This is a genomic window from Amycolatopsis tucumanensis (assembly GCF_021654135.1).
In the GTDB taxonomy this organism is placed as follows: Bacteria; Actinomycetota; Actinomycetes; order Mycobacteriales; family Pseudonocardiaceae; genus Amycolatopsis_E; species Amycolatopsis_E tucumanensis.
On record NZ_JAKGSD010000044.1, the window covers coordinates 1 to 56,874 of the forward strand.

General features: G+C 70.4%; 49 protein-coding genes and 2 pseudogenes (1 of these 51 only partly in view). 12 read left to right on the forward strand and 39 right to left on the reverse strand.

Annotated elements, in window-relative coordinates:
- Positions 1–120: 120 nt before the first annotated feature.
- The 18 genes from L2C96_RS32330 to L2C96_RS32415 all read right to left on the reverse strand — a co-directional run bounded on the left by L2C96_RS32330 (position 121) and on the right by L2C96_RS32415 (position 25,804).
- Positions 121–1,005 (reverse strand): TIGR03621 family F420-dependent LLM class oxidoreductase, encoded by an 885-nt coding sequence (locus L2C96_RS32330; RefSeq protein WP_237338894.1) that lies wholly within the window; start codon positions 1,003–1,005, stop codon positions 121–123.
- On the reverse strand, positions 1,002–2,627 hold the full coding sequence (locus L2C96_RS32335) for an outer membrane protein assembly factor BamB family protein (protein ID WP_237338895.1): 1,626 nt from the start codon (positions 2,625–2,627) through the stop codon (positions 1,002–1,004). The genes L2C96_RS32330 and L2C96_RS32335 overlap by 4 nt, the downstream gene beginning before the upstream one ends.
- Positions 2,628–2,671: 44 nt before the next feature.
- Complete coding sequence (locus tag L2C96_RS32340) at positions 2,672–4,150, reverse strand: aldehyde dehydrogenase (protein WP_237338896.1); 1,479 nt, start codon at positions 4,148–4,150, stop codon at positions 2,672–2,674.
- Positions 4,147–5,388, reverse strand: coding sequence for a CoA transferase (locus L2C96_RS32345; protein WP_237338897.1), 1,242 nt, complete (start codon positions 5,386–5,388; stop codon positions 4,147–4,149). Before L2C96_RS32345 ends, L2C96_RS32340 begins: the two co-directional genes overlap by 4 nt.
- Positions 5,385–6,404: an alcohol dehydrogenase catalytic domain-containing protein gene (locus L2C96_RS32350; RefSeq protein ID WP_237338898.1), complete on the reverse strand. Its 1,020-nt coding sequence runs from the start codon at positions 6,402–6,404 to the stop codon at positions 5,385–5,387. Before L2C96_RS32350 ends, L2C96_RS32345 begins: the two co-directional genes overlap by 4 nt.
- Positions 6,386–7,765 carry an FAD-binding oxidoreductase gene (locus L2C96_RS32355; protein ID WP_237338899.1) on the reverse strand — a complete coding sequence of 460 codons (1,380 nt, stop codon included), beginning with the start codon at positions 7,763–7,765 and terminating at the stop codon, positions 6,386–6,388. Before L2C96_RS32355 ends, L2C96_RS32350 begins: the two co-directional genes overlap by 19 nt.
- Positions 7,762–11,253 carry an indolepyruvate ferredoxin oxidoreductase family protein gene (locus L2C96_RS32360; RefSeq protein WP_237338900.1) on the reverse strand — a complete coding sequence of 1,164 codons (3,492 nt, stop codon included), beginning with the start codon at positions 11,251–11,253 and terminating at the stop codon, positions 7,762–7,764. Before L2C96_RS32360 ends, L2C96_RS32355 begins: the two co-directional genes overlap by 4 nt.
- Positions 11,250–12,176: a TIGR03620 family F420-dependent LLM class oxidoreductase gene (locus L2C96_RS32365; RefSeq protein WP_027929377.1), complete on the reverse strand. Its 927-nt coding sequence runs from the start codon at positions 12,174–12,176 to the stop codon at positions 11,250–11,252. Before L2C96_RS32365 ends, L2C96_RS32360 begins: the two co-directional genes overlap by 4 nt.
- Entirely contained in the window at positions 12,173–12,574 is a 402-nt protein-coding gene (locus L2C96_RS32370) for a Zn-ribbon domain-containing OB-fold protein (RefSeq protein ID WP_051362554.1), read from the reverse strand. The genes L2C96_RS32365 and L2C96_RS32370 overlap by 4 nt, the downstream gene beginning before the upstream one ends.
- 6 nt (positions 12,575–12,580) lie before the next feature.
- The gene (locus L2C96_RS32375; RefSeq protein WP_237338901.1) at positions 12,581–13,753 is read right to left on the reverse strand and encodes a thiolase family protein; all 1,173 of its coding nucleotides are present in this window, start codon (positions 13,751–13,753) and stop codon (positions 12,581–12,583) included.
- Between the two features lie 26 nt (positions 13,754–13,779).
- Entirely contained in the window at positions 13,780–14,739 is a 960-nt protein-coding gene (locus L2C96_RS32380) for a cyclase family protein (RefSeq protein ID WP_237338902.1), read from the reverse strand.
- Positions 14,736–16,358 (reverse strand): class I adenylate-forming enzyme family protein, encoded by a 1,623-nt coding sequence (locus tag L2C96_RS32385; protein WP_237338903.1) that lies wholly within the window; start codon positions 16,356–16,358, stop codon positions 14,736–14,738. Before L2C96_RS32385 ends, L2C96_RS32380 begins: the two co-directional genes overlap by 4 nt.
- Complete coding sequence (locus tag L2C96_RS32390; protein ID WP_237338904.1) at positions 16,355–18,376, reverse strand: hydantoinase B/oxoprolinase family protein; 2,022 nt, start codon at positions 18,374–18,376, stop codon at positions 16,355–16,357. The genes L2C96_RS32385 and L2C96_RS32390 overlap by 4 nt, the downstream gene beginning before the upstream one ends.
- Positions 18,373–20,463: a hydantoinase/oxoprolinase family protein gene (locus tag L2C96_RS32395; protein WP_237338905.1), complete on the reverse strand. Its 2,091-nt coding sequence runs from the start codon at positions 20,461–20,463 to the stop codon at positions 18,373–18,375. Before L2C96_RS32395 ends, L2C96_RS32390 begins: the two co-directional genes overlap by 4 nt.
- A gap of 165 nt (positions 20,464–20,628) precedes the next feature.
- Positions 20,629–21,954: an MmgE/PrpD family protein gene (locus L2C96_RS45235; RefSeq protein WP_237338906.1), complete on the reverse strand. Its 1,326-nt coding sequence runs from the start codon at positions 21,952–21,954 to the stop codon at positions 20,629–20,631.
- Between the two features lie 2 nt (positions 21,955–21,956).
- Positions 21,957–23,300, reverse strand: coding sequence for an MFS transporter (locus L2C96_RS32405; RefSeq protein WP_237338907.1), 1,344 nt, complete (start codon positions 23,298–23,300; stop codon positions 21,957–21,959).
- A gap of 207 nt (positions 23,301–23,507) precedes the next feature.
- A complete protein-coding gene (locus L2C96_RS32410; protein WP_237338908.1) occupies positions 23,508–24,296 on the reverse strand; it encodes a TetR/AcrR family transcriptional regulator in 789 nt (262 codons plus the stop codon).
- Between the two features lie 773 nt (positions 24,297–25,069).
- Complete coding sequence (locus tag L2C96_RS32415) at positions 25,070–25,804, reverse strand: IclR family transcriptional regulator domain-containing protein (protein ID WP_272883563.1); 735 nt, start codon at positions 25,802–25,804, stop codon at positions 25,070–25,072.
- 84 nt (positions 25,805–25,888) lie between these two features.
- Here L2C96_RS32415 and L2C96_RS32420 point away from each other — a divergent pair, with 84 nt between their 5' ends.
- Positions 25,889–26,530, forward strand: coding sequence for a LysR family substrate-binding domain-containing protein (locus L2C96_RS32420; RefSeq protein WP_237338910.1), 642 nt, complete (start codon positions 25,889–25,891; stop codon positions 26,528–26,530).
- A 122-nt stretch (positions 26,531–26,652) separates the two neighbouring features.
- Here the strand turns inward: L2C96_RS32420 and L2C96_RS32425 are convergent, their stop codons facing one another.
- Positions 26,653–27,126 carry a hypothetical protein gene (locus tag L2C96_RS32425; protein WP_308191198.1) on the reverse strand — a complete coding sequence of 158 codons (474 nt, stop codon included), beginning with the start codon at positions 27,124–27,126 and terminating at the stop codon, positions 26,653–26,655.
- 420 nt (positions 27,127–27,546) lie between these two features.
- Positions 27,547–27,999, reverse strand: coding sequence for a MarR family winged helix-turn-helix transcriptional regulator (locus L2C96_RS32430; RefSeq protein WP_237338911.1), 453 nt, complete (start codon positions 27,997–27,999; stop codon positions 27,547–27,549).
- Between the two features lie 103 nt (positions 28,000–28,102).
- On the opposite strand from L2C96_RS32430, the gene L2C96_RS32435 reads away from it, so the two are divergent.
- Both L2C96_RS32435 and L2C96_RS32440 read left to right on the forward strand, forming a co-directional pair.
- On the forward strand, positions 28,103–29,164 hold the full coding sequence (locus L2C96_RS32435) for an LLM class flavin-dependent oxidoreductase (protein ID WP_237338912.1): 1,062 nt from the start codon (positions 28,103–28,105) through the stop codon (positions 29,162–29,164).
- Complete coding sequence (locus tag L2C96_RS32440; RefSeq protein ID WP_237338913.1) at positions 29,161–29,775, forward strand: NAD(P)H-dependent oxidoreductase; 615 nt, start codon at positions 29,161–29,163, stop codon at positions 29,773–29,775. Before L2C96_RS32435 ends, L2C96_RS32440 begins: the two co-directional genes overlap by 4 nt.
- 50 nt (positions 29,776–29,825) lie before the next feature.
- On the opposite strand, the gene L2C96_RS32445 is transcribed toward L2C96_RS32440, so the two are convergent.
- From L2C96_RS32445 to L2C96_RS32455, 3 genes are read right to left on the reverse strand one after another with little or no spacing between them, the layout of a single operon-like run.
- Positions 29,826–30,977: a M20 family metallopeptidase gene (locus L2C96_RS32445; RefSeq protein ID WP_237338914.1), complete on the reverse strand. Its 1,152-nt coding sequence runs from the start codon at positions 30,975–30,977 to the stop codon at positions 29,826–29,828.
- Positions 30,974–31,876, reverse strand: a complete 903-nt coding sequence (locus L2C96_RS32450; protein WP_237338915.1) for a polysaccharide deacetylase family protein — start codon at positions 31,874–31,876, stop codon at positions 30,974–30,976. The genes L2C96_RS32445 and L2C96_RS32450 overlap by 4 nt, the downstream gene beginning before the upstream one ends.
- Positions 31,873–33,018, reverse strand: coding sequence for a CapA family protein (locus L2C96_RS32455; RefSeq protein ID WP_237338916.1), 1,146 nt, complete (start codon positions 33,016–33,018; stop codon positions 31,873–31,875). Before L2C96_RS32455 ends, L2C96_RS32450 begins: the two co-directional genes overlap by 4 nt.
- 115 nt (positions 33,019–33,133) lie before the next feature.
- On the opposite strand from L2C96_RS32455, the gene L2C96_RS32460 reads away from it, so the two are divergent.
- Entirely contained in the window at positions 33,134–33,949 is an 816-nt protein-coding gene (locus tag L2C96_RS32460) for an IclR family transcriptional regulator (protein ID WP_237338917.1), read from the forward strand.
- A gap of 171 nt (positions 33,950–34,120) precedes the next feature.
- Here the strand turns inward: L2C96_RS32460 and L2C96_RS32465 are convergent, their stop codons facing one another.
- Positions 34,121–35,446 (reverse strand): MFS transporter, encoded by a 1,326-nt coding sequence (locus tag L2C96_RS32465; protein ID WP_237338918.1) that lies wholly within the window; start codon positions 35,444–35,446, stop codon positions 34,121–34,123.
- A 176-nt stretch (positions 35,447–35,622) separates the two neighbouring features.
- Here L2C96_RS32465 and L2C96_RS32470 point away from each other — a divergent pair, with 176 nt between their 5' ends.
- Positions 35,623–36,711, forward strand: coding sequence for an NADH:flavin oxidoreductase/NADH oxidase (locus L2C96_RS32470; RefSeq protein WP_237338919.1), 1,089 nt, complete (start codon positions 35,623–35,625; stop codon positions 36,709–36,711).
- 37 nt (positions 36,712–36,748) lie between these two features.
- Complete coding sequence (locus L2C96_RS32475; protein ID WP_237338920.1) at positions 36,749–37,543, forward strand: alpha/beta fold hydrolase; 795 nt, start codon at positions 36,749–36,751, stop codon at positions 37,541–37,543.
- A 74-nt stretch (positions 37,544–37,617) separates the two neighbouring features.
- Here L2C96_RS32475 and L2C96_RS32480 read toward each other — a convergent pair whose 3' ends face one another.
- The 4 genes from L2C96_RS32480 to L2C96_RS32495 all read right to left on the reverse strand — a co-directional run bounded on the left by L2C96_RS32480 (position 37,618) and on the right by L2C96_RS32495 (position 40,546).
- Positions 37,618–38,316 (reverse strand): GntR family transcriptional regulator, encoded by a 699-nt coding sequence (locus L2C96_RS32480; RefSeq protein WP_237338921.1) that lies wholly within the window; start codon positions 38,314–38,316, stop codon positions 37,618–37,620.
- Positions 38,317–38,394: 78 nt separating this feature from the next.
- A complete protein-coding gene (locus L2C96_RS32485) occupies positions 38,395–39,297 on the reverse strand; it encodes an NAD(P)-dependent oxidoreductase (RefSeq protein ID WP_237338922.1) in 903 nt (300 codons plus the stop codon).
- Positions 39,294–39,722, reverse strand: coding sequence for a carboxymuconolactone decarboxylase family protein (locus L2C96_RS32490; RefSeq protein WP_027929349.1), 429 nt, complete (start codon positions 39,720–39,722; stop codon positions 39,294–39,296). The genes L2C96_RS32485 and L2C96_RS32490 overlap by 4 nt, the downstream gene beginning before the upstream one ends.
- Positions 39,723–39,883: 161 nt before the next feature.
- Complete coding sequence (locus L2C96_RS32495; protein WP_237338923.1) at positions 39,884–40,546, reverse strand: IclR family transcriptional regulator; 663 nt, start codon at positions 40,544–40,546, stop codon at positions 39,884–39,886.
- 135 nt (positions 40,547–40,681) lie between these two features.
- Between L2C96_RS32495 and L2C96_RS32500 the strand changes: the two genes are divergently transcribed.
- Together L2C96_RS32500 and L2C96_RS32505 are read left to right on the forward strand one after the other, a co-directional pair.
- Positions 40,682–42,991: a cytochrome P450/oxidoreductase gene (locus tag L2C96_RS32500; RefSeq protein ID WP_237338924.1), complete on the forward strand. Its 2,310-nt coding sequence runs from the start codon at positions 40,682–40,684 to the stop codon at positions 42,989–42,991.
- A gap of 34 nt (positions 42,992–43,025) precedes the next feature.
- Positions 43,026–44,333 (forward strand): MFS transporter, encoded by a 1,308-nt coding sequence (locus L2C96_RS32505; RefSeq protein ID WP_123686460.1) that lies wholly within the window; start codon positions 43,026–43,028, stop codon positions 44,331–44,333.
- 40 nt (positions 44,334–44,373) lie between these two features.
- On the opposite strand, the gene L2C96_RS32510 is transcribed toward L2C96_RS32505, so the two are convergent.
- Positions 44,374–45,327, reverse strand: coding sequence for an aldo/keto reductase (locus L2C96_RS32510; protein WP_237338925.1), 954 nt, complete (start codon positions 45,325–45,327; stop codon positions 44,374–44,376).
- Between the two features lie 103 nt (positions 45,328–45,430).
- Here L2C96_RS32510 and L2C96_RS32515 point away from each other — a divergent pair, with 103 nt between their 5' ends.
- Together L2C96_RS32515 and L2C96_RS32520 are read left to right on the forward strand one after the other, a co-directional pair.
- Positions 45,431–45,796 (forward strand): helix-turn-helix domain-containing protein, encoded by a 366-nt coding sequence (locus tag L2C96_RS32515; RefSeq protein ID WP_237338926.1) that lies wholly within the window; start codon positions 45,431–45,433, stop codon positions 45,794–45,796.
- A complete protein-coding gene (locus L2C96_RS32520) occupies positions 45,793–46,332 on the forward strand; it encodes an MmyB family transcriptional regulator (protein WP_237338927.1) in 540 nt (179 codons plus the stop codon). The genes L2C96_RS32515 and L2C96_RS32520 overlap by 4 nt, the downstream gene beginning before the upstream one ends.
- On the opposite strand, the gene L2C96_RS32525 is transcribed toward L2C96_RS32520, so the two are convergent.
- The 3 genes and pseudogenes from L2C96_RS32525 to L2C96_RS32535 all read right to left on the reverse strand — a co-directional run.
- On the reverse strand, positions 46,329–47,162 hold the full coding sequence (locus tag L2C96_RS32525; protein ID WP_372491290.1) for a DUF2182 domain-containing protein: 834 nt from the start codon (positions 47,160–47,162) through the stop codon (positions 46,329–46,331). The genes L2C96_RS32520 and L2C96_RS32525 overlap by 4 nt on opposite strands.
- Positions 47,138–47,794, reverse strand: a complete 657-nt coding sequence (locus tag L2C96_RS32530) for a DUF1326 domain-containing protein (RefSeq protein ID WP_237338929.1) — start codon at positions 47,792–47,794, stop codon at positions 47,138–47,140. The genes L2C96_RS32525 and L2C96_RS32530 overlap by 25 nt, the downstream gene beginning before the upstream one ends.
- A 356-nt stretch (positions 47,795–48,150) precedes the next feature.
- Positions 48,151–48,612: pseudogene (locus L2C96_RS32535) on the reverse strand ((2Fe-2S)-binding protein); the annotation flags it as partial.
- Positions 48,613–49,166: 554 nt separating this feature from the next.
- Between L2C96_RS32535 and L2C96_RS32540 the strand changes: the two are divergent.
- The gene (locus L2C96_RS32540) at positions 49,167–49,628 is read left to right on the forward strand and encodes a DUF8821 family protein (RefSeq protein ID WP_237338930.1); all 462 of its coding nucleotides are present in this window, start codon (positions 49,167–49,169) and stop codon (positions 49,626–49,628) included.
- Positions 49,629–49,699: 71 nt separating this feature from the next.
- Here L2C96_RS32540 and L2C96_RS45395 read toward each other — a convergent pair.
- Positions 49,700–49,861: pseudogene (locus L2C96_RS45395) on the reverse strand (acyl-CoA dehydrogenase family protein); the annotation flags it as partial.
- Between the two features lie 178 nt (positions 49,862–50,039).
- On the opposite strand from L2C96_RS45395, the gene L2C96_RS32550 reads away from it, so the two are divergent.
- Positions 50,040–50,282: a hypothetical protein gene (locus L2C96_RS32550; RefSeq protein WP_237338931.1), complete on the forward strand. Its 243-nt coding sequence runs from the start codon at positions 50,040–50,042 to the stop codon at positions 50,280–50,282.
- 34 nt (positions 50,283–50,316) lie between these two features.
- Here the strand turns inward: L2C96_RS32550 and L2C96_RS45240 are convergent, their stop codons facing one another.
- The 6 genes in view from L2C96_RS45240 to L2C96_RS32580 are tightly spaced (at most 7 nt apart) and all read right to left on the reverse strand, a layout consistent with a single transcriptional unit that may run on beyond the window.
- Positions 50,317–51,789: a HEPN domain-containing protein gene (locus L2C96_RS45240; RefSeq protein WP_237338932.1), complete on the reverse strand. Its 1,473-nt coding sequence runs from the start codon at positions 51,787–51,789 to the stop codon at positions 50,317–50,319.
- A gap of 7 nt (positions 51,790–51,796) precedes the next feature.
- Complete coding sequence (gene pabB, locus L2C96_RS32560) at positions 51,797–52,978, reverse strand: aminodeoxychorismate synthase component I (RefSeq protein ID WP_237338933.1); 1,182 nt, start codon at positions 52,976–52,978, stop codon at positions 51,797–51,799.
- Positions 52,975–53,982, reverse strand: coding sequence for a sugar phosphate isomerase/epimerase family protein (locus L2C96_RS32565; protein WP_237338934.1), 1,008 nt, complete (start codon positions 53,980–53,982; stop codon positions 52,975–52,977). Before L2C96_RS32565 ends, pabB begins: the two co-directional genes overlap by 4 nt.
- Positions 53,979–55,061, reverse strand: a complete 1,083-nt coding sequence (locus tag L2C96_RS32570; RefSeq protein ID WP_237338935.1) for a Gfo/Idh/MocA family protein — start codon at positions 55,059–55,061, stop codon at positions 53,979–53,981. The genes L2C96_RS32565 and L2C96_RS32570 overlap by 4 nt, the downstream gene beginning before the upstream one ends.
- A complete protein-coding gene (locus tag L2C96_RS32575) occupies positions 55,058–56,227 on the reverse strand; it encodes a lactonase family protein (protein ID WP_237338936.1) in 1,170 nt (389 codons plus the stop codon). Before L2C96_RS32575 ends, L2C96_RS32570 begins: the two co-directional genes overlap by 4 nt.
- Positions 56,224–56,874 carry the 3' portion of an IolE/MocC family protein gene (locus tag L2C96_RS32580; protein WP_237338937.1) on the reverse strand. Its footprint extends 474 nt past the window's final position, so only the last 651 of its 1,125 coding nucleotides appear in the window; its start codon lies beyond the right edge, outside the window; the stop codon is at positions 56,224–56,226. Before L2C96_RS32580 ends, L2C96_RS32575 begins: the two co-directional genes overlap by 4 nt.

Consider the following 56,874-nt stretch of genomic DNA (forward strand, 5'->3'; position numbering starts at 1 on the left):
CCGCGTGCTCCAGCTCCTGGGCGTGCGGGATGATCTCCTTGTCCACGAACGAGCGAACCGTGGACAGGATCTCCGACTGCACGTCGGTAAGACCGGCGGTCTGCGCCAGACGAGCCATGGTCAACTCCTCACTTTCGCGATGGCACGGGCGAACTCACGCATGGCTGGTTCCGGCACTGTGAAGTAGGTGAAGCCGTACCTCTCGCGGTGGCGCTCAAGGGTGTCGGCCATTTCCCCGGGCGGTCCGGAAAGGATGGTCGGCACCTCCGACAAGTCCCGGTCCGGCAGGTGGTCTTCGAATCGGCGCGCCCCGGCGGCCGCGCGGCGACGGTCACCGTCGGGCGCGAGGGCGTGGATGAGGAGGTTGAGCTCGATGGCGGCGAAGCGGTCCGGCGCGGCGTCGCGAACGTGTGCGACCCGCTGAGCCAGTGCGTCCGGCCCGAGAAAACGGAGGCTACCGGGGTTCGTCCCCGAGGTGGCGCCGCTGAAGGCGACGATGTCGGCGTGCTGGGCGGCCAGGCGCAGCACCCGGTTGCCGTTGCCCGCGATGGTCAGCGGCGGCATCGGATCCTGGACCGGCCGCGGTTGATGCCGCGGATCAGTGAGCAGGCTGCGCACCTCCCGCACTGTGCGTTCCAGGTAGTCGACACGGTGGCGCGCGCCGGCCCAGGGCAGGCCGGCGGCGTCGAACTCGGCCTTGACGTAGCCCGCTCCCAGCGCGACTTCGAGGCGGCCGTCGACGAGTTGGTCGGTTCCGGCGAGGTCACGCGCGAGGAGTGCGGGGTTGTAGAAGCCGGCGTTCAGGACGAAGACGGCCAGCCGTGGTCGGGTTGTGATCTCGGCTGCCGATACGAGTGCCGGGAACGGGGCGGGGAGGCCGAGGTGATCGGGTACGGCGATGACGTCGTACCCGAGGTCCTCCGCTTCCCTGCACCGGGCTTGCCATGCGGTCCGCGACGACGGCGTGAGCAGGTTGACGCCGAACCGGAAGCCGCGCCCGGTCACCGGCCCGCCCGCCGGATCGTGTAGATGGAGTTCTCCCGGTCGGCGGCGACGAAAACGGTCCCGTCCGCACCGACCGCCACTCCCCCGGACCGGGCGTAGGGCTGGGTCAGGTGACCGACCGCGAGACCGTCGGCCAGCACCTGCTGCTCCCCGCGGCTGTTCACCGAAACCACGCGACGGCCACCGGCGTCGAGAACCACTGAGGATCCGTCGGGCGCGACGGCGACCGCCCGGGGCGCGCCGAGTCCCCGTGCGATCTCGGTGACCTCGCCAGACGTGGGATCGATCTGAAGCAGGCGTCCGCCGGTGGCTTCGGCCGCCAGGACGACGCCACGCGGAGTGAGGGCAAGACCAGCCGGGGCACCCAGATTTTCCGCCAGGACACGCGGTCGTCCATCGACGACGCGCAGAACCCGGCCGTTCGCGGGTTCGGACACCACGAGACTGCCGTCGGCGAGTTCGACGGCGTCGGAAGGGTTGTCGAGCCCGTGCACCTCGCCGGCCGGTTCTCCGGTCGCGCGGTCGAGGACCTGCACGGTGCCGATCAGTTCCGAGGTGAGCACGATGTGCTGGGCGGTGACACTGATGCCGGAGGGAAATTCCAGTTCCGAGGACAACCGGCGGGCGAGTTCGGTGACCACCCCGGTGCCCGGATCCACGGTGCGCAGCGCCGTGCTGTCGGCCACGTAGAGGGTGTTCCCGTCGAAGGCGATGTCCTGGGGAAAGGCGAGCGGGCTCGACGTCAGGGTCGTGCGCGCCCCGGTGCCGAGGTCGACTTCGGTCACGGCGCTGTCGGCCATGTTGCTGACGTAGGCGTGGTCCCCCGGGCCGATGACCATGTTGTCGGCACCGGCGGGCAGGGTGGCGACGATGTCCTTCGCCCCGGCGGCGGGGTCGATGCGGATGAGCTGCCCGGTCGCTCCGTCGAGCGCGTAGAGGCGGTCGCGGGAATCGAAGCGGACCGACACCGGCTGGCGGAATCCGGCAGCGACGGTACTGGCCACCCCGGTCCGCGGGTCGATGCGGGCCACCTGTCCGCGCTTGCCGAGCGGGCCGTAGATCATTCCGTCCGGGCCGAACGCGAACGCGTTGAGGGATCCGAGATCGCGGGCGACGAGCCGCGGCGCGACGCCGGCCCGCGGGTCGATCTCCCAGAGCCCGTCGGCGAAGAAGGTCTGCCCGGCGTACAGGTGCTGCCGGGACCGGTCGAAGGCGATCGAGTTGACGCCGGGAAGGTTGTCCGCGACGGTCCGGATCCGCCCGTCGCGGCCACGGCCCTTCACCGCGCCGGCCAGCGGGTCGGTCCAGAAGATCTCCCCCGACGGAGCGACGACGAGATCATCGGAGCGGCCGTTCCGCTGGGGCACGAGACTGTTGATCTGCCCGGTGGCCGGGTCGAGCGCGGAGATGGTCTCCCCGGCGAGGTTGGCGGTGAGGACACTGCCGTCCGGCGCGAGGGCCAGCCCGTTGATGGTGTGCAGGGCGGTACCGGTGACAATGCGTTCCAGGCGGTAGCCCGAGGTGCTGTCGGCGGTCGCGCAGGAAACCGTCGGGACGAGCGCGGCGACGAGCGCCGCGGTGATCACACGTCGATGGGTGAACAAGATCTTCTCCTCCGGCATCGGCGGGTCTCCGGGGCCGCGGGGACCCCGGAGACCCGGCGGTTTCAGCGGTCGAGCTGGTCGGCGCTGGCGTAGACGGACTGGAACTCCAGGTAGTTGCCGAGCGCCTCGGGTCCGAGTTCACGGCCGATGCCGCTGCTCTTCATGCCGCCGAAGGGCGCGCCGAGGTCCTGCAGGTAGTAGTTCACGCCGATCGTTCCGGTCCGGACGCGCCGCGCGACGGCGAGTCCGCGTTCCTCGTCCGAGGTCCACACCGAACCGCCGAGCCCGTACTCGCTGTCGTTGGCGAGGCGGACTGCCTCGTCGTCGCCGTCGTAGGGCGTGACGGTGACGACCGGACCGAAGATCTCCTCCTGCGCTATCCGCTCGCGGTTGTCCACATCGGCGAAGACCGTGGGCTGGACGAACCAGCCGCGGGACAGTCCGGGGGGACGTCCGCCGCCGGCCACGAGCCGGGCATCCGACCGGAGGCCGAGGTCGATGTAGCCGAGGACGCGGTCGAGCTGTGCCTTGCTGACCAGGGGGCCACAGGCGACGTCCGGGTCGAGCGGATCGCCGACGGTCACGTTCCCCGCGTACCGCGCGACGGCCTCCACCACCTCGTCGTAGCGCGAGCGGGGAGCGAGGATCCGGGACTGGACCGTGCAGGTCTGGCCGTTGTTCTGGAAGCAGGCGTTGTCCAGTCCGGCGACGAAGGTGTCCAGGTCCGCGTCGTCGAGCACGATCGCCGCGGACTTGCCGCCCAGTTCCAGGGTGCAGCGGCGGATCAGCCGCCCGCACTCGGCGCCGATGACCCGCCCGGCCGCGGTGGATCCGGTGAACGCGATCTTGTCCACCAGCGGGTGCGACACGAGGGCGGCGCCGGCCTCTCGGCCCGCCACGACGATGTTGAGCACGCCCGGCGGTAGCCCGGCCTCAGCGGCGGCATCCCCGAGCACGTACCCGTCGAGCGCGGTCTCCGGCGAGGGCTTGAGCACGACGGTGCAGCCCGCGGCGAGTGCGGGGGCGATCTTCATCATCGCGAGGACCTGCGGGTAGTTCCACGGCGTGATCGCTCCGACCACACCCACCGGCTGGCGACGGACCACAGTGGACCCGGACGGGCTCGGCCGCACCTCCTCCAGTGGCAGGGTCTCGGCCAGATCGGCGTACATGCGCAGGAGACCGGCCGGAGCATCGCCGTTGAACGCGTTCGACAAGGCGATCGGCATCCCGTTCTCGCGGCTGACCAGCACCGCGGTGTCCCCGGCACGGGCGGCCAATGCGTCGGCGAACCGGCGCATGACCGTGGCGCGTTCGGCGGCCGTGGCGCGGCCCCACGGGCCTTCGTCGAAGGCACGGCGAGCGGCCCGGACAGCGGCGTCGATGTCGGTCTCCGTGCCGAGGGCGGCGACGCCGAGTGGACGTTCGGTGGCCGCCTCCAGCGCGACCTGGGTCTCGGTTCCCCTCGGGGCCACCCACTGGCCGTCGATGTAGAACCGGGTCCGGTTCAAGTCGGTGGTCGATTCCGCCGTGACGCTCATCGTGCCTTCCTTTCGGTGTTCGGATCCGCCGGGGGCCCGATGACCCCCCGGTCGTGCAGGCCGCCGATCTCGGCGGCGGTCAGGCCGAGGACCTCGGCCAGGACGGCCTCGGTGTCCCGGCCGAGCTCCGCGCACTCGCCCGCGGGCCCGTGGTCGCCGTCGAACCGCAAGGGTGAACGGGCGGTGACGGCGGAGCCTCCACGCGGCAGGGTCAGATCGGCGAGCACCCGGTGTGCCCCTGCGCGGTGATCGGCGACGAGATCGGCCATGCCGCGGTACCGGCCCCACAGCACCCGCGCGGCGTCCAGCTCCTTGCCGACCTCGTCGAGATCGCGCGCGGCGAACCAGGGCCGGAGGACCGCCGCGATCGTCTCGCGCAGCCGGTAGCGTTCGGTCTCGTCACACAGGTCCGCGCGCAGCGCCTTCTCGAGTGCCTGGAAGACCTCGACGGTTCCGGTCGCACTCTGCAGGGCACGCCATTGGCCCTCGGTGAGCGCCACGACCATCACGCGCGAGCCGCCCCGGCAGGCGAAGTCGACGCCGAAGCTGCCGTACACATGGTTGCCGTGCCGCGGGCGCTCCCCTCCCCGGTCGGCGGCCTCGGACAGCCAGCCGAGGTTCGCCACCCCCGCGAGCGCGACATCGGACAGGGCCAGCTCGACGAACGCGCCCTCGCCGGTGCGGGCGCGCTGCTGCAGGGCGGCGAGAACCCCGGTGGCGACGCTGAGGCCGGCGATCAGGTCCCAGGCGGGGAGCACGTGGTTGACCGGGCCGGCGTGGTCCTCGCCGCCGGTGATCGACGGAACACCGGCTTCGGCGTTGACGGTGTAGTCGACCGCGGGCCTGCCGTCGGGGTGGCCCTGCACGCGCACGTGGATCAGATCGGGCCGTCGCGCGGCCAGCCGCTCGTGGGCCAGCCAAGGCCTGCCCACGACGTTGTCGATCAGGATGCCACGTCCGGTTCCGGATGCGGTGGCCAACGCCAGGACCAGCTCTTGACCTTCCCGGCTGCGCATGTCGACCGTGACCGAGCGCTTGCCCTTGTTGAGCGAAGCCCAGTAGTAGCTCTCCCCGCCGGGCGCCACCGGCCAGCGGAGGTGGTCACTTCCGCCACCGATCGGGTCGACGCGGATGACGTCGGCGCCGAGCTGGGCGAGGGTCAGGCCGCCCGTCGGACCCGCGACGAAGCTGGCGCACTCGACGACGTGCAGCCCAGCCAGTGGTCTGGTCGTGGTCATCGTTCTCCTCTGTTACGGCCGGGCACGAGGACGGGGCGGCCGGTCACCCGGCGCTCGTCGAGGTCGGTGAAGGCACGGGCGGCGTCGTCGAGCGCGTACGCCGTGACGACGGCCCGCACCCGGCCGTCGGCCAGCATGTCCATGGCATCGGCGAAGGTGGACATCGATGTGGAGCCCGATCCGGTGATCACGGCCTCCTTCGCGAAAACGAAGGCCGGGTGGACCCGCAGCGGCTCACCGGCGACCTGACCGGTCAGCACGTACCGTCCCGCGTGGGCCAGTGCGCGAAACGCCTGCCGGAAGACCGCCGGGTGCCCGGCGTTGTCCAGCACGACGTCGGCGCCGTGTCCGCCCGTGGCGTCGCACACCTCCTGCCAGGCCGAATCTCCCATGGCCACGACGTGTTCCGCGCCCAGGTCGAGCAGCCGCCCTGCCGCGCGGGCGTTGCCGGTGAGGGCGACCACCCGGGCGCCGAGAGCGTGCGCGACCTGCACCGCGTGCAGACCCAGGCCACCGCCCGCTCCGGTGACCAGCACGGTCTCCCCGGCCCGGACCCGCGCGATGCGGCGCAGTGCTTGCAGACCGGTTCCGACGGCACACGCGACGATCGCGGCCTCGGCGGGGTGCACGCCGGGTGGGATCGGCAGCAGCGAGGATTCGCGGAGCACGGCGTACTCCGCGAACCCGCCGTAGGTGAACGACCGCTGCGCGCACCGCAGCTCGTCACCGCCCGTGCACGGGCCGCAGCGTCCACAGGTGCGGAACTGCTTCGCAGCAACGAGATCGCCGAGGGCGAAGCGGGTGACCGCCGACCCGGCCGCCACGACCGTGCCGGCGATCTCGTGCCCGAGCACGGCCGGCAACGGGATCTTCAGCAACCCGGCGCGGTCGGCCTGGTCGTGCCCGCACACCCCGCAGGCGGCGACCTCGACGAGGACTTCGTCGTCGGCCGGTCGCGGTTGGCCGATGTCGGTGACTTCCACGGCCCCCGGGCGGGTCAGCACTGCGGCGCGCACGTTTCGATCACCTTGCCCGGGTTGAGGATTCCGTGCGGGTCGAGCGCCTGTTTCACCGCGTGGTGCAGGGCCAGCACCGGTGCCGCCAATTCCCGCCGGAGCCCGTCGCGTTTGAGCAACCCCACGCCGTGCTCGCCGGTCACGGTGCCCCCCAGGGCGATCGCCTCGTCGAGGATCGCCTCGAACGCATCCTCCGCGCGGGCCTCCGCGTCCGCATCGCCCACGCGGACGATCAGCAGCGGATGCAGGTTGCCGTCACCGGCGTGTGCGACGTTGGCGATGTGCACGTCGTGACGGCGTCCGATGTGCTCGATCTTCTCGAGCATGATCGGGACCGCGGCGCGCGGCACGCACACGTCCTCGGTCAGCACCCGCCCGAGGCGTTCGAGCGCAGGGTAGGCCAGCCGTCGCGCGGTGAACAGGGCTTCGGCTTCGTCCACATCGGACGAGACCGCGGCCCAGGTGGCTCCGGCGCCGGTGAAGCAGGCCAGCATCGTCTCGGCCTCCGCCTCACCCGCCGCGCCCGGCGCGTCGGTGCGGCCGAGCAGCACGGCGTCGGCCTCGGCCGACAGGCCCATGTTCTTCCAGGCGTCCACGGCCGCGAGGGTGTGCCGGTCGATCAGTTCCAGTGCCGACGGGACGAGCCCGGCCGCGCTCACCGCGGCGACAGCGCGGCCCGCGTCGGCGAGCGAAGCGAAAAAGCCGGCGACCGTGCGCTCGGGCCGGCGCGCGGGACGCAGCCGTACGGTGACCTCGGTGACCACACCGAGGGTGCCCTCGGAGCCCACCACCAGCCCGGTCAGGTCGTAGCCGGCGACCCCCTTGGCGGTGCGACGGCCGAGGCGAACCAGTTCCCCGGTGCCCGTCACCACCTGCAAACCCAGCACGTAGTCGCGGGTCACCCCGTACTTGACGCAGCACAGCCCACCCGCGTTGGTGGCCACGTTGCCGCCGATGGTCGACCACGGCGCGCTCGCCGGGTCCGGCGGGTACCACAGACCGCGCTCCGCACAGGCCGCCCGCAGGTGGTCGTTGACCACCCCGGGTTCGACGACCGCGAGCCGCTCGGCGACGTCGATCTCCCGGATCGCGGTCATTTTCTCCGTGGACAGCACGATTCCGCCGTCGACGGCGTTCGCGCCGCCCGACAGACCGGTGCCCGCGCCGCGCGGCACGACGGGGACCTGATGCCGCACACACGCGCGCACCACCTGCTGGACCTCTTCTGCCGTATGCGGACGCACGACGGCGATCGGCTTGCCGTGCGGGGCCCACACTGCCTCGTCGTGGAGGTACCCGGCCGGGTCCTCCAGCAGCCGCCCGGCGGGCAGCGTCCGCCGCAACTCCTCCACCACGCTCACGACGCAGCACCGCCCTGGCCGCTCGCCTCGCGGAACTTGGCCATCCGCTCCGCGAGCTCGGCCCGGTACTGCTCGACGGTGGCGAGCTTGACGTGCTCGTAGCCGCGGACGAGGTCGGGCAACTCGGCCGTGTCGACCGCGAGGGCGTGGGTGTCCGGCTGGACGAACTGGGCGAGGTGCGCGGTGACCCGCTCGTACTCGGCGATCAGTTCGCGCTCCAGCCTGCGCATCGCGGTGTGGCCGAAGGGATCGAGCTTCGTCCCGCGCAGCCTCCGGGCAGCCATCAAACCGCGGAAGACCGGGCGGAACCACGGCCCCAGCTCCAGCTTGCGGCGCATCCCCAGCGCCCGCAGGACTGGTGGGTGCAGGCGGTAGGAGATGCGCGCGTCCTCGCCGAAGCGGGCGCGGATGGCGCGTTCGTTCGCGGGGTCGAGCGACAGCCGCGCGACCTCGTACTCGTCCTTGTAGGCCATGAGCTTGTACAAGTTGCGCGCGACGGCCTCGGTCAACGCGGTGGCGCCCGGTACGGCCGCGGCTTCCGCCCGGCGCACGCGCTCGACGTGCTCGACGTAACGGCGGGCGTAGCGGGTGTTCTGGTAGGCGATCAGGTCCGGCACCCGGATGCGCAGCAGCCGGGCGAGTTCACCGTTTTCGTCGGTGCAGACCGAGTCCAGCAGCACCTTCGCACTCGTCTCGAGGACGGGCGCTGGTTCGGGTTCGCCGCGCAGAGCGCGCACCGTCGCCTCGAATTCCGCGTGGCGCACCACGAACTGCCGTCCACGGCGGAAAGCCTGGATGTTGGCCTGCACCTTGGTGCCGCCCAGGGTGATCGCTTCCTCGATCGCGGCGGCAGGGATCGGCAGGCCACCCAGCTGATAAGCCACCCCGGTGAGCAGGAGGTTGGCGAACTGGTCCTGGCCGAACAGCACCTCGGAGGCTTCCCGCGCGTCGAGCGCGGTCATCGTCGTGGCGTCGGTCGCCTCCCGGATGCGGTCGAGCAGCGCGTCCTCGCCGGGGAAGGCGACACTCGTGTCGGTGACCATGGCGCCTGTCGGCACGCGCGCCGTCGAGACCACGGCGATGGTGCGATCCGGATCGGCGACCGCCAGGTACCGCGGGTCTGCGGCCACGAGCACGTCCGCGCCGAGGTACAGGTCGCACTCCCCCGCGGCCGCCTTGTTGGCGCCGGCGTCGCCGATCTTGACGTCCGAAACCACCGCGCCGCCCTTTTGCGCGAGCCCGGTCTGGTCCAGCGAGCGGACGGGCAGGCCCGCGATGGCCGCGGCCGTGCCGAGGATCTGCGACAGGGTCACCACTCCCGAGCCGCCGACGCCGGTGATCCGCACGGTGAACCGGTCAGCCGGGACGGCCCGTGCGGGCTCGGGCAGCTCGGCCGGGATCGGATCCGCGACCGGCCGCCGCGCCCCGTCCGCGCCCGGGACCACGGTGAGGAACGACGGGCAGTCCCCGGCGAGGCAGGAGAAGTCCTTGTTGCACGAGGACTGGTCGATGCGGGTCTTGCGGCCGAACTCGGTGGGCACGGGCTGGACGGACAGGCAGTTCGACTTCGCACCGCAGTCACCGCAGCCCTCGCACACCCGCTCGTTGATGACCACACGTGCAGCGGGTTCCGGGGCGAGGCCGCGTTTGCGCTTGCGGCGCAGTTCGGTCGCGCATTCCTGGTCGTGGATCAGCAAGGTGACGCCGTCGACGCGGGCGAGCGTCTCCTGCGCCTCGGTGAGCCGGTCGCGGTGCCACACCTGGACACCTCGCGCGAGGCGGACGCGCCGGTAGCGACGGGGATCCTCGGTCGTGACGATGATCCGCCGCACGCCTTCGGCCTGCATCGCCCACGTGATCTGCGGGATCGTGAGCACGCCCGCCGGCTGCTGGCCGCCGGTCATCGCGACCGCCGAGTTGTACAACAGCTTGTAGGTGATGTTGACGCCGGCGGCGACCGCGGCGCGGATGGCCAGGCTTCCGGAGTGGTGGAACGTGCCGTCGCCCAGGTTCTGCAACAGGTGGTCCCGGTCGACGAACGGGCTCATGCCCACCCACTGCGCGCCCTCGCCGCCCATCTGCGTCAGGCCCGTGATCTCCCCGCTCTGCTGCGGGCCGGTCATCAGCACCAGGCTGTGGCAGCCGATGCCGGCGCCGACCAGCGACCCGTCCGGCGCCTTCGTGGAGGTGTTGTGCGGGCAACCCGAGCAGAAGTACGGCGTGCGGGTGGCCAGCGGCAGGGAGATGGTCCGCCGCGGGGGCCGCCACGCCTCGATCGAGGGAAAGTCGCCGTGCGCCCGGAGCCGCACCGCCAGTGCCCCGGCGATGGTGTCGGGATCCAGTTCACCGGCTGCCGGGATGAGGGCGGCGCCGTCCGGTCCGCGCTTGCCGCTGATCGCCGGCGCGTCCGCCCGGCCGTAGAGCAGATCCCTCAGGGCGGCTTCGATGAAGGACCGCTTCTCCTCCACCACGATGATCTCGCGCAGTCCCGGGGTGAACCGCTCGACGACCGTGGGCTCCAGTGGGTGCACCATCGCCAGGTGCAGCAGCCGCACGCCGCGGCGGGTCAGCTCGGCGTCGTCGAGTCCGAGGATGCCCAGCGCCTGCCGCACGTCGTGGAAGGTCTTGCCCGGAGCGACGATCCCGATCCTGGCGTCGCGACCGACGATCGTGTCGAGACCGTTGGCAGCTGCGTAACGGCGGGCGAGTTCGAGCCGGGCGCCGTCCCGGGTGCGTTCGAGCCGGCCGAGATCCGGCTGGAGCATCCTGGCGGTCATCTCGTGCGTGAACGGACGCCCGTCCACGACCGGATCCGGTGCCACCGGGCTGATCCGCTCGGGATGTACCCGGACCGGTCCGGCTCCGTCCGCGACGTTCGTGGCGATCTTGAGCCCGACCCACAGACCGCACACGCGGGACAGCGCGACGGCGTGCAGCCCCAGATCGAGCACGTCCTGCGGGTCGGCCGGGTACAGCGTCGGCATGCCGAGGTCGGCGAGCAGCAGCTCGGAGCTGCCGGGAACGGTCGAGGACTTCGCCGCCGGGTCGTCGCCGACCAGCGCGAGCGCGCCGCCTGCCGGGTGGGTACCCATGAGGTTGTTGTGCCGGAGGGCATCTGAGGCACGGTCGAGGCCCGGGGACTTGCCGTACCAGTAACCCGTCACACCGTCGACCCGGCGGTGCGGTGAGGCCGCGGCGAGCTGTGCACCCTGCACCGCCGTCGCGGCCAGCTCCTCGTTGACCCCCGGGCGGAACACGACACCGTGCTCGGCCAGCAGCTCGTGCTGCCTGCCCAGTTCGAGGTCGTAGCCACCGAGTGGCGATCCTTCGTAACCGGACACGAAAGCCCTGGTCCGCATCCCCGCCCGGCGGTCGGCGCGGCGCGCGTCGACCGGCAGCCGGGCCAGCGCCTGCACGCCGGTCAGGTGGAGGAGCCCGTCGGTCACCAGGTAGCGGTCCTGGAGACGGCGGGCGGCGGGGTCGGTCATGGCGTGGTTCCTCCGTGCGGCAGGGACAATGCGGGCGCGAGGTCCCGGAGCTGGCCGAGAACGGGCGCGAGGCCCTCGCCCGGTGCGGTCAGGGGGTGGATCGCGACGTGATCGGCGCCGGCGTCGAGATGCTCGCGGACCCGTGCCGCGACGGTGTCCGCGCCGCCCCAGGCGATCAGGGCGTCGACCAGCCGGTCGCTGCCCCCGCCGTCGAGATCGTCGTCGGTGAAGCCGAGAGCACGCAGGTGGTTCACGTAGTTGCGCAAGGCGAGCCGGGTGGCCACGTGTGCTCGTGCGATGGTGCGGGCACGCCCGGCGTCACGGTCGACGACCACCGCCTGCTCGGGCGCGAGCAGCGGCCCCGGTCCGAGGCGCTCCCGCGCCGTCGCCGTGTGCGAGGGCGGGACGAAGAACGAGTGCATGCCCTCCGCCCGGTCACGGGCCAGCTCCTGCATACGCGGCCGCAGCGCCGCCAGGACGCGGGGCACTGGCAGGTCCGGTCGCGGTCCCCGGTAGGGGGCGGCGTCCAGCGTGTCCAGGTACTCCCGCAGCGCCGTGCGAGGCCGGTCGTGTCCCCGCCCGCGCCCGGCCTCGGCGTGACTGGCGCCCAGGCCCAGCACGAAACGCCCCGGAAAGGCCTCGCCGAGGGTGTACGCGGCCGCAGCGGCGGCGATCGCGTCCCGAGCCCAGATGGTGGCGATGCCGGTGGCGACCGTGATCCGCGCGGTGGCGCCGAGCAGGAGCGCGGTGTGGGTGAAGACCTCCTTGTGCGCCGGTGATTCCCCGACCCACAAGGCGCCGTAGCCGAGAGCCTCGATGGCCGCGGCGGCGGAGGTGCCCAGCGCCGCGGGAACCTCGCCGAGTACCGACAGCCACACCCCGGCCGGCCCGATCCGGTTCGCCAGGTCGCGGCCGGAGCTCACGCCGGACCCCCGGGTCCGAACTCCGGCAGGAACACCGAGTCCCCGACCTCCCGGAACGACACCACGACCGGCTCACCGATCACCGGATCGGCCGCGCCCGTCCAGGTCGTGGTCAGGTTCGGCCCGCTGTCCAGGCGGATCTGCACCACGACGTAGGGCACCTCGTCACCGGCGAAATACCTCTTGTGGAACCGGACCCACGTGTGCACGCGGCCGGTCCCGGGGTCGGTCACCCAGCCGACGTCGGTGCTGAAATCGCGGGGGCAGACGGGCCCTGGCGGCCAGAACCGGTGCCCGCAGGAGCGGCATTCCGGGATGCGCAGTTCGCCCCGGGCCGCACCGTCGAGGTGCTCGACGTCCTCGGGGTAGCGGATGGGCAGTGGTCGTGCAGCGGTCATCGAGGGTCACCGGTCCTTGCAGAAGATGAGCGAGTCGCCGAACGGGGTCGCCCACTGGACGACCTCGCAGCCAGGCACCTGCCGCGGCCCGGCCTGTCCGCGGAGCTGGCGGGTGGCTTCGATCAGGTGCCCCCACCCGCAGAGGTGGGCCTCGGAGAGCAACCCGCCCGCGGTGTTGGTCGGCAGGTCGCCACCCAGCTCGATCCGGCCGTCCTGCAGCCAGTCGAGCGCTTCACCTTCGCCGGTGAAGCCGAAGCGTTCCAGCACGAACACGACGTTGGGCGAGAAGGCGTCGTAGAGCTGGAGCGAGTCGACGTCGCCCGGCCCGGTGAGCCCGGCCATCCGGTACACCGGGTTGGCCTCGGCGCGGCGGGTGTCACCCTGGGAGAAGACCCCCAGCCCGGGCGGCGCGAAGATGAACTCGTCACGGCCGGCGTGCAACCCCTGCATCCCGCTGACGACGACCGCGGGCTGACGCAGGTCCCGCGCGTGTTCGAGGGTGGTCACCAGCAGACAGCCGCCGCCATCGCTGAGCAGCGCGAAATCCGGCCGCCGCAACGGTTCCACCACGTACGGCTCGGCGGCGTAATCCTCGGGCTCGAGCGGCTTGGTCATCTGCGCGTTCGGGTTCAGGCGCGCGTGGCGGCGGAACGCCATCGGCACGGCCGAGATCAGCTCGGGGTCCTTGCCGTACCGGGCGCAGTACCGGCGCAGCGCCATCGCCGCGCCCGCGCCCGGCGCCGTCATCCCGTAGTGCGGCAGTTCCCCATGGGAGCCGCCGCCCTGGCGCAACCCTTCCAGGTCGTCGGCACCGCCCACGACACCGAGCCCGGAGAACGCCACCCCGGCCGTGCAGGCGGCGACCTCCGCCGTGCCGAGCGCCACCGCCTGCACGGCGGCCTGCAACGCGGGTCCGACGAACCGGCCGTGGGTCCAGGTCTGCACAGCGGCGCGAATCCGCAGGCCGAACGCCTCGGCCATCCGGTCGTAGTCGACGGCCAGCGGGTAGCCGACGTTGGTGAACAGGCCGTCGACGTCGTCCCGGCCGAGACCGGCGTCGTCGAGCGCGAGCCGGAGGGCCTCGGCGGCGAGATCGAGACCGCTGCGCTCCGAGGTGCGCGACAGTTCCGTGACCCCGACTCCGACGATGGCCACCTGGCGCAAGGGCCCGAGGGGCATGATGTGTCCTTTCTGGACGAAATGGCTCAGACGATCGCGTGGGCGTTGGCCGGGCTGCCGACCCCGCGGGGCAGCGGCAGAACGCCGGAGATCAGCAGGAAGTCGTAGTGCCCGCGCTCCGCGCACACCCGCGCGAGGCGAGGCAGGTGCCACAACTCGCCCAGCGGCATGCCCTGCAGCGCGATCAGCCGCCGGTGCAGGAACCCCTTGTCGGGGTTGACCGGGAACACCTCGACCCCGACGTTGTCCACGGCGACGGCGGCGAACTCCCTGTCCCACAGGTAGGCCGCCATGTCCTTCGAGGACTCCAGGCCGGGACAGGCGAAGCCGGAGCCGATCGTGCCGCGCAACCGGGCACGGTGCTCGGCAGGAAGCGCCCGGTACCACTCCGTCCACCCGGTGCGGACCACCAGGATGTCGCCGGAGCGGAACTCGGTGCCCTGGGCCGTGGCGACCTCGTCGAGCATCGCCGCGGTGATCTCGACCGGCTGATCCGGGGCCAGCGGCGTGCCGCGCGCGTCCAGGTGACCGGCGACGTCGACGAGGACACCCCGGCCGCCGAATCCGTGCGCCGCCCACCGGTCGACCCCCAGCACGTCAGTTGTCGCGAGGTCGTCCTCGGACCGGCCGCCCCAGTAGCCGTGCCGCCCGGCGTTGATGTGCCGCAGACCGTCCCACTGGGAGGAGCCCTGCAGGTAGAAGCCGTCGAGCTTGTCATCGTGCCCGGCGGCGGTGTCCTCGATGACGTGCCGGTAGAGGCCCCGGTCGTCGAACAGGCCGGGATCGGGTTCGTTCAGCGGGAGCGTCAGCGAGATCATCTCCCCGGTGCGGACGGCGTCGGCGGCTGCCCTCCGCTGCTCGCCGCCGATGAGGTTGAGCGTGCCGAGCTCGTCCGCGCGCCCCCACACGTCCCAGGCATGCCGCTCGTCGCGCCCCGCGAGCGTGGGCAGATCGGCGAAGCGCGGTGTCCGGCGCACCCGGGTCATCGGGCGGCCTCCAGCATCTCGCGGAGCTTGACCTTGCTGACCTTGCCCGTGTCGGTCTGCGGCACCGAACGCGAGTCCATCACCACGAACCGGGAGGGCACCTTGTAGCTGGCCGCACAGCCGCGGATGTGGGCGTCCAGTCGTCGCACGAGCTCGTCCTCACCTGCCGACCACCCGGCGTCCGGCACGACGACGCAGGCCATCTCCTGATCCCCGTCCGGAGTGGACAGTCCGATCACGTACGCCTGGTCGACGTGGTCGTGCCCGGTGACGATCGCTTCGATCTCCAGCGGCGCGACGTTGATGCCCTTGATCTTGAGCATTTCCTTCCACCGGCCGCCGAACGCGAGCCGGCCGTCCTCGCCGATCGCCCCCAGGTCGCCGGTGCGGAACCAGCCGTCCGCCGAACGCGTGCCGGCGTTGATCTCCACCGAGCCGAGATAGGAGTCGATGACGCATCCGCGCACCTCGATCTCGCCGGTCACGCCGGGCGGGCACTCGGCGCCCGTGCTGTCCACGATGCGGATCCGCTGGGTGTCCAGCACGGTGCCCTGGGTGTGCAGCTTGATCTCCAGCGGGTCGTGCGCGTCGGTCATGGTGACGAAGCCGTAGGACTCGGTCAGCCCGTACGCGCTGCAGGCTTCGGTGATGCCGAGGCCCTCGATCGCGAGCCGCTTGTCCTCGGCGTTGAACCCCACGGGCCCAGTGCGCAGCGAGGAGATGTCCCTGGTGCCGAAGCTCGGCGCGGCAAGCAGCGCACGCACCGCCGTGGCCAGCCCGTAGCTGACCGTGCAGCGCTCCCGTTCGATGAATTCCAGCGCCGCGTCACCCTCGACCTTCTCCTGGACGCATAGTGTGGCACCGTGGCTGAGAGCCACCGGAAGCGCGTTGCAGGCGCCATAACCGAAGAACAGCGGCATGGCGAACCAGATCCGGTCGCCGGGCCGCACGTGCATCCGCTCCCCCATGGCGCGGCCGTTGCGCAGCAGCTTCCCGTGCTCCAGCGGCACCGGCTTGGGCAGGGCCGTGCTCCCGCTGGTGTAGAGGATCATCGCGAGGTCGTCCGGGGTGACGGCGCCGGCGGGCGCCGGTCCCGGGACCACACCCGGCGGGAACGGCTCCGGCGCGGGCCAGAGCAGCGCCCCGAGGTACCCACGGGTGTGCCGGCCGCCGGTGAACAGCTCCCCGTGCCCCGCGGCGGCGAGCTCGGCCGGCATGTTCTTGCCGAAGACCTGCTCGTCGGTCACGACCAGCCGGAGCCCGGCGGTGCTCATCAGGTGCGCCAGCTCCGCGGAGCGGTACCAGGTGTTGATCGGCACCGCGACCAGGCCGGCGCGCTGGGCACCGAGCATGGTCACCAGCCAGCGAAGGCCGTTGGGCAGCAGGATCCCGACCCGGTCTCCCGGGCGCAGCCCGGCGGCGGCGAAGGCCCCGGCAAGGTCGTCGCAGCGCCGGGCGAGGTCGGCGAAGGTGATCCGTCCCTCCGGCGCCACCACGGCTTCCTCGTCCCCGTAGCGGTGCGCCAGCGCCGCGAGCGCTTCCGGGAACGTGCCGGGGCGCGTGCGGTTCTGTTCGGTCAGCGTGCTCATGTCCGTCCTCGTCTCGTCGATGCGGGTCATCGATCACCGGTCCGCACGACGACGTCGGCGCGCACCAGCGCCCCAGTGCCGGGGTCGGCGTACTCGACGAGCTGGACTCCCGGGCGGGCCTGGCACCACTGCCCGCGCTCGGCCAGCCGTTCGTGAGCGGCGCTCCGGCGCACGGCGAGTCCGTCCTCGCGGGCCCAGCTTCGCCGTTCGCGGCGGATCCGCTCGCGCTCGGCGCTGGTGGCGGCGGGATCGGGGCGGCCGGTGTCGTCTAGCACGACTCCGTAGGAGACTCGGGCCGCCTCGACGGTCACCACGCCGGACCGGACGTCGGCCGCCACCCGGGCGGGGTCTCGCTCGATCGGGTCGCCGTGCCCGCCACCCCCACCGACCCGCAGGACGACCACGTCGCCCGCGCCCACGGTCAGACCGAACTGCTTGCCCTGCAACGGTGTCGCCGGTGCGGCCAGGTCACCGATCGCCCGCGGGATGCGGCCCTGCGCGAGCGCCTCGTCCGCGCGAGCCCCGCTCACCAGGGCCGAGCCGCTCGTCGAACCCGGATACCCGCCGAAGACGCCGGACGGCGGCACCTGCCAGCACGCCGCCATCACGTGCTCCTGACCGCCCGGCGTGTACCAGGGTGTGAACGCCAGATCGATCCCCGCTCCACCTCGTGTGCGGCCGGGTCCGCCGGAATTCGGGTTGAGCCGCCGCCACAGGTACAGCACCGGGTAGACGAGCTCGTTGATCTCGATGTCGGGGATGCTGTTCTGCGGCTGCGCGAGGACGCCGCTGACGTCCATGCCGTCGGCGACGGCCTGCGCTCCGGCTCCGCTGCCGCCGCCGTTCATGTCCGGGAAGGGGACCAGCCGGCCGTCCTCGTCCGGGGCGTAGAAGAAGCTGGCGCTCCACGAGTCCTGCCACGGCGCCATCACGTGCTCGCGGACGAAGGCGTTGTCGCTGCCGGCCTGCAGATCGGCGAGCAGCCTGGTGACCAGTTTGCCGATCCGGAAGCCCGTCTCGATGTGCCCGGCCCCCATCGGCGCCGGCATCCGCGCGTCGCAGATGGTGCCGGGTTTCGTGACGACCTCGATGGGGCGCAGCGTGCCCTGGTTGATGGGCAGGTCCGGCAGCAACGTGATCAGCAGCGGGGACACCACCGCTCCGAGCGTCGTCGCGGCACTGACGTTGATGAAACCGTCGGTCTGCGGCGCGGAGTCCGTCAGGTCGAACCGCAGTGCGTCGCCGGTGACCGTCAGCGTGCACCGCACCGGATACAACTCGTCGGTGTGCCCGTTGTGTTCGGCGAACTCCTCCGCGGTGTAGGTCCCGTCGGGCAGGTCCGCGATCCGGCGGCGGACGGCCTGCTCGGCGAGGTCCTTCGCCGCCTCGACGTAGGTGCGGAACGCGCCCGTGCCGTACCGCCCGATGAGCGCCTGGAGCCGCTCGTCGCAGCGGTGGCAGGCGGCGATGAAGCAGCGGATGTCGTTGAGGACCAGTTCCGGGACGCGGATGTTGGTCTCGATGATCCGCCACACGTCTTCGACGGGGCGTCCCTGGTCGACGATCTTGACGCCGGGCAGCCGCAGCGCCTCGCCGTAGGCCTCGGTGGCGATCGGGTTCATCCCGCCCGGTGCGAACCCCCCGAAATCGTTCACGTGGGCCTCGGCCCAGCACCACGCCATCAGCTCGCCGCCGATGAAGATCGGCCGCACCACACCGACGTCCACCGCATGCGCGTTGCCGGTGGTGAAGGGGTCGTTGCACAGGAACATGTCGCCCGCGCGGATCTCCGAGCGCGGGTAGGTGGCGAGGATGTGCCGCACGGCCTGCCGCGCGGCCCCGAGGTACATGGTGATGTACCCGGCGTAGCTGATGATGTCGCCCTCGGCGTCGGCGATGAAGGTCGAGAAGTCCACCGCCTCGGCGATGGCTGGGCTGCCCGAGGCGCGCATCATCACGGTGCCCATCTCGGCGGCGACGTTGTCCAGCGCCTTGGCGAGGATGTCGACGTCGACCGGATCCAGCCGGATGTCGTTTCCCGCGGTCATGCCGCGACCTCCTTGTCGGTGAGCAGGTAGTTGCCCCAGCCGTCGACCCGCAGCTCCCAGCCCGCGGGGAGACCGATCGTGGTCAGCGGGTGCTCGAGCAGCGCCGGACCGGCGACGACAGCACCCGGCGGCAGCGCGCCGTGGACGTCGACCTCGGCCTCCCCGCTGTCGGGAAGGTGGACCCGGCGGCGCGTGAGCGGCCTGATCACCGCACCGGTTTCCGGCTCCTGCTGGGCGATGTCGACGGAGTCGACGCGTCCGGTGGCCGTGACCCGCACCGCCATCAGCACCACCGGGCTGCCCACCCACGCGGTTCCGCTGCCGTATTCCTTTTCGTACTGCGCGGGAAAGCCCGACTGGATCTCCGCCAGATCCGCTTCGCCCAGGTCGTCGCGACGCGGGATCGGGATCCGCAGTTCCCACTGCTGCCCGGCGAACTTGAACTCCCCCTCCCACCGGACCTCGATCCGATCGTCCGGGTAGCCCGCGGCACGCAGCGCCGCGACGAGTTCCGCGTCGAGTTCGCGCAGGGCGGTGACCACCGCGCTCACATCGCCGCCCTGCCACATGGCCGACCGGGCCCTCGTGCGAACGTCGTCGCTGGAGAGCAGGCCACGGGCGGAGAAGACGGCGGCGTCGGCCGGGATCACGACCTGCCGGATGCCGACCGACCGGGCGATGTCGGCTGCGAAGAGACCCAGTGCGCCCCCGAAGGCGACCATGGCGAACTCGCGGGGATCGTGGCCACGTTCCACTGTCACCCCGCGCACGGCGTTGCCCATGTCCGCGACCACCATCCGGTGCACGGCCACGGCGGCCTGCACGGCGCCGATCCCGAGCGGTTTGCCGATTTCCCGGCCGAGTGCCTCCCGCGCGCTGTCGATGTCGAGGGCTCGCCTGCCGTCCAGGAAGGACGGCGGATCGAGGAGCCCGAGCACGGCGGAGGCATCGGTCACCGTCGGCTCGGTGCCCCCCTTGCCGTAGCAGATCGGACCTGGTTCGGCGCCGGCGCTGCGCGGGCCCACCTGCGGCACCCCACGCGCGTCGAGCCACGCGATGCTGCCGCCGCCGGTGCCGATCGGCAACACGTCGATCTTGGACAGTGCGGTCAGGAAGCGTTCGCCCAGCGTGACCCGCTGCGTGACCTGAGGGGTCGCGTCCCGCAGCACGGAGACGTCGAAGGAGGTGCCGCCCATGTCCGCGGTCACGATGTCGCGGATGCCGAGCCGGCGCGCCAGTTCCCGCGCCCCGATCACGCCGCCGGCGGGCCCCGAGTCGATCAGCGTGATCGGCCGCTGCCGGGCCTCCGCCGCGGTCACCGTCCCCCCGAAACCCTGCATGAACGCCACCGGCACGCGCAGCCCGCGCGCGGCGAGCTCCCGCTCGATCCGTGCCGTGTATTCCGCGACCCGGATGCCGGTGAACGAGTTGAGGACCGTCGTCATCGTCCGCTCGTACTCGCGGATGACCGGGTGCAATCGGGACGAGACGCTCAAAAAGATCCCGGGGTGCTCGGCCTCGACGATCGAGGCGAGCAGTTCCTCGTGTGCCGGGTTCGCGAAACCCCACAGCAGCGAGACAGCGATCGAGTCGACGCCGGCGGCCACCAGCGTGCCGACGGCTTTCCTCGCCTCCGCCTCGGTCAACGGCACGATGATCCGGCCCTTGCGGTCCACCCGCTCCGCCACTTCGGCGACGTGCTCGCGGGCGACGATCTGCGGGATGTTCAGCTGCTTGTGGTGATCCCGGTGTGCGTTGCGGGCGGAACGCGCGATGAGCAGGTTGTCCCCGAAGCCCTGCGTGGTGACGAGACCCACCGTGGCGCCGCGGAGCTCGGCGACCGCGTTGGTGACCACGGTCGTGCCGTTGACGAAGCGCGTCGTGGACGCGAGCAGCCCGGTCAGGGGCACACCCACCTGGGTGGCGAGGTTTTCCAGTGCCGCGAGGAGGCCGATGGTGAGGTCACCGTGGGTGGTGTCGGACTTGTCCGCGTAGGACCGTCCACTTGAGTCGATCGCGACGACGTCGGTGAACGTGCCACCGATGTCACAGCCGATCTGGAACGTGACTGAGGAACGCAACGTCATTGTCCTTCCTGGGCTGCGCGCGGGAGGAATCAGCGCACTGCCTGCGACTCACATTAGAGACGACAGCATGTTGAGTCAAGCGACAGGTTGTTGTCTGTTTTGGGCCTGTGGGCCCGGCAAAGGGCGGGTGGCCGCGGCGGCGGCCACCCGCTCCTCGCACCGTGTTCAGCGCAGCCGCGCCACCAGTTCGGCGGTGTCCGGGCACGATCCGGGGTCGCGCACGGTCGTGACGATGTCGTCCGCGTCAGGGCCGAGCACCGGAACCGCGTAGTCGCGGAACTTCTCGGCCACCGCCGCCGCGGTCGGGTTCACGCCGTCGCGGTTGGTCGCCGAAACAGTGCGGCCGTCGGTCAGGCGTACGGTCACCCGTGCGTCCCTGCGCGCGGGGAAGGCCCGATCGGCGTCCGGATCGACGACCACCGAAGTCCGGGCCGCGAGCTCGGCCAGCCTGGGGTCGAGCGGACCGGAGTACCGGTGCGGCCGCAGTGCACCATCGGTCAGCGCCGCAGCCACCGCGAACTGCAGGCTCATCTGGCGAGAGATCGTCGTCGTCAACGAGGTTCCGTTGTCGCAACCGGGGTACCGTGCCGCGGCACCCGAGGTGTGCACCGACGCATCAGCCACCGCGTCCGGCTCGATCCCCTGTGCCGCGAGCTGTTGCGCCGCGTCGATCGCCTCCTGCGTGAGGGCGCACGAGGGGTGGGCCTTGAAGAACGTCGCCGAGATCGCCATCCGGTCCAGCCGCACCTCAGGCAACCCAGCCCCGCCCCGGGCCCCGCCGAACGCCTGGCGGAGACCGAAGATGCCCTCGACCGCCGATGCGGCACCGGTCGCACCCTCGCGTGCGAGCAGCGCAGCCGCCAGTCCCGCTCGACAGGCGCCGGCGTTCTGGAAGAACACTTCCGTGGTCCCGTCCCGCGCCCACTGGCAGATCCCGGCCGACGAGCTGGCGGCCAGACCGAGCGCGTGCGCCGTGGCGGCCGGATCCAGCCGCAGGAGGCTCGACACGGCCGCCGCCGCGCCGAACGGACCGAACACGCTGCTGGCACGCCATCCGCGTGCGACGAAGTCGTCGGTCAGCACCGCCGCCCCGACCTGGGCGATCGCCTCGTACCCGAGGACGATCGCTCGCAGCACGTCGACCAGCGGCGACCCCAGCCGCTCCCCGATCGCGAGCGCCGCGGGAATCACCACGGTGCCCGGATGCACCCGGCTCTCGGCATGGGTGTCTTCGTGCAGGAGCGCATGGCAGGCAACGGAATTGGCGAAGACTGCGTCCGACAGCCCGCTCCGCCGCCCGCCGGCTGCCCAGATCGCCGCTTCGTCACCGCTGCCCGCGACCGACCTGGCCTGTGACACCCACGGCATCTCGCGACCGCCGTAGGCGCAGGCGAGGGCATCGAGCAGGCACGTACCGGCCTGCTCGATCGCCTCCGGCCGGAGGCGCGGCGCCGCGTCCTCGAGCTGTTCGGCGAGGGCGCCGAGGAACACCGTCACACCTCTTCGGGCGCACGGACGCCGGCCGCCGGCGCGACGTCCGGCGCGAGAACCTGCGGGGGCCGCCGCCGCACGACGAGCGCCGCCACCAGACTCAGCAGCGCACCGAACATCAGGAACAGCGCCGGCGACCGGTTGTCACCGGTGAGCCGAACGAGGGTCTGGCTGACGTAGAGCGCGGGACCGCCGAGCAGCGCCGCGGCCAGTGCGAAACCGACCGCGAACACCGTGGCACGCACCCGGGCCGGGACGACCTCGATGTAGGTCGCGGGCGCGACCGAGGTGTACAACGCCGGCATGACGCCGAGCAGCACGGTCATCAGGATCGCCACGCCCAGACTCGACGCCGACGACAGTGCCATGAACAGCGGGTACGCCAGCACCAGCGTCGCCGCGGACAGACCGAGGAGGATCGGCCACCGCCCCCACCGGTCGGACAGCGGCCCGCCCGCCGCGACGAGCACCACCGCCACGGCGATGCTGATCACCGTGGCCAGGGTCGCCTCCTTCTGCGTGAAACCGAGCTGGATGAGGTAGGACTGCGCGTAGGTGAACGCGATGTAGTAGCCGATCTGCTGGAACGCGGCGACGCCGAAGATCAGCACGATCAGCCGCCAGTGCCGGCTGAACGACTCCTTGGCCGGAGACGGGGTGACCTGAGCCTGTTGCTCGAGCGCGCGGAACTCGGGCGACTCTTCGAGCCGGGAGCGGATGTACAGGCCGACAAGCCCGAGCGGCAGTGCCAGGAGGAACGGGATACGCCAGCCCCACGAGGCCATCGCCGCGGGCGAAAGCGTCGCGCTCAGCAGCAGGACCACACCCGCGGCCAGCAGCAGGCTCGCCACACTCCCGATCTGCACGCGGCTGGTCATCGCCCCCCGCTTGCGCTGCGGCGTGAACTCCGCGGCGTAGGTCATCGCGGTGCTGTACTCGCCACCGGCGGCCAGTCCTTGCAGCAACCGGCACGCCACCAGCAGGATCGGCGCCCACACCCCGACGGTGGCGGCGACGGGCAGCAGACCGATGACCGTGGTGGCGCCTGCCATCACGACCAAGGTAGCCACCAGGGAGGGCTTGCGCCCGAACCGGTCCGCGATCGAGCCGAAGATCAGCGAGCCCAGCGGCCGCACCACGAAGGCGACACCGAAGACCGCGAAGGCCGACAGCAGTGCGACGCCAGGCTGCGAACCAGGGAAGAACAGTTTCGAGATCAGGACCGTCAAGAACCCGTAGACGGCGTAATCGTAGGTCTCGACGGTGTTGCCGACGGCGGCCGCGAAGGTCACGCGCCGCATCAGGGCCGGGGGCGGGGCGGCGGCAACGCCAGGGGTGTCGGACATTCGGGGGCTCCCAAGTCGTCGTTGACATGAAGAACGAAACCGGCACGCCGCGGCGCCTTCCCTGGCGACGCCTCGACCGCCGACGACGAAAGCGAGCCAGGCCGCTCAGGGTTGCGGCCCCGCTCGCGCGACCTGCGACCCGCCAGAGACGACGAGTGACTCAGGCCACGCAAGGAGACTAAAGACGACACCCTGTCGAGTCAAGCGTCAGCTTGATGTCCGAGTGCTCTTCCGTCCGGTGCTGGAGAGACCGAGCGCGTCCACCCACATGCCGGTCACGACGTCCAGCAGCTCCTCCCGCCCGATCACGAACACCTTCTGCACGATCGCGCGGAAACACAGCTGATCGAGCTGCACCATGAGCAGTTCCACCCGCAGCCGCTGCGTCTCGCGCCGCCCCTTCGGGAACTTGGCCAGGTATTCGCCCAGCTCGGCAGCCAGCTGATCCAGCTGGTCCTTCCAGCGAGCCGCGACCTCGAGGTCGCTCGCCATCGCCTCGTGGATGGCGGGCAGGAGCGGAGCCTGTTCCTCCCACCACACCAGCGCCCGGTCGAGCCATTCGCGCACGCTCGCAGCCGTGCCCTCGGCGAGTGCCGCGCCGAGCAGCGACCAGTACTGGGCGCTCTGCTGTTCCCGCACCGTCCGGTAAACCTCGGTGAAGACCTCGGCCTTGTTCGGAAAGTGCAGGTAGAAGGTCGCCCGATTGACCTTCGCCGCCTTCGTGATGTCGCCGATGGACGCCTGTCCGTAGCCGTGCTCCTCGAACACCCGCCGCGCCGCGGCCACGATGCGCTGCCGCGTCATCAGCCGCTGTTGCTCACGGACCGAAAGCAGCTCCGTCGATTCACTCGACACCATGTCGCCCACAAGGCGATGATAGGCCAATCGGTCATCGGGAACTCGCCGTGCCACCACGATCGCCGAGTGACACCGCCAAAGGGCGACACCGTCGGCGAGATCGTCAACGGTGAACCCGATAGCACGCAGGTGGTTCACGTTCGTCCCCCATCGCACTGGACGACCACCACTTCCTCGGGAGCAGCGGGCCGTGGTCAGGCGATCGCGCACAACCGCCGCGCACGAGAGTGGGGCGAAGAACGAGTACACGACGTTCGCCCGGCCGCGGGCTGGCCTACCCCGGGTACAGCCCGAGGCGCGGGCGCAGGCGGTCCTGGCCGGACTGCGCTTCCACAACCTCCGGCACAGCCGCATCCTGGCGCCGTCACGAAAAGCTGCGGTTCGACTACACCAGCCCCGTGGCGGCGACACGGACCCTTGCTGCCGCCGTCCGCACGCCACATCGTCCATTGTGGCCGGCAGCGGATCGTCGGCCGTGTCGAACAGGGTGGCCGCAGCCAGGAGCGCCTGGGAGTCGGTGGCGGGGCTCCACGGTATCCGTCATGCGGTCTTCGCGCCGGAAGCAGGGAACGCGTTCATCCGGCCGGGAGCCGCGCACCAGCGTCGGGCATTCCACAAGGACTTGTCACAGGCGGGCTGGTCGCGCGGCCCGAAGGGTGGCAGGTCCTCGGTGAGCGAGGCGGCTTCGAATGGAGGCGGCCACCACCATCCACGTCCGGCGTTCTGCCGCATCCGGTGTGCGTAGCTTCGAGGCGGCCCAGGATCGCCTCGGACGGGAAACGCGCGAGTTCCAGCAGAGTCGCGGCGCCTTGCGGGACCGGGAGCCGCCCGCCGTGAGAGCCAGGCGGTGTGGTGGCCAGCCCGTCCCACCCGCCCCCGGCCAGGCCGTGACGGCAAAGCAGCCTGTCATCTCACTGAGTACGGCCCAATGCGGTCGCGTTCTCCACCAACACCGGCAGGAACTCGTCCCGCAGCCGCTCGATGCTCACCTGTGCTGCCATCACGTTGACGCTCATCGCCGCGATCACCTGGCCACGGCTGTCCTTGACGGGCACGGCCAAGGCCCGCAGCCCCTCCTGCAACTCCCCGTCGACGATCGCGTAGCCGTCCGCCCGTGCGCGGCGCACCGCCTCCACGACCTGCGAAGCGTCCACCACCGTGCGCGCCGTGTGACGTTCCGGCGGCTGCCGGTCCAGGACTTCCGCCAGCTCCTCCTCGGAGAGGCTCGTCATGAGGACCCGGCCCGTGGCCGTCGCCGCCGCCGGGAGCCTCGCCCCCACCTTCACGCCCGGCGAGAGGATGTGGGTCGACTCCGCCCGGTTGACGAACACCGACCACCCGTCGTCCCACACGGCCAGCGAGACGGATTGGTCCAGCGCCACTCGCGCGGCTACCAGGTACGGCTGGGCCAGGGCCGGCAATTGGGCGGTGCTCAGGTACGCGGCACTGAGTCTCAGCAGCCGCAGCGTCGGCTGGTACCGCTTGCCGTCGTAGGACAGGTAACCGCATTCGGTCAGGGTGAGCAGGCAACGCCTGGCCGCCGGCCGGGTGATTCCGGTCAGCCGCGCGGCATCGGCGACCGTCAGCGCCGACTGCGCCCGCTCGAACGCCTCGATCACAGCCAGCCCCTTGGCCAGGCCGCCCATGCCCTCGGACGCACGGGTGCCCTTGACATCGTCGGCCGACGAAGCGTTAACGGTTCGATTATCAGCCCCGCCGCCCGGCCGCGGATGATCACCATCGGTTACACCCGCGGCCTGCTCATCACCCCGGCCGTACGCGCATTGCGCAAGGCTGAACCCGACGCAGAGGTGAAGACCCGGCTTCTGTCCTGGAACGACTCGCGATCAGCGCTTCTGGACCACCGAGTCGACGCGGTCGTGGCCCGGCTGCCGTTCGTCACCGACCAGCTCCGCGTCACGCTCCTCTACGACGAGCCTCGCGTCCTCGTGGTCCCGCTCGACCATCCTCTCGTCGGCCGGGAAGCGGTCACCCTCGACGACATAGCTGAGGAGCCGATTCCCCACGTCCGGCAATCCGATCCGCTGCTGAACGCCTACTGGCGCATGGACCCTCGTCCTGACGGACGCCCCGCACCGGACGGCCCGCTCGTCGAGGACCTCGAGGACAAGCACGAACTCATCGCAGCGGGGCAGGCCGTAGCCATCGGCCCGCCTCTCGACTACGCCACCGGCCTGCATCCCGGGCTGACCACCATCCCGCTGCGTGACATCGAACCGAGCAAGGTCGTCCTCGCCACGCGCGCCGGCGACCGCAATCCCCTGCTCTCAGCCTTCCGCGATCACGCCGAGGCTGAGCTGCCAAAGCACCAGAGGCACACCGTGGCGACGTCGGCCGCGGTCAAGCCTTGAGCTGGCGTCATTCCTTCGCTCAGTTCGTGCCCAACGCGCCGGACCGTCGTACCGGGACGCGGCGAGCAAGTGCACGGAGACCGAACCGGCAGCCCCGACGGTCGTCGGCTGCCGTGCACGGTTCAGCGGGTGGTGGTGAGCGTCTGCTGCTCGTCGGCCACGGTCCCGGCATCTCGGCGGAAGGGCGCGGTCAGCGTGGGCAGGATGTGCCGCCGTTTGCGACCCAGCGCGGCCAGAGCGGCGTAGATTCCGCACAGGAGGTAGCGGGCGGTCTGGCCAGGCAGAGCGAACTGCGCGGCGAACAGGCCGGGCAGGGTCCAGGTGGACCAGCGGGGGAACCACAGCGCGAGCAGCGCGCCGATCCCCAGCAAGGTCTGGGTGGCGGCGAGGAGGAACTCCTCGGCCTGCCGGTCGTCCAGGTGCAGGGCCGCGCCCCCGCCATTGGCGAGGCACGCCAGCGGCAGGCTACCCACCAGTGGTGCCAGCCACTGCACCAGCAGGAACTGGTCGATCCCCAGCTGCATCCCAGTCACGATCAGGGCGTGCGCGAAGGGTTCGGCGCAGGCCCCGATCACCACCGCGGCGACGACGAACAACGCCCCGACCAGGGCGCGGCAGCCACGGCGGGGAACTCGGCGACGCTGACGGCCGGGCCGACCAGGTGCGGCTCCCGGCCTCGGCGCGGGACACCTTCCGCAGGTAAAACGGCGGAAGACTCCACATCGCCATGCCGAACTTCGCCGGCGGGCCTGCCTCAGCAGCCGCGACCACCAGCGCCGCGGTCGAGCCGTTGGCGCCGCAGATCGTGGCATCGCAACCGCGAGACAGCACCTGGCCAAACTGCGTCTGGCCGGCGTCGTCACCGCCCATCGCGACGGACGCCGGCACCTCTACACCGTCGACGACCCGCACATCATCAAACTGGTCGAGGAGACCTTCGACCACATCGCACCCGAGGGCACTTTCGCCCCGGACCCTCCTCGGTGATCCGCCGGCGCCTTCGCGGCCGAAACCGCTTACCCGCTGTCGCCGCCGGGGTCGAGACGGGCCCAGATGTCGGCGAGCCGCCGGAGGTCGTCGTCGTTCAGCCGGTCGAAGAAGAGCTCGCGCAGGTCGCTGTGGTGCCGGCGCCACGCCTTGCGCAGCAACGCCCGCCCTTCCCTGGTCAAGACCGCCTCGAAACTGCGGCCGTCGACGGCCGACCGACGCCGTTCGATGAGCCCGCGCCGTTCCAGGCGGTCCGCGAGGCGGGTGAAGCCGCCGGTGGACATCACGCGACGCTCGGCGAGGTCCGACATCCGCATGCCCTTCGGCCCGGCCTCGGCAAGGAGAGCCAGGACGCTGTACTCGGCCATGCTCACGTTCAGCGCGGCGAGCCCCGCCTCCAGCGAACGCCAGATCCTGTCGTGGGTGAACAGGAACCCCCGCCACGCCGCGTCCTCGATGTCCCGCAGTTCCTCGGTCGCCATGACGGCACTATATCCCGCCCGCCCGGGAATATCTGTCTGCGCAGACAACTTTATGAGGTTGGACGCGCCTGCCTGGCGCCGAGGACGAGAAGGGATGGGCACGATGGCGTTCGAGATTGGCATCATGACCTTCGGCGAGGTGACGGAGGACCCCACGACCGGGCGACTGCCGTCGCCGCGGCAGCGCGTGCGCGAGACGATCGAGCAGGCGAAGGTCGCCGACGAGGCGGGCCTGGACGTGTTCGGCGTCGGTGAACACCACCGTTCCGATTTCGTCGGTTCGGCGCCGGCGATCCTGCTGGCCGCCGCGGCGGAGGCGACCAAGCGCATCCGCCTGACGAGTTCGGTCACCGTACTCGGCTCCGAGGATCCGGTGCGCGTCTGGGAGCAGTTCGCCACGATCGACCTGCTCTCGGGCGGCCGGGCCGAGATCATCGCGGGCCGCGGCTCGTACACGGAGTCCTTCCCGTTGTTCGGGTACGACCTGCGGGACTACGCCGACCTCTTCCGGGAGAAGCTCGACCTGCTGCTCAAGATCCGCGAACACAACCCGCTCACGTGGTCCGGGCGCTTCCGCGCTCCGTTGGTCGACGCCGACATCGCACCGCGCGGCGACGGCGGCACCATCCCGATCTGGGTGGGGGTCGGCGGATCGGTGGCGTCCGCGATCAGCACCGGGCGCCTCGGTCTGCCGATGGCGATGGCCCTCCTGCTGGGGCCGTTGACGTTCCACCAGCAGACGATCGAGTTGTACCGCGGATCCGCGCAGGAGGCGGGGCACGACGCGGACGCCCTGCCGGTCAGCATCAACACGCACGGGTATGTGGGCCGGACCAGCCGGCAGGCGAGGGACGTGATGTATCCGTACTTCGCGAAGGGCATGGCGGAGAACAACCACCAGCGGGGCCGGGGTGTCCGTCTGTCGCGTCCGGTCTTCGACGCACAGGCGTCGCCGGCGGCCGGGCTCCTGGTGGGCAGCTCGCAGGAGATCATCGACAAGCTGCTCGCCTACCACGAGCTGTACGGCATCAACCGGGCCATCATCCAGATGGGTTTCGGCGGGATGCCGCAGAAGGAGCACCTGGAGGCGATCGAACGGCTCGGCGCCGAGGTGGCGCCGGTCGTTCGGCGCGAGGTCGCCGCACGCCGGAAGGAGGCGGCATGACCAGCTCTGCGACGGTCGTCGAGGCCGAGCGTGGAACATCGGGGACCGGTGCCGCGCTGCGCGTGGTCGTGGTCAACGGCAGCCCCAGCCGGCAGTCCAAGACCATGGGACTGGTGGACGTCGTCCTCGCGACGTTGCGGACGATGCTCCCGGTCGAAGCTTCCCAGGTCGACGTGTACCGCTTGGGCCCGGGCTTCACCGGAGCCGCCGAACGCGACGAGGTGACGCCGGAGGTCGAGGACGTGCTCCGGCTGGTCGAGAACGCCGACCTGCTGATCGCCGCGACTCCGGTGTACCGGGGTTCGTATCCCGGCATGTTCAAGCACTTTTTCGATCTCGTCGACCAGTACGCGCTGGCCAACAAGCTCGTGCTGCTCGCCGCGACGGGCGGTGGGGACCACCACGCACTGGCGCTGGAACACGCCCTGCGACCGCTCTTCGCCTTCTTCCAGGCGTTGACCGTGCCGGTGGCGATCTTCGCCTCCGCGGGGGACTTCGACGGCGTGACCCTGCTCAACCCGGGTGTCCACGGGCGCATCGAGATGGCTCTCGCCGACGTGGTGGACCTGCTCAAGGCACGCGCGACCGGCGCGCGCACAGCGGACGCCTGAACAGCGGGGCCGCCTTCCCCGGGGGAGGCGGCCCCGCTGCGGACGGCCCCTCAGCCGGCCATCAGGCGCGCGCGGATGGGCTGGGACCGGGCGACGTCGGCGATGGTGAGGGCCATGGCCAGGCCCGCGTCGTGGACGAACCGGTCACCTTCAGGGCCCCCGGCGGCAACGGCGAAGGCGGCGGTGTGGTTGCCGTCTTCAGGCGGGAGGTCGAAGGAGAGCATCGGGTGGATCGCGGGGATGCGCAGCGAGACGTTGCCCATGTCGGTCGAGCCGAACATCTTGTCCGGGTAGTCGGGGAACGTCCGGCCGATGGCTTTCGCGTTCTCCTCGAACACCGAAGCGAGGTCGGGGTCGTGACGGAACTCCCGGTAGATGGAGGGCAGCGAGGTGTACTCCACGCTGGTGCCGCTCGCGATGGCGCCGGCGTCGAAGCAGCGGCGGACCCGTTCCCACACCTGGTCGACCTCGTCGATGGTGTCGCACCGGATCATGCAGTCGACGACGGCCCGGTCGGCGATGACGTTGACGGCCGCCCCGGCTTCCTTCACGACGTGGTGCACCCTGATGCCGTCGCGCAACTGCTGCCGCAGCAGGCCGATAGCGGTCTGGGCGACGACAGTCGCGTCAGCGGCGTTGCGGGCACTCCAGGGCCGCGACGCGTGCCCGCCCCGCCCCGTGTACGTCACCTGCCAGGACCGCGATGCGCGCAACTGCGGGATGACGACATCTTTGAGTGTCGGGTGGACCATCATGGCCGCGTGGGTGTCGTCGAACACGCCGCGGTTGACCATGATCTCCTTGCCGGTCCCCTTCTCCTCGGCCGGAGTGCCGAAGACCCGGACCGTCAGCCCGAGCTCGTCGGCGACGGGGGCCAGGGCCAGGGCGGCGCCCACAGCCGCCGCGGCGATCGCGTTGTGGCCGCAGCCGTGGCCGATGCCGGGCAGCGCGTCCATTTCCGCGCAGAGACCGACGGCGAGGTCACCGGATCCCGCGGACGCCACGAACGCCGTCGGCAGGCCGGCCACGCCCTTCTCCACCGCGAACCGCCCACCGTCCTCGAGGGCCGCTATGAGCGCCGCCGACGTTTCGTGCTCTTCGAAGGCCAGCTCGGGGTTGGCGTTGATCCGGTGCGACAGTTCCAGGACCGAGTCCAGGTTCTGCTCGAACGTGCGCTCGATGCGTTCCTTGATGCCGGTCATCGCGATGAGTCCTTTCCGCTGAGTACGTGTTCGGCGATCTGGGCGTGCGTGGCGAACCAGACGCCCTCGTGCGAGGCGATGTGCTCGAGCAGCTCGGTGAGGATCGTGATGCGCGAACGGTGGCCGATGCAGTGGGGGTGCAGGGTGAGCTGGAAGATCCCGTTCTCGGCGTAGGCGACGTCGAACTCGTCGCGCCAGATCGACAACACCCCGCGTGGCGGTGTGTAGGGCCGCAGCGAAGTGAACCGGTCCATCATGAAGTACGGCATGTCGTCGCGGATCCACTCCACCGGCAGCTCGACGATGCCGGTGGGTTCGCCGTCGGTCAGGATTTCATAGCAGTCGTCGTCGGCCATCAGCGACGAGTCGTACGTCAGGCCCAGCTCGCGGACGATCCGCAGCGAGTCGGCGGACAGGTCCCACGACGGGGTGCGGATGCCGACCGGGCGCGTGCCGACGAGCCTTTCGAGCGTGTCCGCGGCCCGGAACGCCAGGTCGCGTTCCGCCTCGGGTGGTAGCTGGGTGTTGCGTTCGTGGATCCAGCCGTGCAACGCCACCTCGTGTCCTTCGTCCACGTAGGACTTCGCCTCACCGTCGTGCAGCAGCGCGGACACCGCGGGCATGAAGAACGTCGACGGCGCCTCGAAGCGCCGTAGCAGATTCAGGATTCGCGGCACGCCGACCCGAGCGCCGTACTCACCCTGCGACAACTTGCCCGGCAGCACTTCGCCGTCACGCAGCGCGGGCGTTTCGTGGTCGGAATCGAACGACAACGCCACAGCGACTTTCGCTCCACCGGGCCAGGACTCCGGGCGCAGCGGACGCCCGGCGCGCACCCGCTCGACGTGCCCGCGCCAGGTCGGCTCATCCCACTGCCACGGCTGCTGCTGCTCGGTCATGCTTCCTCCAGGACGTTGTTCTTCTCCGAAGTTCGCCGCACGCGTCCGTCCGCATCGACCACGATGGACGGATCCAGCTCTCGTGACGCCTCCTCCAGCCGCGCGAGGATCGAGGCCGCCACCTCGGGCCTGGCCATGATCGGCTGGCTGTCGGCGTCGAGTTCGATGGGATCCAGGCGAAGCGCAGGCCCGTCCGCGCCACCCAGCCGCACGCGGAACACGGCGCTCTCGTACCAGGGCCCTGTCAGCAAGGCCGCCCGGTAGGGAGCGGCCGGACGCCCGCCCTCCCGCGCGACCATCGACTCCGGGTGCCACCCGTCGCACCAGTCGAAGACGAAGTTCCCGGTGGAATACAGGATCAGCCCGTGTTCGTAGAACTCGACGGGGTGCACGCAGTGCGGGTGGTGCCCGATGACGAGGTCCGCGCCGGCGCTGATCAGGCGCCGCCCCAGCGGTTGCTGATACCGGGCGAGCGGCCCCTGCGTCGCAGGCACGTAGCAGAACGGAACGCCCCAGTGCAGCGCCACGACGACAAAATCGTTGTGCGCCTTGGCCTCGCGGATCCGTGCCTCGGCCGCTCGCACGTCCGGCTCGTGCGCGCTCGAATGCACGAACGGAGGCGTACCCGGGGTCTCGTCCAGGAAGGTGCTGTCGAACTCGAAGCTCTGGCGCACGCGGATCGGCGCGATGCCGGCCCGGTCGGCCGTCGCGTTGAAACCCAGCGGAAGTGCGGAGCAGAAGCTGAAGAACGCCAAGGTCTTCGCGCCCACCGACACCACCCGGGGGCGAGTCGCCTCGGCGAGCGTTTCACCGAACCCGGCGTGCTGGACTCCCGCGGCGTCCAGCGCCCGAACCGTGTCGCGCATGCCCTCCGCGCCGTAGTCCAGCGCGTGGTTCATGGCCAGGGACACCAGGTCGAAGCCGAATGCCGCGAGTTCGGCCGCGCCCGAGGCCGGCGCGCGCATCGCGACCAGTTTCTCGGCGCGCTCCCCGGATTCGGTGAGCGGAACCTCCAGATTCCCGATCGTCAGATCACCGCCGCGGAGGAGCCCGAACGCCGAGTCCCCAGGGCGGGCGGCCTCCGCGACCGGGCGCCGGGGCCATCCCGAGACGACCACGTCTCCCACGATCGTCAGATCCATGTTGCTCCGTTCCGTATTGTGGTACGCCGTGCCGCATCGTAACCCGAGCACGGAGGCCGGTAAAGCGTGCCGACAGGAGAAATGGCGGTGCGCAGCTTGGTACGCTCACGTCCTCATGCGCACACCAGAAAGCGACGGCGACATCCCCGGACAGGACAAGCCGAGCAGCAGCGTCCGGTCGATGAACAGCGTGCTCAACACCCTGCGCGTCTTCGAAGAGGTCGCCCTGCGGCAGCCGATCGGCGTCTCGGACCTGGCCCGCGCGACCGAGATCCCGAAGAGTTCCGTTCAGCGATGCCTGGTGACGCTCCAGCAGGCCGGATGGCTGAAGGTCGTGGACCCCGAGCGCGCGCGCTGGGGTGTGACGATGAAGGCGCTGACCCTCGGGCTGCGCAGCGCCGGCGAACAAGACCTCCGGGAAGTGGCGGGGCCGGTCATCAAGCGCCTCGCGGCCGACACCGACGAGACGGTTCTCCTCGGCGTGCGCGACGGCGAGGACTACGTCATCGTCGCGCGGGAAGACACCACGCAGGTCGTCCGCGTGGTCCAGGAGGTCGGCGCGCGGGTGCCGCTGCGCGCCACCTCAGCCGGGGTGGCGATCATGGCACGCCTCAACCAGACCGAGGTGGACGACCTGCTGCAGCGCGACCTCAGGGAGTTCGCACAGTCGCCGGTGCCGGACGCCGGCGAGCTCAGGCAGGAAATCGCGCTGACCACGGAGCGCGGGTACGCGCTCAACGGCTCGTCCTCGTGGTACCGCCCGCAGGTGGCGTCCATCGGCGCGGCCATCACGGACGCGGCCGGGCAGCCCGTCGGCGGACTCACACTCTCCGTGCCTGCGATGCGCTTCGACCGCGCGCGTGAGACAGCCTGGGCGCCGATGGTGATCGCGGCAGCGGACGAGATCAGCCGGCTGCTGTCGTCCGCCTGACCGCGCCGCCACCCGGCGCCGTCGTCGCGAGTCGACACTGCATTGCCTCCCTCGTACCACATGGTGAACCGGCGTGCCGAGTAGTAGCATGCACGGTGAGCGCAGCACCATGTCCAGGTCAACCGACCGCGAAGGAGGACCCGGATGCCGGCGATTCTTCCCCCGGGCGCATCAGTCGAGTGCTCGCTTCTTCGCACCGTCGGGCATCGTCATGATCGTGACCATGCCAACGGCCACCGAGGCGACGACGTAGATCCAGATCTTGTCCTGCTGCCCGATGCTGGCCAGCCAGGTGGTGAAGTAGGGCGCGGTACCGCCGAACACGGCGACGGTCGTCGCGTAGGGGATCCCGGTGCCGGTCGTGCGCACCGAGGTCGGGAACAGTTCGGCGTAGATGGCGGCCACGTTCGCCGAGTTGCCCACGAGGAAGACCACGCCGATGAGTTCGACCAGCAGCAGCGTCCAGAAGCCGCCGCCCTCGAGCAAGCGATAGGCGGGCCAGGCGAACAGCGCGAACCCGACCAGGAAGAACATGAACGTGGAACGCCTGCCGAAGCGGTCCGACACCAGTCCGCCGAGCGGGAGCAGCAGCATGAACGCGACGACCGCGAGCGAGTTCGCGAGCAGCGCCTGATCCAGGCTGAGGCCGGTCGTCGTGCTGGCGTAGCCGGGCATGTTGGTGATCCACAGGTAGTAGAGGATCGTCCCGGGAACCGTGATCCCGACGACGCGGAGCAGGCCCAGTTTGTGTTCGGCGAACAGGGTCTTCACCGGCCGGTGCGGCTTGCCGGACAGTTCCGCGTTGTCGAAGTGCTCGGTCTCCCGCGTACGGGCCCGCAACCACAGGACGGTCAGCCCGAGCGCGGCGACGACCGCGAAGGCGATCCGCCATCCGAACGCGTGCATCTGCTGGTCGTTCAGAACCGAGGTCACGACGAGCGCGAGCAGCGAGGCGAGCAGAACGCCGGCCGCTGTCGACACCTGCTGGAAGGACCCCGCGAACGCGCGCCTCCGCGGCGGCGCGCTCTCCACTATGTACGACACGGAGCTGGGCCACTCCCCACCGGCGGAGAAGCCCTGCACCAGCCTGGCCACCAGCAGCACCACGGGCGCGAGCACCCCGATGTGCGCGTAGGTCGGACACACCGCGATGACGAAACCACCGGCCGACATCAAGGTCACGGTCAGCGCCAAGGCCTTCTTGCGACCGTGCCGGTCGGCGTAGGCGCCCAGGACGACGGCGCCGAGCGGGCGCACGAAGAATCCGACGGCGAAGATCGCCAGGGTGGACAGGAACGCGGCGACCGCATCGCCTTCCGGGAAGAACTGATCCGCGAAGACCGGGGCCAGGGAAGCGTAGATTCCCCAGTCCAGGAACTCGATCGCGTTCCCGAGCGTCCCGGCGAAGATCGCCTTCTTGTGTTCGCGAGTGGTCCTGGTCGGGTGCACGTCGCCGCCGGCCCTGTCGACCGCGACGGTGTTCTCTTCTGCTGACACGGCTGTTCCTTCGGATCGAAGTGAAGAAGCGGGAACCGAGAACCTTCGGCGAGGCCGGCCGGTGAGGTGTAGCGGCGGCCACCGTCGCCTAGATTGGATTATCGTATTACGGTAATCTCCTCTGTCAAGATCTGGCGCTACGGCCGGATGCGAGTTGCGAGGGAGTGAGTTCAGCTGTGCCCAGCACAGAGTTCACCAACCCGGAGATGAGCCCGCTGCGGCTGCGCGACGTCACGGTCGCCAACCGCGTGTGGATGTCCCCCATGGCCCAGTACTCCGCGGGACCGGACGGGAAGCCGACCGACTGGCACCTCGTGCACTACGGTGCGCGTGCGGTCGGCGGGGTGGGGTTGATCATGGTCGAGTCCGCCGCGGTCGGACCGCTGCACCGGACCACCTCGGCAGACCTCGGGATCTGGAACGAGGACCAGGCCGCCGCGCACCGCCGCCTGACATCGTTCCTGACCGAGCGCGGCACGGTCCCCGCGATCCAGCTTCTGGCCGCGGGCCGGAAGGGGTCACACCAGGTGCCCTGGGTGGGCGAGGGACAAAACGGTCCGGTGAGCGTGGCCGAGGGCGGCTGGGAGCTGATCGCGCCGTCGCCGGTCCCGTTCGGCGACCTCTCCGTCCCCCGGGAAGCCGGCCACGCCGACCTCGACGAGGTCGTCGAGGCCTTCGCCAACGCGGCGCGGATGGCTCACCTGGCGGGGTACGAGGTCGTCGAGATCCACGCCGCGCACGGGTACATCCTGCACCAGTTCCTGTCCCCGTTGTCCAACCACCGGACGGACGAGTACGGCGGCAGCCTGCAGAACCGGATGCGCCTGCCGCTGCGGGTGGCCCGCGCCGTCCGCGAAGCGTTCCCGGACGAGAAGCCCGTCTTCGTGCGCATCACCGCCACGGACTGGGCCGAGGGCGGCATCTCCATTGACGAGGCGGCCACGTTCGCCAAGGAACTGGCGGCCGTGGGGATCGACCTCCTCGACGTCACCTCCGGTGTGCTGGTGCGGGACCGGGAGGCGCGGCCACCGGCCCAGGACGGCGTCAACGTCGAGTTCGCGAACACGCTCAAGAAGGCCTCGGGGATCGCCGTCGCCCCGGTCGGCCAGATCGGCGACCTGTCACTGGCCGGCGAGGTCGTGGCCAGCGGCCTGGCCGACGCCGTGCTGATCGGGCGCGCTTTGCTGCGCGACCCGTACCTCGCCCTGCGCAACCGGCCCAGCGACAAGACGGCGTGGCCGAACCAGTACCACCGCGCGTTGTGAGGCCCAACCGGCAACCTGCGACACGAAAGGAATGACGATGCCGAACAGGACAGTCGCGAGCCGCGCGGTCCAGCGTCCGAACGACACGACGATCCGGTACACGATCAGCGGCCCGGCCGACGGGCCGACCCTCGCCTTCATCCACGGATGGGGGTGCAACCGTGGCGATTTCGACGCTGTGATCGGCTTCCTCCCCGAGCACTACCGCGTCCTCGCGATCGACCTCGCCGAACACGGCGAGTCCCGGTCCACGCGCGACATCTGGACGATGGAGGAGTTCGCCCGCGACGTCGCGGCCGTGCTGGAAGCCGAGGCGGTGGGCACCTGCGCCGTGGTCGGGCACTCCCTCGGCGGGGCGGTGGCCGTGGAAACCGGCCGGATCCTGCCCGACGTGGTCTCGCACGTGGTCGCGCTCGACGCCCTGCACTACCTTTCCTTGTTCCCCGCGCAGGACGAGCAGCAGGCCCGCGCCGTGCTGCAGCCGTTCCGAGAGGATTTCGCCGCGGCGACGCGGCGCATGATCGAGGGAGGATCGCCAGAAGGCACCGACCCGGCACTGAACGACGCCTACTTCACGAAGATGGTGGCCGTGCGGCAGCCCGCGGGCCTGCGCGCGCTGGAAGGCCTGGTGCGCTGGGACATGGACGCCGCGCTGCGCGAGGTCACACAGCCCGTCACGCTGTTCGCGGTGCGTTCGATCCTCAGCCAGGAAGCCGTCGACCGCTACGGCGATCGCATCCACATCGTGCCCGTGGACCTGGGGACTCACCACTTCCACGTCGAGTCGCCCGAAGGCACGGCCAAGCTGCTTGTCGACGCGTTGTCCGAATAGGATGGTGGACCACGTCGTGGTCGCCGGCCCCTGGCCGCCCCGGCCCAGCGCGCACCGGGCGGGCCGGGGCCGGCTCAGCCGGCGTCGGTGTCCTGGTCCTCGCGCTGACGGGCGGCAAGCTCGCGGAGCGCGGTCGCCGCGGCGTTGCGGACGTGGCGCTCACACGCTTCCCGAGCGGCATCGGCGTCACCGCGTACGGCCGCGGCGTCGTGGATCGCTTCCAGTTCGCGGACCGTCTCCGGCGCACGCCCGTCGGCCTGCAGGGACAGCCCGCGCAACATCTGCACGCGGGCGTGGATCCCCCGCAGGGTCGATTCGATCACCGGGTTCACCGCCCCGGCGATGAGAACGTCGTAGAACTCGTCCTTCATCGCCAGCCGCTCGGCCAGGTCAGCCTTGCGGTAGGTGCGGGCGAACCGCCGGACCACCTTGCCCAGCTGCTCGCGCTGCTCGGCGGTGGCCCGCTCGGCGAACAACGCCCCAGCCAGGCCCTCCAGCGCGCCTCGCACCTCGAACAGCGCCTTGGCGTCGAAGGCGGTCAACTCTGTGACGACCGGACCGCGGTTGGGCACCGTGGTCACCAGTCCTTCGGACTCCAACTGCCGCAAGACCTCGCGGATCACCGTCCGGGAGACCTCGTACCGCGCACACAACCGCGCCTCGACCAGCCGCTCCCCCGGTTCGAACTCTGCTGCCAGAATGTCCTGGCGGAGCACTTCGAGTACCTGGGCCCGCAGCGGCGCGGCGACGCGCTGCACCCGTTGCCCTGCCACGCGGCCGCCTCCTTCCACTGGCCGACCAGGATATCACAGTAATACCGGCATCGCGGGCGGCAAGCGGGGCGTGTGCTGTCAGCGGGTCAGGTCGACGCCGGTCACCTTCGCCAGGTAACGGGCGATCTCGGACTGGTCCGGGTTCTCTTCGCCGAGACCGGCCAGCGCGGCCTGGCAGAACCGGACACAGGCTCGCGACACCTCCGGCGACAGCCCCAGCGAGGTCGACAGGTCCAGGGCGGTGGTGATGTCCTTCACGGTCAACGGGAGCGAGAACCCGACCTGGAACCGCCCGTCCAGCACCTCCGGCCCGATCTTGACCTCGGTCGACTGGTTGCGGCCGGTGGAGGAGTTGATGACGTCGAGCATGGTCCGGGGGTCCAGACCGAACTTGGTTCCCACGGTGAGCACCTCGAGCGCCCCGACCAGGCCGATGGCCGACAGCAGGTTGTTGAGCGCCTTCAGCGCGTGCGCCGAGCCTGCGGGGCCGACGTGCGTGACCGACGTGCCCATCGCGCGCAGCAGCGGAAGCGCCCGCTCGTAGTCTTCGGCCCGTCCGCCGGCCATGATCGTCAGCTCGGCGGTCGCGGCCTTGCGCGGGCCACCGGAGACCGGCGCGTCGACCATCGCCACTTCGCGCTCGCGGAGCCGCGTGGCCAGCTCCTGAGTCACCCGCGGCACCGACGAGCCCATGTCGACGACGAGCGTGCCCGGACGCAAGCGTCCCGCGAAGCTCCCGGGGTCACCCGGATCACCGAGAACACGCTCGACGACCGCGCTGCTGGGCAGCATGAGGATCACGACGTCCGCGCCGGATCCGTCGGCGAGACCGGCCAATGCCGTCACACCGTCGTTGCGGGCGGCCGCCTGGACCGCATCGGGGTTGGCATCGAAGACCGATACCGGCACGGATCGGGCGAGATTGCGGACCATGGGCTGCCCCATGGTGCCCAGACCGACGAAGGTGACGGCGTCCGTCATGACCGCCCTGCTTTCCCGTCGCCCGCGTGGAAGGCCTCCACGGTCGGTTCCAGACCGTCCGCGCCCACGACCTCGCACCAGGCCTCGAAGCCGGCCTGGAAGGCCACGACCCCGGCCTCGGGCAGGCTGATCTCGATCGCCTCGAGGATCTCCCGCGCAGTGACCCCCAGGTCGAGCGCGACCTTGATGTGGCTCTGGATGTGCCCCTTCGCCGCGCGCATCACCGTGAGGCTGACGATGAAGATCAGTTCCTTCGTCTTGCGGTCCAGCGCCCGCTGGTCGAGGTATGCCGCGCCGACGAGTCCGTTGGCCGCCTGCAGCACGCCGAAGTCGTGTTTGGCCATCACCTTGTGGTAGTCGAGGACGTAGCCCCGCTCGCGGGCCATGTCGTCGATGTAGCGCTGCGGATCTTGAACAGCCGTCACGTTGGCTCCCTTCGTCGATCCACAACCGTAATACGATAATACTCGATTATCAAGTGTGGTTGACCGCCGGGCCGCCTTAAGACAACTGACCGGCTTCACCAAGCACGAGGGCCGCGAGCGGTGTCCGCTCGCGGCCCCCGGCGTCTGACGCCCACGACGACTCAGGCCGTGAGCAACTGCTCGATCCGCCGCGCGGTCGCCATCACCTCGGTGGCCGCGAGGCCGGTGTCGAGGCCGTCGATCGCGACCACGCCGACGCTGCGTTCCAGCGTGCCGGCCCGGATGCCGGCGGCGAGGCCGACCGCGCCGCGCTCCAGCTGGCCGCGCGTCAGGCTGTAGCCGTCCTGGCGGGCCTGACGCACCGCGTCCGGCTCACCGGGTTCTTCCGGCCGGGCGGCGAGGATCGCGAGGCCGGCCGCGCCCTGCGTGAGCGGGTGCCTGCTGCCGACCCGGTAGCCGACCGTCAGCACAGTGCCCTCGGGTTCGGCGACCATCGCCACCACGCACTCGCTGCCCTCCGCCGCGGACAGGAACGCCGTCGCCGACGTGCGGTTGGCCAGTTCCTTCAGCAGCGGCAGCGCGTCCTGGTTGAAGTGTGGCTCGAACTTCGCCGCCAGCGTCGCCAGCCCGGACGCCAGCCGCACCCGCCCGTCCCCCGTGCGGGACACCAGCCGATGACCTTCCAGCGTGGCGACGATGCGGTAGCAGATCGCCCGGTGCACGTCGAGTTCGCGCGCCAGGTCGGCGACCGAAATGCCCGACGGTGACTCCGCCACGACCTCCAACGCCCGCAGCCCGCGGTCGAGCGTCTGCAACGTGCTCATGCCGCCCCTCCGCTGTCGATCCCGGCCCGACTCTACCGGCGGACCTTGACGCCTCCCCGTGCCCCACTTACGCTACACCGCGGTTCGCTCACCGCAACAACATGTGCGTTATCAGTAAAACACGAGGTGAACAGCATGAGCACAGGGTCGTGCCCGGTCGATCACGCAGCGGCGGCGGCCGGCTGCCCGGTCTCGCCCCGGGCAAGCGCCTTCGACCCGTTCGGCCCCGAGTACCAGGCCGACCCGCCCGCCGCGGTGCGCTGGTCCCGCGACGAGGAGCCGGTGTTCTACAGCCCGCGCCTGGGCTACTGGGTCGTCACCCGCTACGACGACGTCAAGGCCGTCTTCCGCGACAACACGACGTTCTCGCCCTCGATCGCGCTGGAGAAGATCACCCCGGTCTCCGCCGAGGCCACCGCGACGCTGGCGAAGTACGGCTACGCGATGGACCGCACGCTGGTGAACGAGGACGAGCCGGAACACATGCCCCGCAGGCGGGTCCTGATGCACCCGTTCACCCCGGAGCAGCTCGTCCACCACGAGCCGATGGTCCGGCGACTGACGCGCGAGTACGTCGACCGATTCGTCGACGCGGGCAAGGCCGACCTCGTCGACGAGATGTTGTGGGAGGTCCCGCTCACCGTGGCGCTGCACTTCCTCGGCGTTCCCGAGGAGGACATGGCGACCCTGCGGGAGTACTCCATCGCGCACACCGTCAACACCTGGGGCAGGCCCTCACCCGAGGAGCAGGTCGCCGTCGCCGAGAACGTCGGCAAGTTCTGGCAGTACGCCGGAACCGTGCTGGACAAACTGCGCCAGGACCCGTCCGGGCACGGCTGGATCCCCTACAGCATCCGCGCGCAGCGGGAGCACCCCGACGTCATCACCGACTCCTACCTGCACTCGATCATGATGGCCGGCATCGTCGCCGCCCACGAGACCACGGCCAACGCCGCCGCCAACGCCATCAAGCTGCTGCTGGAGAACCGCTCGGTGTGGGAGGAGATCTGCGCCGACCCGGGCCTGATCCCGCACGCCGTGGAGGAATGCCTGCGGCACTCGGGTTCGGTCGCGGCGTGGCGCAGGCTGGTCACCCGGGACACCACGGTCGGCGGGGTCCCGATCCCGCGCGGCGCCAAGCTGCTCATCGTCAACTCCTCGGCCAACCGCGACGAACGGCACTTCGACCACCCCGACGAGGTCGACCTCCGCCGCGACAACGCCACCGACCACCTGACCTTCGGCTACGGCAGCCACCAGTGCCTCGGCAAGAACCTGGCCCGCATGGAACTGCAGATCTTCCTCGATGAACTCACCCGCAGGCTGCCGCACCTGGAACTCGTGCCGGACCAGGAGTTCACCTACGTCCCCAACACCTCCTTCCGCGGCCCGGAACACCTGTGGGTGCAGTGGGATCCCGCCGCCAACCCGGAACGGGCCGACCCGTCGATCGCCGAGCTGCGCCGCCCGGTGCGGATCGGGGAACCGTCCAAGCGCGGCGTGGCCCGGACGGTGACCGTCGTGTCGGTCGAGCGCGCGGCCGAGGACGTCGTCGAGGTGGCCCTGGCCGCCACCGACGGCAAACCCCTGCCAAGGTGGTCCCCGGGCGCGCACGTCGACCTGCAGCTCGGCGAGCTGTCCCGGCAGTACTCGCTGTGCGGCGACCCCGCCGAGGCCGGCACCTACCGCATCGCCGTGCTCAAGGACCCGGACAGCCGCGGCGGTTCCCGCTACGTGCACGAAAACCTCCGCCCCGGCACCACGCTGTCGCTGCGGGGACCGCGCAACCACTTCCGCCTCGACCCCACCGCCCGCCACTACGTGTTCGTCGCGGGCGGCATCGGGATCACCCCGATCATCGCGATGGCCGACCACGTCAAGGCCGCCGGCGGCAGCTACGAACTGCACTACTGCGGCCGCGACACCACCGCGATGGCCCTGCTCGACCGGTGCCGTCGTGACCACGGCGACCGCCTGCACGTCCACACCAGCGCGGACGGGACGCGCCTCGACGTCGCCGCGTTGCTCGCGAACCCGGCGGAAGGCACGCAGATCTACGCCTGCGGGCCGGAACGCCTGCTCGACGCGCTGGCCGAGGCGAGCGCGCACTGGCCGGACGACGCGCTGCACGTCGAGCACTTCACCACCACCCAGCAGGTGCTCGATCCCGCCGTGGAACACGGCTTCGACGTCGACCTCGCCGACTCCGGGCTCACGGTGCGCGTCGCCGCGGACCAGACCGTGCTCGCCGCACTGCGCGCCGCCGGCGTCGACGTGCCCAGCGACTGCGAGGAAGGCCTGTGCGGCACGTGCGAAGTGCCCGTCCTCGACGGCGAGGTCGACCACCGCGACGTGGTCCTCACCAAGGCCGAACGGGCCGCCGGCACCAGGATGATGACCTGCTGCTCGCGGGCCTGCGGCGACCGGATCACCCTCCGGCTCTGACAACTCCTTTGTGGACATTCGAAAGGAACTGACAATGACGTCAACGGTGCAGCAGGCTCAGCCCGCCACCAGCTTCCGGCGCGTGCTCGCGGGCGGGATGGCCGGCTCGGTGCTGGAGTGGTACGACTTCGCGATCTACGGCGTGCTCGCCGCGACCGTGCTGGGCCCGCTGTTCTTCCCCGGCGGCAGCGGGATCGTGCAGCTGCTCCTCGCGCTCGCCACCCAGGGGCTCGGGTTCGTCGCGCGGCCCCTCGGCGGCATCGTGTTCGGGCACCTCGGCGACAAGTTCGGCCGCAAACCCATGCTGGTGACCACGTTCCTGCTGCTCGGCACCTCGACCGCGGCGATCGGGCTGCTGCCGACCTACCACCAGATCGGCATCTGGGCGACGCTGCTGCTGGTCGTGCTGCGCATGACGCAGGGTTTCGCATTGGGCGGCGAGTTCGGGGCCGCGGTGCTCATGGTCAGCGAGTATGGCGAGCCGAGGCGCCGCGGGTTCTGGGCCTCGTGGCCACAGGCCGGCGCGCCGCTGGGCACGGTGCTGGCGACCGTCGTGGTCACCGTCCTCGGCGGCCTGTTCCCCGGTGACGCCTTCGACGCGTGGGGCTGGCGCGTGGCGTTCCTGGTCGCGGTGCCGCTGCTGGTGATCGGGTTCTGGATCCGGCGCAGCGTCGAGGAATCGCCGGTGTTCCAGGCCGCCCGGGCCGGTGCCGAGCGCAAGGCCGCGCACAGGTCGAGCGTGCTCGAAGCGCTGGCCCGGCCCCGCGCGGTCCTGCACGGTCTCGGGATGCGGCTCGGTGAGAACATCGCGTTCTACATCTACACCGTCTTCGTCATCGCCTACGCCACGACGTCGTTCGGGTACCAGCGCGGCGATGTGGTGCTGGCGGTGACGTTCGCATCGGTGTGCCAGTTCGCGGGCATGATCGGCGGCGGCGCGTGGTCCGACCGGGTCGGCCGCAAGATCGCGATGCTCGTGCCCGCCATCGCGCTGGTGGTCTGGGCGCCGGTGTTCTTCTGGATGGTCCAGACCGCGAGCGTGCCGATGCTGTGGCTCGGTGTCTGCGCCGGTGCGCTGTTCCACGGCATGCTCGCCGGTCCGGAGGCCGCGTGGATCACCGAGCTGTTCCCGACCCGCTACCGCTACGCCGGCTCGTCGCTGGTGTTCCAGGGCTCGTCGATCATCGCCGGGGCGCCGGCACCGCTGATCGCGGTGTGGCTGATCAACAGCGTCGGCGTCGGCGCGGTGATCGGCTACCTCGTGCTCACCATGGCGATCACCGTGCTCGCGGTGGCGACCAGCCGTGAAACGAAGGGCGTGGACCTCGACCGCGTCGGCTGAGTGTGCGCGGGTGCGGCCCGGGCCCGGGCCGCACCCGCTGCTACATGGCGTGCTCCCAGCTGCCGCGCGTGTCGACGTCCGCGGCATCCGCCAGCGCCTCCAGCTCCGCGATCTCCTCGCCGGCGAGCTCGATGCCGTGCGCCCGGACCAGCCCGTCGAGGTGAGCCGCCTTCGTGACCCCGATGATCGGGGTGGTCCCCTTCGCGAGGGCCCAGGCGGTGGCAATGTCGGCGGCGGAGGCGCCACGGTCCGCACCGATCGCCGTCATCCTGTCCGTCAGCGCCCGCAGCTGCGGCAGGATGCCGTTGTACACGGCCGCTCGGCTGCTGCCCGCCGGCAACGGGTTCGCCGGGCTGTACCTGCCGGTCAGCGCGCCTTGTTCGAGGACCATGTAGGAGAAGAACCGCACGTCGTGCTCGCGGCAGTGGTCGACGATGCCCGCGCGCTCGGAGCCGCGGTATAGCAGGCTGTAGTGGTTCTGGACCGCCTCCACGCGGAAACCGGCCTCGCCGAGGATCCGGTCGGCCAGGGCGATCTCGGCCAGGTTGTGGTTCGAGACGCCGACGTGCTTGATCCGGCCGCTTTCCAGCAGCGGGATCAGCAGCGGCGTCCACCGGGCCACGTCTGCGGGGTTGTGGATCCAGTACAGGTCCACGTAGTCGGTGCCCAGCCGGTCGAGGCTCTGCTCCAACATGTCCGCGACCGGATCGTCGCCGTCGCCGGCGATCTGCGGGGTGAACTTCGTGGACAGCTGGTACTCGCCGCGGTCGTAGCCCTTGAGCGCCCGGGCGAGGACCGTCTCCGAACGGCCCATGCCGTACACCGCCGCGGTGTCCCACAGCGTGAACCCGTTCGACTGCGCCTTGTCGACGACCTCGCGCAGCCCGGACGCGGTCAGCTCACTGCCGAAGTAGCCCTCGCCCGCCTCGCCGCTGTCTCCCCAGGCCCACGTGCCCAGCGCCACCGCCGGCACCGTCAATTTCTCGCTCGTCATGTCTCCAGCAAACCCCCAGGGCCGCCGCCGCAGCAGGTCGCGTTCATGGGGGGTACCGCCTCAACCCCCCTTCGCGCCGTGACCAGTGGCTACCCTGAAGAACATGGACCCCCAGCCCGGAAACCGCGGCGAGATCCGGGACTTCCTGGTCAGCAGGCGCGCCAGGATCACGCCCGCGCAGGCCGGCCTGCCGACCAGCGCCCGACGCCGGGTCCCCGGGCTGCGGCGCGAAGAGGTCGCCGTCCTCGCCGGGGTGAGCACCGAGTGGTACACGCGGCTGGAGAAGGGCCACATCGGCGGCGTGTCCGAGGACGTCCTCGACGCGGTCGCCCGTGCCCTGCGACTGGACGACGACGAACGCACCTACCTGTTCGACCTGGCCCGGTCGTCGCGGCAGCAGAGCCGCACGCCGTCGCGGCGCCGGGACGTGAGATCCCGCCCCGGGTCCAGTGGCTGCTCGACTCGATGACGATGTCCTCGGCGTTCGTGCGCAACGGCCGTACGGACGTCGTCGCCGGCAATCCCCTGGCCCGTGCCCTGCTCGCGCCGATGTTCGACAGCGCCACCGCCGACCGGCGCGGCCGCCCCAACCTTGCCCGCTACATCTTCCTCGACCCCGGTGCGCGGGATTTCTTCGTCGACTGGGACGCCGCCGGAGCCGCCACCGCCGCCCTGCTGCGCGCCGAGGCCGGGCGCGAGCCCCGTGACCGGGCACTGCGCGAACTCGTCGGCGAGCTGTCCACCCTCAGCCCGGAGTTTCGCGGCCACTGGGCCGCGCACGACGTCCTGATGCGCCACGACGGCGTCAAACGGCTCCGGCACCCCGAAGTCGGCCACCTGGACCTGACCTTCCAGTCCCTCGATCTGCCGCTGTCCGGGCGGGCCGTGCACGACCTGATCATCTACACGGCCGAACCCGGCACCGCATCCGAAGACCGGCTCAAGCTCCTCGCCAGCTGGGCGGCCACCCGATCCCGGACGGCGGAGCCCACCCGCCACACCTAGGTCAACAGGGCCGGCTGGGCCAGCAGGACGATCGCCGTGGCGAGGAGCAGGCCGCCGACCACGCGGCTGATCAGTTCGCCGTGGCGGGTGACCTTTTCCAGGGCGACGACGGCCGCGAACACGGCCATCCAGACCAGGTTCATCATCCCGGCGGCCAGCAGCACCGCCATCAGCGCCCAGCAGCAGCCCAGGCAGTACCCGCCGTGGCTCACCCCCACCCGCAGGACACCGAAACGGCCGCGCATCGCCGTCTCGCTGTGTTCGAGGAGCAGCGCCATCGGCGACCGGCAGTGCCTCAGGCACACCCGCTTCAACGGGGTCAGCTGGTACACGCCGGCGACCAGCAGCACCACTCCCCCGGCCCGCACGGCGGTGGTGCTGGGCCCGGTCATGGCCCCCTCCAGGCCTTGCACGAACGCGAACGCCCCGATCCCCGCCACCGCCCACACGAGGAAGTAGCCGGCGAACAGGCCGTGGCCACGCAGTCCCCGGCTGCGCAGCAGGCGGCGCATGCCCAGGCTGAACGGCACGACGCTCGGCAGCATCATCGCCGCCATCATCACGACCCACACCCCGAGGAACAGCGCCGCTTCCCCGGGCCACGGCCGCATCGCGCCGGCCATGTCGTCCATCGCGGGCCCGCCGGTCAGGACCCCCATGCGCATGTCCGCGGTCGCGAGCCTGCTCGTCAAAACCCAGGCCAGCGCGGCGAGCACCAGCAGCACGACCACCAGCGCGGCCTCGGTTCGCGACCACCGCCGCACCGAAACCGCGTGCGAAGCGACCTCCCGGCCCGGCCGCGGGGTCATGCCGCGTCCGGTCCGCTCCACTCGAACGGGATGAGTTTGCTGGAGTTGCCGCTGCGCTCCCAGCGGAAGCCGAACGCGTCGGCGGACTCCTCGGTGACCCGGCCCCACACCGCCGGCGGTTGCCCCGGGCCCACCTCGGCGCCGGGCAGGTTGTGGACCTCCACCCGGGCGCCCGACCCGCTGGTGGGCCCCGTCAGGGCCTCGACCCGCGCGGTCGCCTTGCCGGGGATGCTGACGCTCCAGTCGGAGTAGTCCTCGGCGATGGAGGCGTCGATGGCGGCGAACTCCATGCCGCGCATCTCACCCCCGAACATCTCGTTGAACTGGGCGGGCCAGCCGCCCGCCTGGCCGCCGAAGATCATCTGCAGGGCGCCGCGCTGGGCCTCGTCGGCTCGCTCGTCCAGGAACACGGCGCCGTAGGCGTCGCTGTGATCGCCCCACACGTTGCCCACGAAGGACGCCAGCATCACGACGTTCAACCCGTCCAAGCGGGTCTCGCCGTACCGCCCCTCGCGCACGTGCCACAGGAGGACACCGTCGCAGTCACCGTAGGTCGGCGGCTGGGCGAAGGAACACGGGCACGGGATCGTGCACTTGCACGCGTCGAACCACACTCCCCGCAAGCTCCACGGCTGCACGGAAGAACCGGTCATCGCCATCCTCCCTCCGGGAATCAGCCCAGTGTCCCTCCCACTACCCGGCCGAACAAGCAACGCCGGCCGGCGAAAACCATTCGCGCGGGCCCGCGACGGATCGACTGTTCTTGACACGCAGCGCGAGCACGCCCGCGATGTGGCTGAGCGCTGTGGCGGGGTAGCGAGGCCGCGCGGTTCGATGGCGGCCATGCGACCCCCATCCACCGGCCGATCACCTCCCCCGCGAGGCATTCCGCCGTCGCGACCTGTCCGATGGGGCCGCTGTCGTCCCGCAACGGGCCCAGGCCCAGCGTGAACCGATCGTCGCTGAGGAAGCGAAGGACCCCCGATGTCGGCCAGAACGCCGAAAGCGCTCATGCCGGCCCGGAACCCGCGCTCATCTCGTCCGCCGCCGCCTCCACTGCGTCGACGATGCCGACATAGCCGGTGCAGCGGCAGATGTTGCCGGAGAGCTCCTCGCGGATCCGGGCCGGCACGGGCGTTCCTCCCGGTGCAGGAGATCCACGGCGGACATCAGCATCCCCGGCGTGCAGAACCCGCACTGCAGCCCGTGATGAGTGGCGAACGCCTCCTGCAGCGGATGCAGCGTCCCGTCCTCCCCCGCCATGCCTTCGACGGTGATGAGCGAGGCCGTCGGCCTGCACCGCGAACATCAGGCACGCCCGCACCGGTTTGCCGTCGACGAGCACGGTGCACGCGCCGCAGACCCCGTGCTCGCAGCCGAGATGGGTGCCGGTCAGTCCGAGATCGTCGCGCAGGGCGTCGGCCGGCGTGCGCCGCGGTTCGACGTCGAGCTGGTGACGGGCGCCGTCGACGGTGGCGGCACGTTGTGGCTTTTCTCAGTCGGTGCGGGGGTATACAGCGACCCAGTCTCGCCTCAGAACGGTGCGCCAGGGCGACACCTACGTGGGATCCGATGCAGCGTCGGCAGCCATGACCTGACGTGAAGCCGACTGCGAACCCCGCCCTGGCGCAGCCACGGAAGCCCAAGTCGCAGGCCCCAGAGGCACTGTCCCAGCGTTTGCCGTCGGAGCGACAGAAGTGCAACTCCAGGACGTGCCGAAAGGGCGGTCTGCGGTAGATCATCTAATCCGTGACGTCCTCGTCGAGGGAGAACTCGCTGGTCAGGACATCGGCGTTGCTCAGGTGGAGCTTGAAGTTGATGTGCGGGGCGCGCCTGCGGTACCACCCCGCACCCCCGGCCGGTCGTCCCGGATGTCCCGCCGCACCGCACCGCGTCCACATCGAACTTGCGCAGCCGCCTCGCCCGCGGACTAGACGCCGCTGTGATGTCGAAACGGGGATAGGCTGAGCCCGACTCCGGTGGAACGATGTCGGACTCCGCCGGACAGACACGCGGAGGAATCGCATGCCCTATGTCGTGGACTTCGACACCGTATCGACCATCGGGCTCGAAACGTCGCCCGTCGCGGAGGCGCTGGCCGGTCTGCGGGCGAACGAGGCCCGCTACTTCAAGAACAAGTACGGCCACGTTTTCACCGTCAAGCCCGCGGACGACGCCAGGGACACGATCGGCTGGGTGCACCGGATCCTCGAGGAGGAACGCGGCATCGTCATCGCCTCCCCTCCGCTCGAGGCGACCGCTTTCGACGTCGACGGCATCCGATGGGCCTATGTCTTCTACGAGAACGGGCTGTCGGTCAACGTGCTGTACACCATCGAGGACAGCGGGAAACGCGCCGTCGGGTTCAAGCTCTCCGACGGGATGGACATCCCCACCGAACTCTCGTCCTTCAAGTTCGCTCGGCAGAAATCAAAGCTGGCCGGCACCATCCGCGGCTCGTACTTCGTCATCAAGAACGAGTACTGACCCCCTCACGGGTGGCGCGGCGCGACGGCCACTCTGGTGAAGCGCCAATGAGGGAGATGTGCGGAAAGGCGTCATCGGGAGTTCCTTTCCTTGAACAGTTCGCGGGCGATGATGGAGCGCTGCACCTCGGAGGCGCCCTCCTATATGCGCGGCACGCGGACGTCGCGGTAGAGGTGCTCGATCACGTGGCCGCGCTCCAGCGCGCCGCTGTGCATCTGGACGCACTGGTCGAGAGCCGGATCATCGCACCGTACTTCTTCCTCCATTTCACCTCGAGCGCGTCAGACCTGCGCGACGACAATCGGTCTCGGCTCGGCACCGAACCTTCCCACGCTCGGAGCCCGCACCGCCGAGGGGTCGTGCTGGGGGTGGATCGCCGGCACCCGGAGTGGCGCGGGAAGGTGGCAGCCGATGTTCCACGAAACGCGAACGGTCACCGACGACTCGATGCTTGAGCGCATTGACGATGCTGGTCTGGTGGAGCGGGCCATACAGGAGGATGCCCACCATTGGGCGCTGTATCGACGGCCGATCTCAGCCGAGACGCTGGGGAAGCGCTTGCGTATCGGGGCAGCGCGTTCGCGGTTGCTGGTGTCCGCGCTCAGGGAGGAACAGGCGGAACGGCGAACTCGCGTCGATTCAGTAGCGAGTTGATACCGAGCCGTGCGGAATCCGCGCTTGCCGTCGTCTATCGGTCCTCCTGCGAGATGGTGTCGACGGCCGCGCGGGGTTTGCCGCCGGCATAGTCGGCTCCAAGCGAGGCTAGGCGTGTGTGCCAGTGACTTCGCCATGTCTCCCGTTGGTGATCGTCAGCGAGGAGAGCGTCGACGGCGGCGCGTCCGGTGAACGGCCAAATGGGGTTGTGCTGTTCGGCGAGACAAAGGCGCGCCAGGATGGCGCGCCGAACGAGGTCGCGCATCCGGTCGACAGCATAAGCGAGGGCCAGGCCAAATCGGTGTTCGGCGTCGTCGGCGGGCACGGTTGAGACGCGGGTGAAAACCTTCCGCAGGTCCTTTTCGGCGATCTGACCGCCGTGGACAAGTTTTGATCGCAGGCCGTACAGCTCTTTGACGTCGTTGAAGACCGCGGCTGCCGGGTCGTCGTCCCTCGCCAGGAGCGCGGCGGCTCTGGTGCACAGGCGGAGGGTCAATCCTTCGCCCTCGTTCTCGGCACCGATGAGAACACCTTCTAATGCCGTGGCCAGGTCGACCAGATGTTCGTAGGGGCTGCCGGTGTTATGGGACTGGTTGTACTTGCCGAGGGCGACGTCAAACGAGGTCGCGACGATGCCATCCCGCTTGATGTCGACGGTGTCGATCATGTTGCTGACCGCGGCGAAGACCGCTGCCTCGTCGCCGGTCAACCGCACGGTGCGGCGGACCAAGGTGTCGAGCAGGCCCTTGCCCGACACGTAGATCTGCGGGTCCATGCACGCGATCAGCGTTGTCATCCCGCTTACTTCGTAGCCCGACTGAACCGTGCCGGCGGTCATCAACCGCGCAAGCAGGAGAAACCTCTCCAGTTTGGCCGACAGCCGGTCCCGGGCGACATACGGGTTGACGGTGTCGGTGGTTCCACGAATGATCAGCAGTGCGTGCGGAGGGTCGTAGGAATGCGGCAGGTCGCGGTTCCAGGCACGAGGTGCGCCGGGGATCTCTCGGCAAATTCGGTCGGCCAGAAACCTGTAGGAGTCCTCGGGCTGGGGAATGATCGCGATGTCGCCAATTCGGATCTCGTTGCCACTCGCGGTGGTGAGATGGGAGACGTGCCGGGCGCAGACCAGTTCGCGGGTGCTGGTTCCCAAGACGGCGAGCAGTTCGTCGATGACACCCTCGACCGTCGGCCCGCTCGGAGTGAAGTCCCCGGCTTGTGCGCAGCGAATGATGCATGCTTCCAGTAGGCCGAAGATATACGTGTTGGCAAACTCGGCATGCTCACGTCTGAGTGGATCGGCGAAGCGCTCGGAGTAGCGCTTGTTCAGCAGCGCCTCCAACGCGGTGAACTCGGCGAGCGGCATGATGCTGTCGCCAAAGTAATCGCGACCAACGGCCATGTACGCGTGGTAGCGCGGCGCAGGTATCACGTGCTCGGCTGCGAGCGCAGCGAACGCCGACGCAACGAATACGCGACAGGCAGCACGAAGATCAGAGTGGTCGCTCACGCCAGCATTATGCCGACGCTCGGTTGTGATCAGCTCCCCGAGTTCCTGAGTTGCTTCTTCGGACGCCGATCAGGATGGCGGCTTTCGCCTGTAGCTCGGCGTACTCGGCGCCAGGATCGGAGTCCCACGTGATGCCACCCCCTGTGCCGTAGGTCACGTAATGCGCGGAGCGATCTGCGACAGCTGTGCGGATAGCGACACTGAAGCGCGCCCGGACAGAGGAACCGGCCGGAGCGACCACTCCGATTGTTCCGCAGTAGACGCCGCGAGGGCCGGGTTCGAGGTCGCGGATGATTTCCATGGTGCGCAGCTTGGGTGCGCCTGTCACAGAACCGCACGGGAACAGCGCGCGAAAGACCTCCGTGAGGCCAACCTCTGGTCGCAGGCGCGCGGTGACCTCGGAGGTGAGCTGGTGCACGGTCGGGTACTGCTCGGCACTGCACAACGCGGTCACGGACACACCTCCCGGTACGGCCAGCCTGGCCATGTCGTTGCGGATCAGGTCCACGATCATGATGTTTTCCGCTCGTTCCTTCTCACTGCCTCGCAGCCGAGCGAGTATCCGCCGGTCCTCCGCAGGAGAGCGGCCTCGCGGCGCGGTGCCCTTCATCGGCCGCATCGACAGCCGGCCTGAGCGGATTTCGAAGAACAGCTCAGGGCTCGCGCTGGCGATCGCGAACGGACCGATATCGAGGTAGGCGTTGTAGGACGCTGCCTGGCCATTCACGAGGTGGGCGTAGAGCGGAACGGCGTCACCGTCGAACTGGGCGCGGACGCGCGTCGTCAGATTGCATTGGTAGGTCTCGCCTGCGGCGATGTGCCGGCGAACAGTGTCGACGGCGAGAGCGTGCTCGGCAGGGCTCCAGTCGTAGCGCCATTCCCCCAGTTGATAGCCGACAGCCTCCGCGGGTTCTTGGACCTCGACACGTTCGGGCGCCGCGGCCAGTCCGAACCACGCCAGTGGCAAGCCCTCCACCGGGTCATGCGCGGGCATGGCAGGGCCCAGTCCCGCGGCTGCCTCGTAGCTGAGGAACCCGAACGCCCACCATCCGCGATGGGACGCGGCCTCGACCTCGGCCAGCACGGCCGGTACGTCGTCCGGCCGGGTAGCCACGAGCTCGCGGGCGACCTGCGGGAAGCGCAGGGCGGTGCCTGCCCGCAGGTCGTCGAACCTTCCCCAGGAACTCACTCGCGGTGACTGAAGGCCGCGTCGAAGCGCGCGGACGGGGGCTGCCACAGCAGCGAGCGCACGAAGGCGAGGGCTTCGGCGGCGCCCTGGTGGCGGTCCATGCCGGCGTCTTCCCATTCGATCGAGATCGGGCCGGTGTAGCCGATGGCGCGCAGGGTCCGGAAGGCGTCTTCCCAGGGGACGTCGCCGTGGCCGGTGGAGACGAAGTCCCATCCGCGGCGCGGGTCGCCGCAGGGCAGGTGCGAGCCGAGGACTCCGGCTCGGCCGTGAGGTGGGCGGAGGCGGGTGTCCTTGCAGTCGACGTGGTAGATGCGGTCGCGGAAGTCCCAGATGAAGCCGACCGGGTCGATGTTCTGCCACATCATGTGCGAGGGGTCCCAGTTGAACCCGAACGCCGAGCGGTGGTCGACGGCGTCGAGAGTGCGCACGCTGGACCAGTGGTCGTAGGCGATTTCGCTGGGGTGGACTTCGTGGGCGAAGCGGACGCCTTCGCTGTCGAACACGTCGAGGATGGGGTTCCAGCGGCGCGCGAAGTCCTCGTAGCCGGCATCGATGACGGACTCCGGGACAGGCGGGAACATCGCGACGTAGGGCCAGATCTTCGAACCGGTGAACCCGACGACGGTGTCGACGCCGAGCTTGCGGGCGACCTGCGCGGTCAGCCGCATCTCCTCCGCGGCCCGCCGCCGCACGCCTTCGGCGTCCCCGTCACCCCACACGCGTGGCCGGACAATCGCTTCGTGCCGGAAGTCGATGGGGTCGTCGCAGACGGCCTGTCCGGTGAGGTGGTTGGAGATGGCGAACAGTTTCAGCCCGTGCTGGTCGAGGATGCGGCGCCGGCTGTCCAGGTAGTCCGCGTCCTCGGCCGCGCGCCAGACGTCGAGGTGGTCGCCGGAGCAGGCGAGTTCGAGCCCGTCGTAGCCCCATCCGGCGGCGAGCTTCGCCACCTCGTCCAGGGGCAGGTCGGCCCATTGCCCGGTGAACAGCGTGACCGGCTGGTTCATGATTCCTCCTGCACCGGGGTCCACCGCCCGGTTCGTGCCGATTCGACGACGGCGTCGACGATGTGCGCCGAGCGGTTCCCGTCGGCGAAGGTGGGCAGGCCGTCGCGCTTCTCGCCGTGGATGACCCCGTAGGTGTCGGCGACGAAGTTGTCGAAGCACTGCGCGTAACCCTGCGGATGGCCGGGCGGCAGTGTGGACAACCTGCGGTGCTCGGCCGAGGCGGGGACGGCGCCCCGCGCGAGGACTTCCGCCGAGGCTTGCGAGCCGAGCCAGGCCGTCTCCGGGTTCTCCTGGTCGAAGACCGCGGAGCGGTGCTGTCCGTCGAACTCGAACCACAGCCTGTTCTTCCGGCCTGCGGACACCTGCGAGACGGTGACGGAGCCGAGGACACCCGAGCGCGTGGTGAACAGCACCGTCGCCGCGTCCTCGGTGTCCACGGCGCGCACCGAGCTGCCGACCGGGCGCTCCGGAACGGTCGTGGTCATGGCCGCGAGGACGGTCGCGATGCGTTCGCCGGTCACGAACTCCATTAGGTCGCACCAGTGCGAGCCGATGTCGGCGAAGGCGCGCGACGGCCCGCCGGCCGCGGAGTCGACGCGCCAGCTGGTGGCCTCCGGTGACAGCAGCCAGTCCTGCAGGTAGCTGCCGTGCAGCAGTTGCCAGCGCCCGAACTCGCCCGCCGTGACCCGCGCCCGGATCTCCCGCACCAGTGGGTGGAACCGGTACACGAAGGGCACGGTCGCGACCTTGCCGCGGTCCTCGGCCAGACGCGTCAGGCGTTCGGTGACGTCGCTGCCGACGGCGAGCGGCTTCTCGCACATGACGTGCGCGCCCGCATCGATGGCCGCTTCGACGTGATCGGCGTGGAGGCTGTTGGGACTGCACACGTGCACCACATCGGGTGCCAGCCCGGCCAGTTCGTCGAGGGAGCGGACGGGTTCGGTGCCCCACCGCGAAGCGGCCTCCTCCGAGCGCCGCGGCGTGGAGGCCATCGCACCGATGATCCGTGCTCCTGCCATGAGGGCGGCCCTGCGGTGGACTTCGCCGATCATGCCGGTGCCCAGGATGACCACGTTCATCCGGTCACCTCCGCGAACGCGACGAACGACGGCTCGGCGACGGCGACCGTCGCGAGTGGACGGACCTGGCCGTCCTCGGCGTCGACGGCGAAGGACCGGACCAGTCCCGCCGGCCGGTCGGCCAGCAGGAGGAAGGTGCCGGTGGGGTCGAACGCGAAGCTGCGCGCCGCGAGACCGGGGTGGACCGAACGCGCCAGCGGGACGTGCCCGAGCCGGAGCAGTCGTCCCTCGCGGTCGGCTCGGAACCACGCCAGCGAGTCCTCGCCGCGGTTGTTGACGTAGACGTGTCCGCCGCGGGGGTGGACACGGACCTCCGCCGGTTCGTTGCGGCCCCGGTAGCCGGACGCCACGGTCGGCACGCGATCCAGCAGTCGCAGTTCCCCCGACGCCGCGTCGAAGGCGAACGACGCCAGCTCGGAGGAGAACTCGCAGGTGACGAACGCCCGGCCGGTGCCGGGCTCGAAGGCCAGGTGTCGTGGCCCGGTCTCGTCCTCGAAGGTGTAGGTGCGCTTCAGGTTCAGGGTGTCGCCGAGGGCGAAGACCAGGATCCGGTCCGTGCCCTTGTCGCACACGAGCACGTGGCGTCCGGAAGGGTCGATGACGGCGCAGTGGGCGTGCGGGCTCGCCTGCCCGTGCCCGCCCGCCTGGGCCGAGCTGTTGGGGTCCGTGCCGTGCCCGGTCAGAACGTGCAGGTCCCGGATCTCCCCGAGGCGCCCGTCGCCTCCCAGCTCATACAGGATGACAGTGGAGTCGTCGTAGAGGTACTCGACGGTCCACCCGCCGCCGGGGGTGCGCACCACGTGTTCGACGTGGTCGAAGTCGCCGTGGTTGGCCGTGACCAGCACCTGCCCGTCCGTGCTCAGGAAAGTGGGCCGGGGTCCGGGCGCGAGCCTCGAGTTCAGCCAGGTCAGGCTGCCGTCGCGCGGGTCGGCGGCGAACGCGTGCACGCTCGCCGCTGGTTCGACCGGTCCCCGGCCGTCGGTCTTGCGTTCGTCGACCGCGTACAGGGTTCCGTCCAGGTAGGCGAGGTAACCGGCTTCCCTGGGCTCGGGCACCTGGCTCACCGGGGTCAGGGACCGCCCGTCCCGGCTCACGGCGAGCACGGTGATGCCGCCGCCGTCGCCGGACTCGTCGCGGTAGGAACCGATGTAGGCCACCAGTTTCATGCCGCCAGCAGCCTTCCCAGCATTTCCTGGTGGCGGCGGACCTGGTCCACCTCGTCGGCGAGGTCTTCGCGGCCGCCGTCCTGGAAGTAGCGCTGCCCCTCGTATTCGGAGTTGATGTAGCCGTCGAACCCGCCGGCCTTGAGCGCGCCGATCGCTGCCTCGTAGTCGATGGACAGCTCCTGGAACCGGCCGGGTTGCCCGGGTACGGGCGACATGTTGTTGAACTTGCCGTGGACGTGGGTGACGTGCGGAGCGAGTTCGCGCAGCGTGTCGGCCTTGGTGTCGGAGAGCATGATGGCCTCGGCGACGACGGTGTAGTCGATCTCCTGCGGGTTCTCGACACGCTCCTCGGTGTACTTGCGCAGGCCGTGGAAGGTGTCGGTGAACGCGGGGTCGCACTCGCCCGTGGTGAGGAACCGGCGGAAGTCGCTGCGCAGGTTGCCGGCGGTGCTGAAAGACAGGTCGACGAACCCGAACGGCGCCTCGTGCCGGTGCAGCTGGTCGGCCAGGTCGACCGCGGCATCGCGGGCCGAGGCCTGTGCCCCGCGGCGGCCGAACCACGCCAGCTGCACCTCGGACGGGCGGAACTGGAAAATGCCGAGGTCGGGCACGATGCCGAGGTGGCGGGTGCCGGTGCGCTCGATGAC

Excerpts from the sequence above, each read along its gene's own strand:
- L2C96_RS32335 (WP_237338895.1), bottom strand. The coding sequence starts at position 2,627 with ATGCCGGAGGAGAAGATCTTGTTCACCCATCGACGTGTGATCACCGCG.
- L2C96_RS32340 (WP_237338896.1), bottom strand. The coding sequence starts at position 4,150 with ATGAGCGTCACGGCGGAATCGACCACCGACTTGAACCGGACCCGGTTC.
- L2C96_RS32345 (WP_237338897.1), bottom strand. The coding sequence starts at position 5,388 with ATGACCACGACCAGACCACTGGCTGGGCTGCACGTCGTCGAGTGCGCC.
- L2C96_RS32360 (WP_237338900.1), bottom strand. The coding sequence starts at position 11,253 with ATGACCGACCCCGCCGCCCGCCGTCTCCAGGACCGCTACCTGGTGACC.
- L2C96_RS32370 (WP_051362554.1), bottom strand. The coding sequence starts at position 12,574 with ATGACCGCTGCACGACCACTGCCCATCCGCTACCCCGAGGACGTCGAG.
- L2C96_RS32375 (WP_237338901.1), bottom strand. The coding sequence starts at position 13,753 with ATGCCCCTCGGGCCCTTGCGCCAGGTGGCCATCGTCGGAGTCGGGGTC.
- L2C96_RS32380 (WP_237338902.1), bottom strand. The coding sequence starts at position 14,739 with ATGACCCGGGTGCGCCGGACACCGCGCTTCGCCGATCTGCCCACGCTC.
- L2C96_RS32385 (WP_237338903.1), bottom strand. The coding sequence starts at position 16,358 with ATGACCCGCATCGACGAGACGAGGACGGACATGAGCACGCTGACCGAA.
- L2C96_RS32390 (WP_237338904.1), bottom strand. The coding sequence starts at position 18,376 with ATGACCGCGGGAAACGACATCCGGCTGGATCCGGTCGACGTCGACATC.
- L2C96_RS32395 (WP_237338905.1), bottom strand. The coding sequence starts at position 20,463 with ATGACGTTGCGTTCCTCAGTCACGTTCCAGATCGGCTGTGACATCGGT.
- L2C96_RS32405 (WP_237338907.1), bottom strand. The coding sequence starts at position 23,300 with ATGTCCGACACCCCTGGCGTTGCCGCCGCCCCGCCCCCGGCCCTGATG.
- L2C96_RS32415 (WP_272883563.1), bottom strand. The coding sequence starts at position 25,804 with ATGGGCGGCCTGGCCAAGGGGCTGGCTGTGATCGAGGCGTTCGAGCGG.
- L2C96_RS32420 (WP_237338910.1), top strand. The coding sequence starts at position 25,889 with ATGATCACCATCGGTTACACCCGCGGCCTGCTCATCACCCCGGCCGTA.
- L2C96_RS32430 (WP_237338911.1), bottom strand. The coding sequence starts at position 27,999 with ATGGCGACCGAGGAACTGCGGGACATCGAGGACGCGGCGTGGCGGGGG.
- L2C96_RS32435 (WP_237338912.1), top strand. The coding sequence starts at position 28,103 with ATGGCGTTCGAGATTGGCATCATGACCTTCGGCGAGGTGACGGAGGAC.
- L2C96_RS32440 (WP_237338913.1), top strand. The coding sequence starts at position 29,161 with ATGACCAGCTCTGCGACGGTCGTCGAGGCCGAGCGTGGAACATCGGGG.
- L2C96_RS32445 (WP_237338914.1), bottom strand. The coding sequence starts at position 30,977 with ATGACCGGCATCAAGGAACGCATCGAGCGCACGTTCGAGCAGAACCTG.
- L2C96_RS32450 (WP_237338915.1), bottom strand. The coding sequence starts at position 31,876 with ATGACCGAGCAGCAGCAGCCGTGGCAGTGGGATGAGCCGACCTGGCGC.
- L2C96_RS32455 (WP_237338916.1), bottom strand. The coding sequence starts at position 33,018 with ATGGATCTGACGATCGTGGGAGACGTGGTCGTCTCGGGATGGCCCCGG.
- L2C96_RS32460 (WP_237338917.1), top strand. The coding sequence starts at position 33,134 with ATGCGCACACCAGAAAGCGACGGCGACATCCCCGGACAGGACAAGCCG.
- L2C96_RS32475 (WP_237338920.1), top strand. The coding sequence starts at position 36,749 with ATGCCGAACAGGACAGTCGCGAGCCGCGCGGTCCAGCGTCCGAACGAC.
- L2C96_RS32485 (WP_237338922.1), bottom strand. The coding sequence starts at position 39,297 with ATGACGGACGCCGTCACCTTCGTCGGTCTGGGCACCATGGGGCAGCCC.
- L2C96_RS32495 (WP_237338923.1), bottom strand. The coding sequence starts at position 40,546 with ATGAGCACGTTGCAGACGCTCGACCGCGGGCTGCGGGCGTTGGAGGTC.
- L2C96_RS32500 (WP_237338924.1), top strand. The coding sequence starts at position 40,682 with ATGAGCACAGGGTCGTGCCCGGTCGATCACGCAGCGGCGGCGGCCGGC.
- L2C96_RS32505 (WP_123686460.1), top strand. The coding sequence starts at position 43,026 with ATGACGTCAACGGTGCAGCAGGCTCAGCCCGCCACCAGCTTCCGGCGC.
- L2C96_RS32510 (WP_237338925.1), bottom strand. The coding sequence starts at position 45,327 with ATGACGAGCGAGAAATTGACGGTGCCGGCGGTGGCGCTGGGCACGTGG.
- L2C96_RS32515 (WP_237338926.1), top strand. The coding sequence starts at position 45,431 with ATGGACCCCCAGCCCGGAAACCGCGGCGAGATCCGGGACTTCCTGGTC.
- L2C96_RS32520 (WP_237338927.1), top strand. The coding sequence starts at position 45,793 with ATGACGATGTCCTCGGCGTTCGTGCGCAACGGCCGTACGGACGTCGTC.
- L2C96_RS32530 (WP_237338929.1), bottom strand. The coding sequence starts at position 47,794 with ATGACCGGTTCTTCCGTGCAGCCGTGGAGCTTGCGGGGAGTGTGGTTC.
- L2C96_RS32540 (WP_237338930.1), top strand. The coding sequence starts at position 49,167 with ATGCCCTATGTCGTGGACTTCGACACCGTATCGACCATCGGGCTCGAA.
- L2C96_RS32550 (WP_237338931.1), top strand. The coding sequence starts at position 50,040 with ATGTTCCACGAAACGCGAACGGTCACCGACGACTCGATGCTTGAGCGC.
- L2C96_RS32565 (WP_237338934.1), bottom strand. The coding sequence starts at position 53,982 with ATGAACCAGCCGGTCACGCTGTTCACCGGGCAATGGGCCGACCTGCCC.
- L2C96_RS32570 (WP_237338935.1), bottom strand. The coding sequence starts at position 55,061 with ATGAACGTGGTCATCCTGGGCACCGGCATGATCGGCGAAGTCCACCGC.
- L2C96_RS32575 (WP_237338936.1), bottom strand. The coding sequence starts at position 56,227 with ATGAAACTGGTGGCCTACATCGGTTCCTACCGCGACGAGTCCGGCGAC.